Genomic DNA, 52,029 nt, shown 5'->3' with positions numbered 1-52,029 from the left:
GGTCCGACAACCGCTCACCCGCAGGCGACTTGACCTGCCCCACCCTCGCCACACCACACCCAACGAGCCAAAGCCATCAAAGTCACTGGCATTGGGCCTAACCCTCCACCGACGGCGCCGGCCAGCTGTATCCGGTCCCTGCTCCCGGCCCCCTTCCGGAACGGGGCCCACATCCTGCCGCCTGGCCGACTTCCTGCGCCGTTACTCAGGTTGATCCTTGACCAACGGGGTGGGGGCGTGCTCACCGGGGCGCTGATCGCTGTGGTCCGGTTCGGTCGCGTTCGATCAGCGTGGCGGGGACCTTGACGGTCCTGCCCACGTCGCAGGGGGTGGCCTTCGTCCGGTTCGGGATGCCGGGTGGCCGGCCGGGGCCGGGCGTGCTGGGTTTGGGCGCACGGGCCGGACTGGGCAGGTGGGGGTCGGATGTTCCGGAACCCCCGGCGGACGCGGGTCGGCGTCAGCGCGACGCCGGGGCGGCTGGTCTTCTCCCAAGGGCGGCGCTGGTCGGCGGCGAGTGGGGCGGCGAGGCGGAGCTGGGTGTGGGCGATGATCACGAGGTGTGCTCCGGGTCGAATCTGCGCAGGTAGCTCGACCAGATGAAGTCGATGTCATCGGCGGTGGCGCCCGTCTTGGAGGACCGCAGCCAGACCGGTGGCGCGTCGCGGTCGCCGGGCAAGTGGTCGACCTTCAGCCGGATCAGGGTGCCCTCGACCAGCGGGAGTTCGCCGTCGTCGCCGATCCAGGCGGAGCGGTGGGTGAGGTAGGGGTGGACCGGTCCCACGCCGTCGTCTCGGCCTTGCCGTAGCGCGGGGTGTCGTTCCTGGTGGTCAGCGTGGGTTCGGGCCAGGCGGCGGGGTCGGCGAGTGGGTAGCGGGGCCCGCGCTTCGGGGGTCCCGCCCTTCGGGTCGTAGACGTAGGCGGGCTTCGCCAGTCGCAGGACGCGGTCCGAGCGCAGGCGGCCGACGACCTCGACGGGCAGGTCCCGCAGCACGTACGCGAGGCGCATCGGGTCGTAGCCCGCGTCCATCACGATCATGATGTCCGGGTCGCCGTCGCGCCACTGACCCGCGGCGACCAGGCGCCGGACCACCTGCCGCAGCTGGGCGGCGGTCACCAGCGCAGCATCGTCGGTCGGGCCGAGGCGGACCACGTCCAGGACCTGCGTCCACGAGGTCCGGTCCGGGGTGAGCGCGGTGACGAACGAGTAGGGCCAGCCCGGCACCACGTGGTTGGACGCCTGGCCAGCGCGGCCGTGGACCAGGCAGAACAGCCGCTCGAGCGAGCAGGCGGCGGCGGAGCACAGCCACGGCGAGACGTCCACGGTGAGCACGATCCGGCCCGCGAAGCGGGGCAGTGGCAGCTCGGCCAGCAGGTCCCGCAGCAGCTCGGTGTCCAGACGGCCGCGGTCGAGCGCGCCGTACAGGGAGCCGTAGCCGCGGCGGTGCTCGGCGGTCAGTGACAGCTCCACCGGCGTACGGGTGGGCGCATCCGAGCACAGCAGCGCGTCGGTCGGCTCAAAGAACGCGTCCGCCCGCGCGGACAGGCTGGCGTAGTAGTCCTCCCGGAAGAGTGACAGTTCCACGAACATGTCTCGCCGGGTGGCAAGTCGGAGCACACTCATCGGCACGGCCCCGTCGTCGATTCCTCGATCTCCTCGCAGAGTCAGGATCACGACCGGGCCGTCCCCATGTCCGCCGATCACCCGAACGAGTGAGCCATCGACGAGCGCAATCAGGGCCCGATGCCAAGGAACAAGCTAAGTCAAACCGGGGAGGCCGGCTTGTCGGCGCTCGGACCTAGTATGCGGAGCATGACGCGATATATCGACGAGGATCTGCACAGTGCGGAGTTCCGCGAGTGCGATCTGACCGGGGCGCGCCTGATCGGCGTCGTCATGCAGGATGCCGTGATCGACGGGCACGTCACCAACCTCGTAGTGAACGGTGTCGAGGTCACCGAGTACGTCGAGGCAGAGCTCGACCGGCGTCATCCGGTGCGGGTGCTGATCCGCTCCGAGGACCCTGACGATCTGCGCGAGGCATCGCGTCAGCTCCATGCCGTCTGGGCCGCCACGATCGAGCGAATCCGCCGTACGCCCGGCATCGAGCGCCGCAGCGTGAACGACGAGTGGTCGGCGGTGCAGACGATGCGCCACCTGGTCTTCGTCCACGACTCGTGGTTCCGCCGCTGCTGCCTGGGCTCGACGGAGCTGTTCACGCCGATGGGCATTGGGCCGACCGTCGAGCCCTACCGTGGAGCGCACGGGCTTGACCTCTCGCTCGATCCGGCCCTCGACGAGATCGTGAGTGTGCGTGACGCGCAGGCCGCCGAGCTTGAGGCCTGGCTCGATGAGGTCACCGCCGTGCAGCTCGCAGCGCGAGCGCCGGTGCCCGACGACGATGTCTGGCCGCCGTACGCCCGGGGCCGCTTGGTGCGGCAGTGCCTCGGCACGGTGCTCAAGGAGACCTTCGAGCACCACACCTTCTGCGTTCGCGACCTCGACCTGATCGAGGCACAGGACGCCGAGTAGGACCGACTACAGACAACGTGCACCCAAGCCGACCCGCCCGGGCCCAGGCCGGCCGGCGTCCCGAACCGGACCAAGCCCCCCGCTGCGACGTGGGCAAGACCGTCAAACGCCCCGCCCCGCTAGCGAAACCGAGCCGCACCATAAGGAACAAGCTCAGGTTGAACCCGCCTCGCCGCAGAGGCTGAGAGCCGTCGATCCGCGGGTACGCCCTCGTCGTGCGATACGTGCGCGGCGTCGGTCCACCATCCAGGAGTAAGAACTCCTAACGAAATGGTCTTCGATGGTCGGTTCCAGTCGCTGGGGTGCCATCGGGCAGCATGGGGCGATGAACTCGGATGAGCCGGTGCCTCTGGAGTTGAAGGTCCTCGATACGACCTCGCTGGTCAGGCTGGAGGAGCGGGCATGCGAGCTCGGCCTCAACCAGCGGCTGAACCCGGCATGGGTGCAGGCGAATGCGGCGCCCGATGGAACCCAGGCTCAGGAAGGCCTCGTGGATGTCATCGCGGATCTCCCAGCGGATGCGCAGGTGTCGGAACCAGTGCAGGTGGGCGAAGGCGCGTTCCACGACCCAGCGTTGAGTGCCGAGTCCGGAGCCGTGCTCGGTGCCTCGGCGGGTGATGAGCGGCTTCACGCCGAGGTTCCAGGCCAGGCGGCGGTACTTGTCGTGGTCGTAGCCGCGGTCGCCGAGCACGGCGTCGGGCCGGCGCCGGAGCCGGCCGCGCTTGCCGCGAACGGACGGCAGTGCCTGAAGCAGTGGAATGAGCCGGGTGACGTCATTGCGGTTCCCGCCGGTCAGGGGGCGGCGAGCGGGATACCGTTGGCGTCGGTGATCAGGTGGTGCTTACCGCCCGGCCGCAGTCGCTCGCTTCCCGGGCTGAGTGAGTGGCAATTTGCTTAAGTGGAGCGGGAGATGGAGCGATGTCCGCTCCCGTCGACGGGTCTCGATCGTCACCCTGATCTGCTGCAAACCCGGCGAACAGTCCCGGTGGGACGACGGCCGGGGCAAGCGCAAGGCCTGCAAGAGCTCCGCCCGGACTGATCGCCTCCCTGTCCCGACCGGCCGCCTGTGAAGCGCCTGCTGCCCTGGCGAGCGAGTGCGCGAGGGCTTGTCGCGAAAGTGGATCTCGGCGGTGAAACGATCACGCTCCGTGGGACATGGCAATCTGACGAATAGTCAGTTGACCTGGTTTGAACAGTTGTTGCCGCAGGGCATCAAGCCGAGCCGACCGCAGGCGTGGACACGGCGGCAACTGATAGGCGGCATGCGGTGGCGGATCCGGGCCGCGCCTCCTGGTGCGAGTGAGTGGGGGGACGTGAGAAGTCGGATGGGCCGACTTCTCATGCTGCGGGGGTACGTGGTCAGGGGTGGTGGGTGGGGGTGAGGAAGGTGGTGAGGCGGGGGTTGAGGTCGTGGGGGGCGGCCATGGGGAGGGTGTGGTGGGAGGTGGCCGGGATGATGGCGACTTCGGCTTGGGGGAGGGCGTGGCGGGCGGTTCGGGCGACGGCGTGGGGGTCGTGGGTGCGGCCGTGGGCGGCGAGGAGGGTGAGGACGGGGGCGGTGAGGGTGCGGAGGCGTTCGGGGGTGGGGCGGGGGCCGGTGACGACGGGGGAGGCGGGGAAGTCGGCATAGCCGAGGGCGTAGAGCTCGCGCCAGGCGGGGTCGGGGCGGGGGGTGGTGCCGGTTTCCCAGTCGAGGTAGGCGCGGGCGCGGGCCGGGGTGCGGTGGGGGAGGAAGAGGGGGAGGGCGCGCAGCAGGTAGCCGGGGCGGAAGCCGGCGAAGCACTGGGTGGGGTCGAGCAGGGCGAGCCGGCCGACCCGGGTGGGGGCGTGCAGGGCGTACTCCAGGGCGATCCAGCCGCCGTACGAGTGGCCGCAGAGGTCGGCCTGTTGGACGCCGAGTCCGTCGAGGACGGCGTCCAGCCAGCCGAGCAGGCCGGGGACGCCGTCGAGGGCGGCGCCGTCGTGGACGCTGCGGCCCGGGTCGCCGATGAGGTCGACGGCGAGGACGCGGAGTCCTGCTTCGGCCAGGGCGCCGGCGTTGGCGAACCACAGGGTGGAGGTGGCGCCGCCGCCGTGGAGCAGGACGAGTGGGCGGCCGTCGGCGGGGCCGCAGGCGTTGATCCGGGTGGTGCCGTGGGCGGTGCGGACGGTGAGCGCTTCGACCGGGACGGGCCAGCGGGCGAGCAGGGCGTCGTAGGCGGCGAGGAAGGGGGTGAGGGAGGGGGCGGTGCGGGCGGACATGAGGGCCTCCGCGGGTGTGGTGTGATGGCGGCCGAGTCGGCTGGACCACTCGCCGAGCAAGTGTCGCGGTGAACGAGTGTCACGCTGAACACGTATCGTGCTGAACAAGTATCTCGCTGAGCGAGAGAATAGTCGCACATGCCCTCCCCGAGGAAGGACGACAGGGTGTCCGAGGTTGCCGACCCGATGCGGCTGGTGCACCTGCTGCGTGGCCTGACGGTCGAACTCGACCTGTTCGGCGCCGAGTTCGCGGCCCGCAACGGTCTGCATCCGACCGATCTGCGGGCGCTGATCCACCTGCTGGACGCGGCCAGGGTCGGGGAGGTGGTCACCCCGGGCCGGCTCGGCGAGGCGCTGGGGCTGAACTCGGCGGGCACCACCGGCCTGGTGGACCGGCTGGAGCGGCTCGGGCTGATCCGGCGCGAGCGGGACCCGCGGGACCGGCGCCGGGTGCGGCTGCTGGTGGAGGAGCGGGCGATGGAGCTGGGGGAGGGCTTCTTCGGCGGGCTGATCGGCGATCTGGTCGCGGCGATGCGGCAGTTCGAGCCGGGGGAGCTGGACACGGCCCGGCGCTTCCTGACGGCGATGACCGGGGTGGTGGCGGCCGCCCGGGAGAACTGAGTGTCCAGGGAGGGCCGGGGCTACGCGGGGCCGAGGGTCCAGCTGATCACCGACAGCGTCGCCATCGACACCAGCGTCGACCAGAGCACCGCGTCCCGCGCGAGGGCGATGCCCTGCCGGTACTCGCGGGCGTAGGTGTACACGTTCTGTGCGGTGGGCAGCGCGGAGAACAGCACCACGGTGAGCAGTTGGTGCGCGGGCAGGTGGAGCAGCGGGCCGGCCACGGCGAGGGCCACCAGCGGCTGGACCAGGGTCTTGAGCGCGACGGTCAGCCCGACCTCGGTGCGGCGCGGACGGCCCTCCGCCGGCGGGCGGTTGTGCAGCGATATGCCGAGGGTGATCAGCGCGGTCGGGACGCCGGCGCCGCCGAGCAGTTCGCAGGAACGGTTCAGCTCGGCGGGCAGGTGCAGTCCGGTCGCCGAGGCGAGGGCGCCCAGGGCGGTGGCCAGCAGGATCGGGTTGCGGACGGGCAGGGTGAGCAGCGCCCGCCGCCCGGCCGCGCCGCCGTCCAGGACGGCCAGGACGGCGGGGGTGACCACCAGGATCTGGAACAGCACCACGGGCGCCACGAAGGAGGCGTCGCCGAGGACCTGCATGGTCACGGGGATGCCGAGGTTGGCCGAGTTGACGTAGCCGGAGGCCATCGCGCCGACGGCCAGTTCGCCGGGTTTGCGGTGGAACAGCAGCCGCCCGACGAGCAGCCCGAGGCCGATCGTGACCACCGTGCCCGCCGTGAAGGCGAGCATCGAGGCGTTGGCGAAGCGGTCCAGCGGGGTGCGGGCGATCATCAGGAACAGCGCGGCCGGCATCGCCACGTGGAAGACGAACCGGTTGAGCACCGTCTCGGCCTGCGGCCCGAGCAGCCCGGTGCGGCCGACGACGTAGCCGACGCCGGTGAGCGCCCAGATCGGCGCGAAGGCGGACAGCAGGGGGTGCAGGGCTGGCATGGTTCCTCGGATCGCTCGGGCGGATCTGCCGGTGCGACGGGGGTCTCCCGTCGGGGGCGCCGACTCCCGAGCGCGGTGACCCCCCGAAGCCCATGAACCCCCGGGGCAGTAAACCAGTGGCCGTCGGCGAGGTGATCAACGGGCCTGTCGCGGGCACGCCAGCCGGGTCGGGCCGTCGGCGGGATCGGCGGGCCAGGCACGAGGTCGACCGCCAAGGAACGCGGCCGACCGCCAGGAACGAGGCCGACCGCCAGGAACGCGGTCGACCGCCCGGAGCGACGCCGACCGCCCGGGCCTACGATGAGCCGATGGAGGACCAGTACCTGAGCCTGTCCGAGGTGGAGGCGATCGCGCGCCGGGCCCACCGGGGGCAGGTGGACAAGAACGGCCACCCGTACGGCGAGCACATCGCGGCGGTCGCCCACGGGACGGCGGCGCGCGGCGGCAGCGCGGCGCAGGTCGCGGCGGGCTGGCTGCACGACACCGTCGAGGACGACCGGCTGAGCCGGGAGTGGCTGGCCGGGGCCGCGCTGCCGGAGGAGACCAAGGCGATCGTGGACGCGCTCACCCGGCGCCGGGACGAGCCGGTCGAGGAGTACACGGCTCGCATCCTGGCCACGCCGGGCGCGCTGCTGGTCAAGCGCGCGGACCTGGCGCACAACTCCGATCCGGCCCGCCTCGCCGTGCTGGACCCGGCGACCGCCGAGCGGCTGGCCGCCAAGTACGCGCGGATGCGCGAGCTGCTCGGACTCACCGGCGAGCTGTAGTCCCCGAGCCGGGGCCCAAGGAGCCGGGGCCCGAGGAGCCGGAGCCTGAGCACCTGCGGAGCCCGCCGCCCACGGGCGCCGGGGAACCACAAGAGGGCCCGGACCACGCGGATCGCGCGGGTCCGGGCCCTCTCGGGCACCCCGGTGGTCCCTGTCCGACCCCCGGGGTGAGGGGGAGTGGTCAGGTGACGGTCGGAGGCTGGTGGGCCGATGGGGTCGGCTTAGTACCAGTGGTTGGCCTGCCAGAAGTTCCAGGCGGCGTTCGGGCTGCCGTAGCGGGTGTTCATGTAGTCCAGCGCCCACTTGATCTGGGTGGCCGGGTTGGTCTTCCAGTCCGAGCCCGCCGAGGCCATCTTGGAGCCCGGCAGCGCCTGGGCCAGGCCGTACGCGCCGGAGCTCGCGTTGGTCGCGGACACGTTCCAGCTCGACTCGTGGGCGATGATCTGGCTGAAGGACGCCAGCTGGTTGGCCGGGACGATCTGGGCGGCGATGGCCTGCGGGGAGGCGGTGGCGGCGTTCGCGGTGGCGGGCAGGACACCCGCGCCCAGGGCGGTCAGACCGGCGGCGCCGGCGAGGATCGCGGCGGAGGTGCGCATACGGAGCTTGAAAGCGGGCATAAAGAGCAGGACCTCAATCGGGTTGGGCCGGGTCACTCCCCGCCGCGGACCTCGGCCGGACAGGGGCCGTAACGGTCGCGGGGTCGTGACCCGGCAGCAAGCCGTTCACCGGCGGGACAGGTGCCGGTGCGGCTGACGACTGAGCCATTGTTGGCAGACGGCATCGGCCCCCGCCAAGACCCCCTCGGTACGACCCACGGTCGTACGGAAGGGGCCGCCGTGGATTCGAAGGGGCGGTCGCGCGGAGCGTGCGGAGCGGGGGTGAGCTGCGCGAACGCGGGGGGTGCCGGGGCGGCGCGGGCGTTCCGGGGGTGTCTACTACCGCCCGTCGTGGGTGTTGATCACGTGTGAGCGCACTCACCGTGCGGGGCTCGGCGGGCGTCACTCGCCGGCCCGGTCGAAGCACGGTGGGTACAGACGATCAACCCCGCGCTGAGACCGGCGCCACACCTGAGCGGCGGGAGCGGCGCGACACCCGAGCGGCGGGACCGGCGCCACACCCGAGCGGCGGGATCGGCGCGACACCGCCGCGCCGAGCGGCAGGAGGTGGGAGGCGGGTCCTAACGGAGGTCGCCCAGCCGTCGGTGCCGGACGGCCCGGGCCGCGAGCCGGTCCGCTTCGGTGGCCGCCGACAGGGCGCCGAGCGCCGCGCCGACCGCCTGCCCGAGCCGGGCGCAGAAGGCCGTCGGCTCCTCGGCGGCGTCCGGTAGCTCCGGGACCACCTCGTCGACCAGCCCGACCTCGGCCAGCCGGTGCGCCCCGATCCCCTGGGCGCGGGCCAGCTCGGCGGCGTGCGCGCCGTCCCGGTGGACGATCGCCGAGGCGCCCTCCGGCGGCAGCGGTGCCAGCCAGGCGTGCTCGGCGGCGATCACCTGGTCCGCCGGGAGCAGCGCGAGCGCCCCGCCGCCCGAGCCCTGGCCGAGCAGCACGGCCAGGACGGGGGTGCGCAGCGCGAGCAGGGTGGTCAGGCAGTGGGCGATCTCCACCGCGATGCCGTCCAGCTCGGCCTGGGCGGACAGCTCGGCGCCGGCCGTGTCCACCACGGTGACGAGCGGCAGTCCGAGCTGCTCGGCCAGGCGCGCGGTGCGCCGTACGGCCCGCAGGTCGGCGGCGGTGAAGGGGCGTTCGTGCTCGGGGGTCTGCCGCTGCTGGCCGACGACCAGGACGGGCCGGCCGCCGAGCAGGGCCAGCGCCCGGACCAGTGCGCCGCCGCGCCCGCCGGGGGCGTCCAGCAGCACCAGCTCCTCGGCGGTGTGCCGCAGCAGCTCGCGGGTGCCCGGGCGGTCGGGGCGCCGGGTGCGGAGGACGGAGTCCCAGGCGTCGGGGTGCCCATGAGTGCGGACGGGCGCGGGGGTCGGAGAGGCGGTGGGGTCTGTAGGAGGGGACGGCGGTGCGGCGGCGAGGACGGCGAGGGTGCGGCGGAGCAGCTCGCGCAGCTCCTGCGGCGGTACGACGGCGTCCACCAGTCCCTGGCCGGCGAGGGTCTCGGCCCGCTGGACGTCCGGCGGCAGTTCCACGCCGCGCAGCTCCTCGTACACGCGTGGGCCGAGGAAGCCGAGCCGGGCGCCGGGCTCGGCGAGGACCAGCTGTCCGAGCGTGCCCCAGGAGGCGAAGACCCCGCCCATGGTGGGGTTGCGCAGGTAGGTGAGGTAGGGGAGGCCGGCGGCGCGGTGCGCCTGGACGGCGGCGGTGATCCGCAGCATGCAGAGGAAGGCCGCCGACCCCTCCTGCATCCGCGTCCCGCCGGAGACGGGCAGGGCGAGCAGCGGCAGCCGCTCGGCGGTGGCGCGTTCGACGGCGCGGGTGATCCGCTCGGCGGTGGCGACGCCGATCGAGCCGCCGAGGAAGCCGAACTCGGAGGCGATGAGGGCGACCGGCCGGCCGTCGATCGAGCCGACGCCGGTGAGGACGGCCTCGTCCAGGCCGGTGCGCTCGCGGGCGCGGTCGAGGGAGGCGCGGTAGCCGGGGTCGGGCCGGTCGACGGCCGGTGGCTCGTCCCAGCCGCGGAAGCCGCCCGGATCCACCAGCAGGCCGATCAGCTGGTGGGCCGTCAGTGCCGTGCCCGAGCCCGTACCCATGCCCACCCCGTCAGAGTCGTTCCGGCGATCGTTCCGGTGATTGCTCCGGCGATCGTTCCGGCGGTCGTCCCGGCCCCGCCGTGATCCGTCCGGCTAGGCGGCACTCTATGCGGCACGGTCCGGTCGGGACAGCTCCGACATGAGTTCGATGGCGGTCGACCCTTGCGCTGGACGGGCGGTTCGTGGGCGTTTCGCGGACGGCTCCGGGAGAGGGGCGCGGGGCTCGGCGTACGGCTCAAGTCCTCGTAGGTAAAGGGTAGTTACTCGCTGGTTAATAGTTTTTCTGAGGGCTTCCGGAGCTGACGGTGTCTCGTCAGACTGGTGGACATGACTCGCACTCTACGCGCGTGGAAGACCCGCGCCGCCGCCGTCACCGCCGTCGCCCTGATGACCCTCGCCCCGGTCGCCGTCGCCACCGAGGCGCACGCCGACGTGAGCGGCTCGGTCTGCCTCTCCGCCCTCTCGTCGCAGGCCACCGACACCCTCAACCTGATCGCCTCCGGCGGACCGTTCCCCTACTCCCAGGACGGGGTGGTCTTCCAGAACCGGGAGGGCGTCCTGCCCAGCGAGTCCTACGGCTACTACCACGAGTACACCGTCATCACCCCGGGCTCCCCGACCCGCGGCGCCCGCCGGATCGTGACCGGGCAGGCCAGCCAGGAGGACTACTACACCGGCGACCACTACGCCACGTTCTCGCTGATCGACCAGACCTGCTGACCGTCCGCTGATCACCCCGGGGCCGTCCCCGGACGCTCCGACACGACGGTGGCCTCGGCTGGCTTCCCCGCCGAGGTCACCGCCGTGCGGCCGTAACCGTAGCCGTAGTAGCTACGGCCGCCCCCGGGCTCAGAGCTCGGACGGCCCCCAGGCGCCCACCGCCAGCTCGTCCCCCACCCGCAGCGTGCCGGGCCGCAGCACCGCGAACTTGCTGCCGAACGCCACCCCGCCCGCCGCCGCCCGGCGGTACCGGGCCAGCGTGCGCAGCGGCTCCGGGCCCGCCTTGGTGCCGTGGGACTGGTCCACCATCGTCACCGCGCAGCGGATCGCGAGCTTGGCGTAGCCCAGTTCGGCCCCGCCCACCTCGATCCGGCGGGCCAGGTCCTCGGTGTGCGGTTCGGACCAGCCGTCCACCACCACGTTCGGGCGGAACCGGTCCATCGGCAGTGGCGGAGTGCCGGAGAGCTCGTTGAAGTACTCCAGCGAGGAGCGCGACACCAGGTGCACGGCGCAGCTGTCCGCGTAGCCCGAGGTGCCCGGGACCAGCCCGTCGGTCACCCGGTCGTGCTCCGGCGGCACCCGGACCAGTCGGCTGCGCGCGCCCAGCACCCCGGAGAGCCAGTCGGCGGCCTCCTCGCCCTGGTCGATGCCGAAGAACGGCGCACCGAACAGCCGCACCTCGCGGCGCGGGCCCCCGGTGTCCACCGGAACCGACACCGGCTCCGTCCCCGGGGCGGCCAGGGTCAGCGAACGGCCGTCCTCCGCCACCGTCGGGCGGACGGTGGCCAGCACCGGGTCCCGGCGCTGGGAGCGGAACACGCTCTCCTCGTCCACCACCATGAACGCCCGGTCGTGGGCCAGCCCGGCCCGGGTGAGCTCCGCCTGCGCGGCCGCCACCCCCGCGCAGCCCTTCACCGGGTAGTACCGCAGTTCCGTCACCGTGGCCATCGTCCTGCTCCCCCTTCGCGCCGGCGTGCCGTGCTACGCCCGCGTACCGTCCATCTCGCGAACCCCACAGGGTAGTTGAGCGGGTCGACGGGGGTGGAGGCGGGACGGGGTGGATCCGCCCGCCGCTTGCTAGGGTCGGGGGCATGGCACCACCGAGCAGCGCGAACCCCCCGGGGCGGCTCCGGCGTGACGCGCAGCGCAACCGCGACCTCCTGCTCGCCGCCGCCCGCGACATGTTCTCCCGGCACGGCCTGGACGTGCCGCTGGACCAGATCGCCAAGGAGGCGGGCGTCGGCAACGCCACCCTCTACCGGCACTTCCCGACCCGCGAGGCACTGATCGGCGAGGTGTTCGCGGACGCCGGGGGCGGCCTGGCCGCCGCGGGCGAGGAGGCGCTCGCCGACGCGGACGCCTGGACCGGCCTCGAACGGTACTTCGGGCGGATCTTCGAACTGGTCGCCGCCGACCGGGGCATCAACGACCTGGTCACCCAGGCCATCCCGACCATCCCCGGGATGATCGAGATCAGCCGCGGGCACGCCACCACCGTCGGCGCCCTGATCGCCCGCGCCCAGGAGCAGGGCACCATGCGCCGCGACGTCGTCACCATGGACCTGCTCTTCCTGCTCGGCCCGCTCTGCCGCGCCCTGCCTGCCGCCACCGAGCTGCGCCCCGACCTCTGGCGCCGCTACCTTGCCCTGCTGCTCGACGGCTTCCGCGCCCAGGCCACCCACCCGCTGCCGGTCCCGCCGATCGGGGAGGAACACCTGGACCGGATGTTCGCGGACCTCTGGGAGGCGGAGCAGCCGGAGCTCTCCTGAGCCCGAGCCCTCCTGAGCCCGAGCCCGCCGCGAGCCCGAGCCCGCCGCAAGCCCGAGCCTGCTTCCGCCCGTGCCGCATCAGGGACGCGTACGGAAGGACGGGCTCCGCGTCAGGGCCGCGTCAACGGCCCGTGGCCGTACTGGCGCGGGCCGCTTTGCTGGGGTGGAATCGGCGCGGTCCGGTCCGGCCCGGTGCGAGGGCACCCGGGCGCGCGGGCGGACGGAGAGGCAGGGCGGGCCATGACGGACAGTGGTGCGGACGGGGGCCGGATCGTGGTCGGCATCAGTGGCTCGTTGGGCAGCCTCGCCGCACTGCACCGCGCGGTGGCCGAGGCCCGTCGCTCGGACGTCGAGGTGCTCGCGGTGCTCTGCTGGACCCCGCCCGGCGACGAACTCGGCTACCGCCGCACCCCGTGCCCGCCGGTGATCGAGGCCGGCCGCGACGCCGCCGTGGCCCGGCTGCGGCAGGCCCTCGACGAGGCCTTCGCCGGACGCCACGCAGGTGTCCGGCTGCGCTGCCAGGCCGTCCGCGGCGACACCGGCCACACGCTGGTGCGGTGCGCGGACCGGCCCGGTGACCTGCTCGTCCTCGGCGCCGGACGGGAGCGCGGCCGCCTCGCCCGACTGGTGCGCCCCTCGGTCACCGCCTACTGCGTCCGGCACGCCGCCTGCCCGGTCCTGGCCGTCCCGCGTCCGCCGCTGCAGCGCGAGCTGGAGGCCCTGGAGCGCGGTGGCGGGCTGCGGGAGCCGGCGGCGGGGAACTGAGGTCAGGCCGGCCTGACCTCAGGCCGACCCGGCCGCCTCGGCGAGGACGGCGGCGGTCCGCCGGCCGGCGGCCAGGGTGTCGGCGTCGGTGGCCGGGAGGCAGCGGCCGGCCTCGGGGTGGTAGGCGGTCATCACCACGCCGGCGTGGTCGGTGGGCAGTTCGAGGGTCCGTACCGCCGAGCGCTGCTTTGTCAGAGCAGCGCTCAACCGCCGGGTGTGCTCGATGTCCACGATCCCGTCCGCCGTGCCGTGGACCAGCCAGAGCGGGACGGGGGACGGGCCGGCGGCCAGGTGGTCGAGCGGGGCCTCGCCGGTGGTGACGGCCGTGGTCGAGTAGTGCGAGGCGATGCCGACGGCGGCGACGGGCCGTAGCTCGGCGGGGGTGTCCGGGTGGGTGGCCACGGCTATCGCCTCGCGGCCGCCCATCGACCAGCCGGCCAGCACGAAGCGGGCCGGGTCCCCGCCGTGCTCGGCGGCGATCCGGCGGGCCTGGGCCAGCGAGGTGAGCAGTTCGGCGCCGCCGCGGTCCGGCTGCTCGGAGCTCCAGTCCGGGACGAGCACCAGCAGCCCCAGCCCGGCGGCCTCCCGGGCCAGCGGCCGCAGCACGTCGCGCTCGTTCGGGCCGTTGCCGTGCCAGAGCAGGACGACGGGAGCCGGTCCGGCGGTGCCGGCGGCCGGGAGGTGGACGTCCATCAGCCGCCCTTCCGCGTACGGAGCGGCAGTCGGGGCGGCAGGCGGACCGGCCTCGGGTCGAGCGCTCGTCATGCGGGGTTCCCCTCCGGTTCGGTGGATGATCACGGAGCTGGTACTGTACTTCTCGTCGCGAGGGAGGGATTCCTCGTCAGGCGTCAGTGGTGCTACCAGAGCACGTCCTACTTTCAGTAGGAAGAGTCCGTGCGACCCGGGCCTGGCGCTCCAGAGTCGGACAGGGTCCGGTGCCGTTCGTTCGGCGCCGGGCCCTGTCCGCGTTTCCGGGAACAGGGTGACCGCCGGACGACCGTTCAGGACGGGGCGTTCTCGGGACGGGGCGTTCTCAGGACGGCTGGCGGTCGGAGCCCAGCTCGCGGGAGATCCGCAGGCCGACCTGGGCGACCACCGGGCCGAGGGCGCGGACCCGGGCGGCGGTCATCCGTGAGGTGAGGCCGGAGACGGACAGGGCGGCGGTCACCTCGCCGGTGTGGTCGAAGATCGGGGCGGCGACGCAGCGGACCTCGGGCTCGTTCTCGCGGTCGTCGATCGAGTAACCGCGGGCGCGGATGCGGGCGAGGTCGGCGCGGAGCCGGGGCTCGTCGGCGATGGTCCAGGCGGTCACCGGGCGCAGTCCGGCCGCGACCACCTCGGCGACGGCCTCCTCGGGCAGCCAGGCGAGGATCGCCTTTCCGGTGGCGGTGCAGTAGGCGGGGGCCCGGCTGCCGACCCGGGAGGCCATCCGGACGTTGGTCTCGTCCTCGACCTTGTCCAGGTAGACGATCCCGGGGGCCTGCCAGACGGTCAGGTGGACGGTCTCGCCCGCTTCGCGCTGGAGCCGGCGCAGGTGTTCGGCGGCGACGCTGCGCAGGTCGAGGGTGGTCAGGTAGGCCTGGCCGAGCCGCAGGGAGCCGTGGCCGAGCCGGAACCAGCCGGTCTCGCGGTCCCGGTCGAGGAGGTGCTCGTCCAGCAGGGGGCCGGCCAGTCGCAGCACGGTGCTCTTGTTCAGGCCGAGCCCGTCGGCGAGCTGGGCGAGCGGCACGCCGCGCCCGTCGCCGTGGTCGCGGACGTAGCCGAGGACGGCGAGCGCGCGGCGCAGCGAGGAGGACTGGTTGCGTTCGGTCGCGGGTTTCTTGGGCGCCGTCTCCGTCATGGGTCCGTTCCCTGTGTCGTTCTGCCGGTGTTCCCCCGCAGGTCGGCGGCGGTTGTCAGAACGTACCCGGTCGTGACGGGATCGCCTCATCTTCGATACAACGTTGTGCAGTGCAAAACTTTCCCCAACTCCCTCTTGTTGGCGCCGATCGCCCCCGCCTAACGTCCCTGCCATCGAGCAGGCGACGTCGCCCCACCCGAGCGCTGCGCCCTGCCGTACCCCCACCACTTCACCCACCATCGGCCCCGGTCAGGGCCTGCTTCGACGTGCCCGTCCCCGCGGCGGACGTCTCGGCGGCAGCTGTCGGGAGGGGAGGTCTCCACCATGCGACTCATCGGACGGACCGCCGCAGCCGTCGTGCTCGCCGCCGGCTGCCTGGCCGCCACCGCCTGTGCCCCCGGCACCGCCTCGCCGGCGAGCGACAAGGCCGCCGACGACCGGACCGGCACGCTGCAGGTCTGGCTGTACAACGAGGCGGGCAACGCGGCCAAGGAGGCCGTGATCGCCAAGGCCGTGACCGACTTCCAGGCCTCCCACCAGGGCGTCACCGTCAACGTCAGCTACATCGACACCGACGCCTCGGCCCGCGCGGCCAAGATGAAGGGCGCGTTCAACGACCCGAACAGCGCCCCCGACCTGGTCGAGTTCGGCAACACCGACCTGCCCGGCTACGTCGCCGCCGGCGGCCTCGCCGACATCACCACCGAGCTGGACAAGTGGCAGGACAAGGGCGACCTCGACCCGGCGATCGCCAAGACCGCCGTGGTGGACGGCAAGACCTACGGCCTGCCCTGGTGGGTCGGCGTGCGCGCGCTGTACTACCGCACCGACCTGTTCACCGAGGCCGGCCTCACCCCGCCGACCTCGTACGCCGAACTGGTCGCCGCCAACCAGAAGATCCACGCCGCCCACCCGGACACCTTCGGCATCGCCGTCGGCGGCAAGTACACCTTCGCCGCGCTGCCCTTCGTCTGGGACGCGGGCGGCGACATCGCCACCAAGGACGGCGCCGCGTTCAAGGCGGCGATCAACTCGCCCGCCTCGCAGGCCGGGATCAAGCGCTACACCGACCTCTTCGGCGCCGACGGCTGCCCCGCGCAGCAGTGCGCGGACCTGACCGGCGGCAAGACCGTCGACCTGTTCGCGGCCGGCAAGTCGGCGATGGCGGTGCTGCTCAACTCCAACCGCGGCAAGGTGGACGCGGGCGCGGTCAAGGGCAAGTACGGCGTGGTCCCGCTGCCCGGCGAGAAGCCCGGCTCGATCGCCCCGGCCTTCGCCGGCGGCAACAACCTGGGCGTGATGAAGGCGGCCAAGCACCGCACGCTGGCCGTCGAGTTCGCCGAACTGCTGGCGAGCCCCGCGTACCAGGAGCAGATGTACGACGCGATGGGCAACCTGCCGACGCTCAAGTCCGTCAGCGGCAAGGTCGCGGCGAAGGACGCGTTCCTGAAGCCCTTCACCGACACCATCGCGGCCGGCACCAGGTTCGTCCCGCTCGACCAGGCGTGGGCGCAGATCGACGCCCAGGCGGTGATCCCGACGATGCTCCAGCAGGTCGTCACCGGCAAGGCGGACGTGGCCAAGGCCTCGGGCGACGCGGCCGCGCAGGTCTCCTCGGCCTTCGCCGCGCACTGACGGCCGACCGCCGGCGGCGGGGGCGCGCCACGACCGCCGCCGCCGGCATGTGAGTCACCGCCACCGTCACCGCCGCCGGCGGCGAGTCACCGGCGCCGCTGCCGGTACCGAGTCACCGCCGCCGGTACCGAGCCACCGGCGCCGCACCGCCGGCCCCCGGCCGCGTACGGACGGCCCCCCTCCCGGTTCGTCTCAGAGAGCAGGTCCCGCACGTGTCCGTATCCACCTCGACCGCCCCGGCGCCGCCTTCCCCGCAGAGGCGCCGTGGGGGAAGGGCGCCGGCCGCACCCCCGGGCGGCCGGCGCCGGCGGCCCCCGCTGCTGCTGCTCCTGCCGGCCGCGGTCATCCTGATCCCGCTGGTCGCCTACCCGATCTACCAGCTCGGCCTGCTGTCCGTACTGGACTTCGGGCAGGCCCAGGCCTCGGGCGGCGCCCCGACCTCCTTCGTCGGCTTCGGCAACTACTCGAAGATCCTCGAGGACGAGCAGTTCTGGACGGTGCTGTTCCAGACCATCGGCTTCGCGGCGTTCTGCGTGGTCGCCACCCTGGCCGTCGGCGCCACCCTCGCGGTGCTGCTCACCAAGGTCGGCCGGTGGCCCCGGCTGGTGCTGACCACCGCGGCGATGGCCGCCTGGGCGGCGCCGGCGATGACCGGTTCGACGGTGTGGAGCTTCCTGTTCGACACCAACCTCGGCCTGGTCAACCACACCCTGGAGGGGCTCGGACTCTCCGGCTTCCACGAGTTCAACTGGTTCTACGACAAGTGGACGGCGTTCCTGATCGTCGGCGCCGTGGTGGTGTGGCACTCCTACCCGTTCGTGATGGTCACCCTCTACGCGGGCATCCGGGCCATCCCGGAGGAGATCATGGAGGCGGCCGCCCTGGACGGCGCCAACACCTGGACCACCTTCCGCCGGATCACCGCACCGATGCTGCGCCCGATCCTGACCATCGTGGTGATCCAGTCGGTGATCTGGGACTTCAAGGTCTTCACCCAGATCTATGTGATGACCGAGGGCGGCGGCATCGCCGGCCAGAACCTCGTGCTCAACGTGTACGCGTACCAGAAGGCGTTCGCCTCCTCGCAGTACGGGCTGGGCGCGGCGATCGGCGTGATCATGCTGCTGATCCTGGTGATCCCGACGGTCCTGTACATCCGCACCCTGCGACGGACGGGGAACGAACTGTGAGCCCGGCGAACTCCCCGGCGAACTCTCCGGCCGTGAAGCCGGCCCGGAACACCGGCGGCCCCCAGGACGCGAGCCGCCCCCGGAACACCCGGGGTCGGAACACCCGCGGCCGGTGGCGGCTGGCCGCCAACAGCGGCGCGATCGTGCTGGCCGTGGTCACCGCCTTCCCGATCTTCTGGATGGTGCTCTCGGCCTTCAAGCCCAAGGGCGAGATCCAGTCGCTCGACCCCAGGCCGTGGACCGCCCACCCCACGCTGGAGAGCTTCCGTCAGGTGCTCAGCGTGGACGGCTTCGCCCGCTACTTCGGGAACAGCCTGGTGGTCGCGCTGTCGGTGGTGGTGCTGTCGGCGATCGTGGTCTTCCTGGCGGCGGTGGCCGTGACCAGGTTCCGGTTCAAGTTCCGCACCACCATCATGGTGATGTTCCTGATCGCCCAGATGATCCCGGTCGAGGCGCTGACCATCCCGCTGTTCTTCATGTTCCGCGACGCCGGACGGTTCGCCCCGGGCATCGGGCTGAACACCCTGGCCTCGCTGGTCCTGGTGCAGCTGGCGTTCTCGCTGCCGTTCGGGATCTGGATGATGCGCGGCTTCGTCGCGGCCGTCCCGGTCTCGATCGAGGAGGCGGCGCAGATCGACGGGGCCGGCCGGACCCGCATCCTGTGGCGGATCCTGCTGCCGCTGGTGGCGCCGGGCCTCGCCGCGACCAGCGTGTTCTCCTTCATCGCGGCGTGGAACGACTTCGTCTTCGCCAAGACCTTCATCATCAGCGCCACCCAGAACCAGACGCTGCCCTCGGCGCTGCTGGTCTTCTTCAAGCCGGACGAGAACGACTGGGGCGGCATCATGGCGGCGTCCACGCTGATGACCGTGCCGGTGCTGATCTTCTTCATCGCGGTGCAGCGCAAGCTGGTCTCCGGGCTGGCCGGTGCGGTGAAGGACTGATCGCCCGCGAGTGCGGAGCGGCCGGGAGTCCCGTCGTCGTGCGGGACTCCCTGTCGTACGTGAGGGTGGGCGCTCCGGGCGTGGGCGCCGACACCGGTTCAGGAGACGAAGCCGACGATGTCGGTGCCCTTCCGGCTCCGTGCGATCCGCAGCCAGCCGACGACCTCCGCGACGGCCTCGGCCACCTCGCGCTCCGGCACCGGGGCGCGGCCCTCGCGCCCGGCCCGGTCGAACCGGTCCAGCGCCTGCCCGCAGTCCCCGGCCGACCAGGTGCCGCAGGACGGCACCGCGCAGAAGGGGAGTCCGGCAGGAAGGCCGCCGCCGTACTGGAAGTCCGCGACCGAGACGGCGGTGATCCCGTACGCCTTCAGACCGTCGTCGACCACCTCCAGCCAGTTGCCCCGGAACGGGCCGAAGGAGTCGACCTCCAGGGGTTGCCCGACCAGCCAGCACAGCCGCCGGTACGCGTAGCCGTACTGGAAGGCGTGGTCCTCGTTCCCGGAGAAGGGCCCGCCGTGCACCACGGCGCGCAGCGCCTCCAGGGCGGTCGGGGCGCCCTGCGCGATCTCGTCGGCGAAGTGCTCGTCGGACCTGTCCAGGGACGGGCCGAAGTACGCGAGGGCCTCGTCGACCGCTCCGTCGTCGCCGCTGCCGACGCGGGCACGGAGCTCCGCGGGGTCGACCAGGTACGCGCGCAGGAAGGAACTCATATCAGCACGGTAGCGGGCGCAACGGACAGCCGGGTCGGCGGGTCCGGTCGCCCTCGGGCGGTGGGCTCGCACTGAATCTTCTTGCCGTACAGGCAAGTTGACGGGACGGCAGCGGCCTCGCCGGCTCCCCGGGTGAGGGGCGGGAGCGTCGGCGGCCCGGGCTCAGGCCGCGGCTGCGGAGTCGCGGGCGGGGACGGCGACCAGCACGAACTCCGCGCCGGCGTCGTCCCGGACCAGCGCGGTGCGGCCGAACGGCCCCGGCGCCGGACCGGTGACGACGGTGCCGCCGAGGGCGCGCAGCCGGTCGGCCGCGCGGTCGGTGTCCTCGGTCGCGAAGTGGACCAGCCAGCGTGCGCCTCCCTCCGAACCGGCGCCCGGGCCGGAGGGGCTGGAGGGGTCGGAGGGGCCGATGCTGCACGCGGGCCGACCGGCCACCCGGGCGAGGGTGTGGCCCGCCCGCGGCCGGTCGTAGCTGTAGCCGACGACCCGGCGGTAGAAGGCCCGCGCGGCGTCGGGGTCGGGGGAGAGGTGCTCGTTCCAGGCGAACGCGCCGGGCTCGTCGACCAGGCCGGCGCCGTCGATGGTGCCGGCCCGCCACAGCCCGAAGCGGGCACCGAGCGGGTCGACGGCGAGCGCGGCGCGGCCCTGCTCGGGCACCTCGTACGGTTCGCGGGCGAGGCGGCCGCCGGCGGCCCGGACGGCGGCGGCGGTGCGCAGCGGGTCGGGGCAGGCGAGGAAGGTGGTCCAGGCGGGCGGGTCGGTCGGCCGGGCCCGTTCGACGGCCGCGACCTGGGCGCCGTACCGGGTGGCCACCGCCTCGGCGGGGCCGGTCGGGACGAACTCCCAGTCGAACAGCGCGCCGTAGAAGGCCTGTGCCTGTGCGGTGTCCGGCGTGGTGAGCACGACCCAGCACGGGATCCCGGCGCGGTAGTTGCCCGGCTTCGGCATGCGGTCCTCCTGGCGGGCCCGGTGTCCGGCGCCCGGCATCCGGCGCCCGGAGCAACGGCCCCACCCGCCAGCCTCCGCGCCCGGCGAACGGGTGGCAAGCGGGCGTCCCCGACGACGATGCCTAGGACACCCCGTGCGGCCGGAACTGGACGCTGATCCGCGGGCCCACCGGGCGGGCCGTCTTGGGGATCGCGTGCTCCCAGGTGCGCTGGCAGGAGCCGCCCATCACCACCAGGTCCCCGTGGCCGAGCGGGTGGCGCACGACGGTCGTGCCGCCGGACCGGGGCCGCAGCGCCAGGGTGCGCGGCTCGCCGACGGAGAGGATCGCCACCATGGTGTCCTCGCGGGCGCCGCGCCCGATCCGGTCGCCGTGCCAGGCCACGCTGTCCCGGCCGTCCCGGTAGTAGCAGAGTCCGAGGGTGCGGAACGGCTCGCCCAGCTCCCGGGCGTAGTGGTCGCTCAGGGCGGCCCGGGCCAGGCCGAGCACCGGGTGCGGCGGTTCGGCGTGCGCCGGGTAGGAGGCCAGCAGGCGCGGGACGTCGACCGTCCGCTCGTACATCTCGCGGCGTTCGGCGCGCCAGGGCACGGTGGCGGCCAGCTGTTCGAACAGCTCGTCGGCCCCGTGCAGCCAGCCCGGGAGCAGGTCGAGCCAGGCGCCGTCGCCGAGCGGCTGCCGTCGCAGGCCGTCGAGCGGGCCGAGGCGGACGCCGCCGCGGTCGGTGTCGTCGAACAGCGAGGGCTGGAGGTGGACGGTGCCGTGCATGGGGTCAGCGTACGCCCTTGTTCGAACAGGTGCTCGAATATTGCGCCCAGGGCATGGGTATGCCGAGCGATGCACGGTGATATTCAGTTAATGCCTTCGATTTGCAGGCCAAATCGGGAGTGTGGCAACATAATCGCAGACATTGAAGAGTTTTGACATCGGAAAGTGAAGGATCATGTCGGACGGCGCCCGCGTCATCGTCGGAGTCAGCGGTTCCCTGCACAGCCTGACCGCCCTGCACCGGGCGGCCGAGGAGGCCCGGGTCCGGCAGGCGGTGCTGGTGCCGGTGCTGGCCTGGACGCCGGTCGGCGGCGAGCGCAACTACCGGGCCCGGCCGTGCCCGCCGCTGCTGCGCGCCTGGCAGGAGCTCGCCGAGGCGCGGATGACGAGCGCGCTGGAGCAGGCCTTCGGCGGTCTGCCGATCGGCGTGCCGGTGCGGCCGCTGGTCGTGCGCGGCGATGCCGCCACGGTGCTGACCGGGCTCGCCGACCGTCCGGGCGACCTGCTGGTGGTCAGCACCGGCGAGCAGGGCGGCCTGCGGGTCAGGCTGCGCGGGCTGACGCGCCGCTCGGTCACCCGGCAGTGCCTGGCCCGGGCCCGCTGCGGGGTGCTCGCCGTTCCGCCGTCCACGCTGCACGAGGACCTGCGCGCGCTGCACCGCGGCATCGACCTGCGGGAGCTCGCGGCGGCCTGACGGTCCGTCAACTTCGGTGCGTGGTGCGGCCGTCGACCACCGTACGGGTGGGGCGGAGGTCGCGCAGCGCGTCCACCGGGCAGTCCAGCGGATCGACCGGCCACACCGTGAGGTCGGCGAACGCCCCCGGCCGCAGGCTGCCGCGCACCGCGCTCTCGCCGGTCAGCCGGGCCGCGTTCACGGTGTGCAGGGCGACCGCCTCGGCCCGGCCGATCGCGTGCTGCGGGCCGACCACCCCGGCCGTGGTGCCCCGGGTGGTCATGCCCCAGACCGACACCATCGCGCCGTACGGGCCGACCGGGAAGTCCGAGCCCCCGGTGATCAGCGCGCCCTCGTCCAGCCACTCGCGCAGCGGGAAGAGCGCGGCGGTGCGCTCCTCGCCCCAGGCCCGCTGCTGGGTGAGCGCGCCGTCGTGCAGCAGCGGGTGCTGGACCGTCACCGGGATGCCGAGGGCGATCGCCCGGGCCCGCTGTCCGGGGCGGGCCAGGCCGCCGTGCTCGACCACCAGGGTGCCGGGCGGCAGGCCGGGGCGGCGCGCGGCCACCTGCTCGAAGACGTCCAGCAGCACCCGCAGCCCGCGGTCGCCCCAGGCGTGCACGCCGACCCGCCAGCCCCGCCCGACCACCCGGTCCACCGCCGCGAGCAGCTCGGCCGGCTCCCAGAGCAGCCGGCCGTGGTAGCACGGCTGCCCCCGGTAGGGCTCCTCCACGGCGCCCGCCTCGAAGCCGCCGTCGATGCCGAACTTGACGCCCCACAGGCTCAGTCGGCCGTCGTCCCGGCCGGCGGAGCGCCAGGCGTCCATCCGCTCCAGCAGCGCGTCCACCTGCTCCGGCGTGCGGGCGGCGAAGCCGGAGACCAGCGCCCGGACCCGGACGGCCAGGGCGCCCCCGGCCCGCGCGGCGTCCAGCACCTCCAGGTCCTCGACCGGGACCAGGCAGTCGCGGACGGTGCCGATGCCGGTGGCGGCGAAGTCGGCGGAGGCGGCGCGCAGGCCCTCGATCCGCTCCGCGAGGGTGGGGCGCGGCAGCACCCGCTCGACCAGCTCGACCGCCCGGTCGACCAGCCGGCCGGTGAGCCGCCCGTGCCCGTCGCGCTCGATCACACCGCCGGGCGGTGCCTCGGTGGCCTCGGTGATCCCGGCCAGCCGCAGCGCGGCCGAGTTGAGCACCATGTTGTACGCGCCGCGGCGCACCAGCACCGGGTGGTCCGCGGTGGCCGCGTCCAACTCCCCGGTGGTGGGCATCCGTTGCTCGGCCAGCAGCACCTCCTGCCAGTTGACCGTGGTCTGGATCCACTCCCCGGCCGGGGTGCGGGCGGCGCGCTCGCGGATCAGGGCGAGGAACCCGGCCAGATCGTGGGCCCGGTGGACGGGCACGCCGTGGACGCTGTGCCCGGCCATGACCAGATGGGTGTGGGTGTCGTCGAAGGCGGGCAGCACCGTCGAGCCCGGGGCGTCCACCACCTCGGTGGCCGGGCCGACCAGGGCGTCCAGGCCGTCGGGCGCGGGGGACAGGGCGGTGATCCGGCCGCCGGTGACGGCGACCGCCCGGCGGGGCGGCTCGCCGGGCACCAGGGTGTGCACGGCGGCGGCCCGGATCAGCAGGTCGGCGGGGACGGGGGCGGGGTCGGTCATTGCGGCTCCTGGATCGCCGGACGCACCGGGGGGCGGGACAGCCCGGTGACCTTCTCGACGTACCGAAGACTGGGCTCGGCGAGCAGCCCGTGCAACTCGGTGAACACCGCGCGGGCCGGCACCGCGTTCCAGTCGGCGGGCAGCAGCTGCGCGGGCAGCCCCGGGTCCAGGTACGGCAGGCGGCGCCACTGGGTGAGCATCGGCACGTAGGCGCGGAACGCCTCGGTCGGGTCGACCGGCGACCGGTCGCGCCGCTCCTCGGCGGTCGGGTGCCAGGCGTCGGCGAAGGCCGCGTACTGCGCCTCGATCGCCGGGAGGTCCCACCAACTCGCCACCGCCGTCCGGAGATCGGCGAAGCCGGCGTACTCGGCGGAGAGGAACAGGTGGACGTAGGCGCTCAGCCCGAGCCGGTCCAGCAGCCGGCGGGCGTCCGGCAGCAGCCGGGCGGGCGCCAGCCAGACCCCGGGGGCGGCGTTGCCGAAGCCGAGCCAGCTCAGCCGGGAGCGCAGCTGGTGGCGGTGGGCGCGGGCGGACTCGGGCACCGAGAAGACCGCCACCACCCAGCCGTCCGCGAGCGCGGCGGGCTCCAGGCTGTGGAAGATCCGCCGGTCGCCCTCCTCGAAGACCGGCTCCACCGCTGGGGCGAGCCGGTAGCCGGTTCCGCCGCGGCGCTCCTGGAGCAGGGTGCCGGCCTTCTTCAGCCGGGACGTCGCCGAGCGGACGGCCGGGCCGTCGACGTCCAGCTCGGCCAGCAGGGCGATCAGGTCGGCGATGGATATCCAGCCGCCGAGGCGGCGGACGAACTCGCCGTAGACGGTGTTGATCAGGGAGCTCGGCCGGGGTGCGTTCTCGGACATGCGCGGGCCCTCCTCCCCGGCGACTGGTGGCGATCATAACGAGGGTGCGGGACATCGGAAGGGTCTTGCCGATCTTTGCCGGATGCGCCGATCCGGCGGGAAGCGCACGGAACACCTGCTACGGGTGACGCCTCCTGCGCGGACCGCTACCGCCCGCTACGCGTAGGCGCCGGAGAGCAGGGTCCCGGCCCCGGGGGCGAAGGCGGGCAGGCCGAGGGCCCGCAGCAGCTGGTGGGTGGTGCAGACGGCGGCCGAGACCACGGGCTTGCCGAGCTGCTGCTCGGCCTCCTCGACGGCGGACAGGGAGGGCAGCTGCACGCAGGCCGAGAGCACCACGGCGTCCGCCCCGGCGTGGGCGAGCCCGCGGGCGATCGCGGGCAGCCGGGCCGGGTCGTGGGCGGCCACGTCGAGGTTGTCGGCGATCTCCAGGGCGGCGTGGTCGAGCACCTCGATGCCCTCCGCGGCGAGGTACTCGACCACCGTCCGGGCCAGCGGCCGCAGGTACGGGGTGACCATCGCGACCTTGGCGGCCCCGAGTTCGTGCAGCCCGGCGACCAGGGCGCCGGCGCTGGTGACCACGGGCGCGGGGGCGCCGTTCTGGATGGTGCGCAGGTGCAGCCGCCGCTCGGCCTCGCGGTGGTAGCCGTGGCCGGTGGCCATCACCGCGACCAGGCAGGCGTAGCCGAGCACGTCCACCCGGGCGTCCGAGAGCTCGGCGGCGCAGCGGTCGGACTCGGCGTCCATGGCGCGCAGTTGCTCGGGGGTGACCCTGGTCATCCGCATCCGGCTGGAGTGGAAGGTGAACCGCTCGGGGGCGACCGCCTCGCGGGCCCGCAGCAGGGCGGGGACCTCGGTCTCCATGGTGACGTTGGAACTCGGGACGATCTGGCCGATCCGGTAGGTGGTCATCGGGCGGACGGTCCTTTCCGGTCGGGGGCTGGTCAGCGGGCGTCGACCACGGGGTTGGCGAGGGTGCCGATCCGCTCGATGGTGGCCTCGACGAGGTCGCCGGGCTGGAGGAACCGCGGGGGCACCATCCCGGCGCCGACGCCCGAGGGGGAGCCGGTGGCGATCACGTCGCCCGGTTCCAGGGTGACGCCGGAGGAGATGTCGGCGATCAGCCGGGCGACGCCGAACAGCATGTGGCGGGTGTTGGAGTCCTGCCGCGGCTCGCCGTTGACCTTCAGCGAGAGGTCGAGCCGCTGCGGGTCGGGGATCTCGTCGGCGGTCACCACGACCGGGCCGAAGGGGGCGTAGCCGTCCTGGCCCTTGGAGAAGAACCACTGGCCGGAGCGGCGCTGGTCGCGGGCGCTGATGTCGTTGACGATGCTGTAGCCGAACACGTGCCGCAGCGCGTCCGCCTCGGCCACCCGGAAGGCGGGCGCGCCGATCACCACGGCGAGTTCGCACTCCCAGTCGAGCTGCTTGGTGAGGTCGGCGTTGTGCGGGATGGGCCCGCCCGGGCCGGTGACGGCGGTCGAGGGCTTGCCGAACAGCACCGGGCGGTCGGGGAGTTCGCGGTCGGTGTCCAGGGTGCGGTGCGACTCGGCCACGTGCTCCACGTAGTTGAGGCCGACGCCGACGATCTTGCCGGGGCGCAGCGGCGCGCACAGCGAGACCTCGGCGAGCGGCCTGGTGGCCGGGGAGCCGGCGAGCAGCTCGCGGACGACGGCCAGGGCCGGTTCCCCGGCGCGGATCAACCCGAGGAGGTCGGGCGGGAGTTGAGTACCGGCGGCGGTGGCCAGGGCGGTCAGGTCGGCGACCCGGTCGCCGTCGAGCCGGGCGCCGAGGTGCGGGGCGGCTGCGGCTTCGGCGGTGGCAGCGGGGTCGGCGATTCGGAAGGTCAACAGGTGCATGGCGGTGGGGCTCCTGGTCAGGCGGTGGTGGTGGGCTGCTGCCCGTCCGGGTGGGCCTCTTCGCGGTGGAGGCCGAGCGCGTGCATCACCGGGAAGTCGTTGAAGGAGAACAGGCAGGCGTCCTCGCCCTGGTCGAGGTTCGCGTGGTCGTGCCAGGCCCAGGACGGGACGACGAAGACGTCCCCCCGCTGCCACTCGAAGCGGTGGCCGGCGATCACCGAGACGCCCCGCCCCTTGGCCGCGGTGTACACCACCGAGCCGGTGTGCCGGTGGGCGCGGGTGGCCTGGCCCGGTCGCAGCAGTTGCAGGTGGGCGGACATGGTCGGCATCACCGGGCCGCCGGTGACGGGGTTGGTGTACTCCATGACCACGCCGTCGAAGGGCGATCCCTCGGTGGCGCGGGCGAGTCGGCAGAGCGCGTGGTAGCTGGGCTCCCAGGGCCAGCCGAACAGCGGCGAGTAGGGGCGGGTCCACTTCTCGACGCCGTACGGCAGCAGGTTGCCGCCGTAGCTGAGCAGCGAGGAGTTGGTGACCGGCCCGGGCCGCTGGTACAGCTCCGGGTGGACCTCGTAGAAGTTGGCGTCGAGGGTGTTGACCAGCGGGATGTCCAGGCCGTCCTGCCAGATCACCGGGGCGTCGTCGGCCTCGTTGCCGTGCTCGTGCCAGGTGCTGTTCGGGGTGATCGCGAAGTCGCGCGGGCCGACCTTGAGCTTCTGCCCGTCCACGACGGTCCAGGCGCCGGTGCCCTCGTGGACGAAGCGCAGCGCGGAGGCCTGGTGGCGGTGCGCGGTCATCGCCTCGCCGGGGCCCATGATCTGCAGCCCGGTGTACAACAGGCCTACGGCGGCGCTCAGTTCGCGGCGGCCGGGGTTCACCAGCATCACCACCCGGCGCCCGGCGTCGTCGGCCTTCACCAGGGGCAGGGCCTTGTGCACCAGTGGGCGGAGGTCGGCGTAGCGCCAGAGCACGGGGACGGACCTCGGCTGCGGGTACCAGGGCTCGATCTCGTTGGCGACCGTCCACAGGGCGCCGGCCTGGTACTTGGCCAACTCCTCGTAGTAGGCGAGCAGTTCCGGGCTGTCGGTGACCCTGGCCCGGCCGATCCGGTCGTCGTCGTGACTGTCGTAACGGTCCTGGTCGTCGTGACCGTCGTGGCCGGGGGTGCGTTCGGGGCTGGTCATGCCTCCTCCTCGGGGAACACCAGCGGCCGCAGCGGGCGGTTGTCCACGTGCAGCCGGAAGACGTCGAAGCGGTTGTAGTGGCCGACGATGTCGTGCATCTGCCGGGGCTGGACGCAGCGGCCGAGGTCGATCTCGGCGTAGACGATGCCCTCCTCGTCCACCAGCGGTTCGGTGACGGCGCGGCCGTCCGGGCCGAAGATCCCGGACAGGGCGCTGTGCGGGCGGGCGAGTTGCTTGCGGAGCCGCGGGTCGTCGCCGGCGATCAGGTCCACGATCTCGGGGGAGACGGTGGAGCAGGAGACGACCGAGAACACCTTGCCCTCGAAGCAGTGCGCGGCGGTGCGCAGGGCGATGGAGTCCGCCATGTCGTAGTCCTCGGGGCCCACCGGCAGCGCGATGTAGCAGGCGGCGTGGACGAGTTCGCCCTGGGCCAGCAGGGTGAAGCGGGCCAGCGGGTTGGTGTTCTCGCCGCAGGCCAGCGCGCCGAGCGGGCCGACGGCGGTGGGGTGCACCGTGAGGGTGCTGCCGTCGCCCTGCCCCCAGGTCAGCTTCTCGGCCCAGGTCGGCACCAGCTTGCGGTGCACGCCGAGCAGTTCGCCGTCCGCGCCGATGATCAGCAGGGTGTTGTACAGCGGTCCGAGGCCGGGCCGGCCGCGTTCGTTGACCCCGATCACCAGCACCACGCCGGCCTGCCGGGCCGCGGCCCGCAGGGTGTCGACGTACGGGCCGGGGACGTCCACGGCGGCCCGGTACAGCCGGTCGTACCAGGGCGAGCCCTGCACCGGGTTCATCGTCCAGTTCCAGTACGGGTAGCCGGGTATGAAGACCTCGGGGAAGACCACCAGTTCGGCGCCGTGCCCGGCCGCCTCGTGGATCAGCGCGACGGCCTTGTCGACGGTGGCGGCCGGGTCCAGGTAGACCGGGGCGGCCTGGACGGCGGCGGCGGTGAAGCGGGGCAGGTCGGGCATGGTTCCTCGTCCCTCCTCGGGGGCTGCGGTGGGGAACGCGACGGCTTCTCGAGGGGCTCGGGGGCCGCTCACGGAAGGTCCGGTGACCAGCGGCGGTGGACGGGCGGGGACGGCTCGCGCAGCAGGTGCAGGCGCGGGGCGACCCGGTCGGCGTTCGGCCCGGGCGGCTTCCGGCTGCCGGCCCGCCAGGGTTCGGGCCAGCGGGCGCCCGGCCCGGTGTGGTCCCGCTCGGCGGCGGCGTGCAGCGTCCAGAGCGGGTCGTACAGGTGGGCGCGGCCGACCGCGACCAGGTCGGCCCGGCCGGCCAGCAGGACGGAGTCCGCGTCGTCGAACCCGGAGATGGCGCCGACCGCGATGGTCGGCAGGCCGGTGGCGGCGCGGACCAGTTCGGCGAAGGGCGTCTGGTAGCCGCGCCCGTACGGCGGCCGCTGGTGCGCCACCACCTCGCCGGTGGAGACGTCCAGCGCGTCCGCCCCGGCCCCGGCGAGCGCGCGGCCGATCGCCACGGCCTCCTCCTCGGTGGTGCCGCCGGGCGCCCAGTCGCTCGCCGAGATCCGCACCAGCAGCGGCCGCCCGGACGGCCAGACGGCGCGCACCGCCGTCAGCACCTCCAGTGGCAGCCGCAGCCGGTGGGCGAGCGGACCGCCGTAGCGGTCGGTGCGGCGGTTGGTGAGCGGGGAGAGGAAGGAGGAGAGCAGGTGGCCGTGGCCGAACTGGAGCTCCAGCACGTCGAAGCCGGCCCGGGCGGCCCGCTCGGCGGCGGCCGCGAAGTCCGCGGTGACGGCGGTCAGTTGGATGTCGTTCGCCTCGTGCGGCACCGGGCTGCCGGTGTCCCAGGGGAGGGCCGAGGGGGCGATCAGCGGCCAGCCCTCGGCGAGCGGGTGCCCGACGCCGTCCGGTCCGGGGCCTGCGCTCGCGCCCCGGCGGCCGGCGTGGGTCAGCTGGATGCCGAGCGGGGTGTCGCTCACCGCCCGTACCGCGTCGACGAGTCGGCGCCAGGCGGCCTCCTGGTGGTCGGCCCACAGGCCCGGGCAGCGGTCGGTGGCCCGGCCCTCGGGGCTGACCGCGGTCATCCCGGCGATCACCAGCCCCGCGCCGCCGAGCGCGTGGCCGGTCAGCTGGGCGCGGTCGAAGCCGCTGGGCAGCGCGTCGGGGGAGGTGAAGGTGGCGAGCGGGGGCACCACGACGCGGTTGCGCAGTTCCAGCGCGCCCAGTTTCAGCGGCCGGAACATCGGCGGCACCCCGGGCGAGCCGCCGAAGGCGGTGTCCACGGCGTCCACGAAGGCGGGGTCGCGGGCCCGCAGGTTGCCGTAGGTGACCCGCCGGCTGCGGGTGAGCAGGTTGAAGGCGAACCGGTCGATCCCCTGCCCGGTGCGCCGCCCGATGGTCTCGAACCATTCCAGGCTGGCCTGCGCGGCGCGCTGGGTGGACTCCACCACCGGGCGCCGCTCGGCCTCGTACCCGGCCAACGCCGCGTCCAGGGTGGGCTGTTCGCTCAGTGCGGCGGCCAGGGCGAGGGCGTCCTCCAGGGCGAGCTTGGTGCCGGAGCCGATCGAGAAGTGCGCGGAGTGCGCGGCGTCGCCGAGCAGGACCACGTTGCGGTGGCGCCAGCTCGCGTTCCGGACCGTGGTGAAGCGGATCCAGCGGGAGGCGTTGGGGATCAGCCGGTGGCCGTCCAGGTGCCCGGCGAGCAGCTCGGCACAGCGCCGCACGCTCGCCAGGTCGCTCTCGCCGCGCGCCGACTCCCGTGCGGCGAAGGCATCGAAGCCAGCGCGGTGCCAGGCGTCCGCGGCCGCCTCGACGATGAAGGTCGAGCGGGTGGCGCTGTACGGGTAGGCGTGCACCTGGAGGACGCCGAAGTCGTACCGCTCGACGATGAAGGTGAAGGCCTCGAAGACCTTGTCGGTGGCGAGCCACATGTAGCGGCAGTGGCGTTCGTCCAGGTCGGGGCGGAAGCTCTCGGGGTGGGCGGCCCGGGTGCCGGAGCGGATTCCGTCGGCGGCCACCACCAGGTCGTACTCGGCGGCCAGTCGGTCGACGGGCGGCGCCGGGGTGCGGTAGCGCACGTCCACCGCCAGCTCGGCGCAGCGCTGTCGGAGGACGGCGCGCAGCCGGTTGCGGTCCAGGGCGGCGAAGCCGTGGCCGCCGCTGGTGCGGACCTCGCCCGCGTAGCGGATGTCGATGTCGCTCCAGCGGGCGAACTCGGCGCTGATCGCGGCGAAGACGAGCGGGTCGGCCCGGGCGATGCCGTCCAGGGTCTCGTCGGAGAAGACCACGCCGAAGCCGAACTCGTCGTCCCGGCCGTCCCGTTCGAAGACGGTGATGTCCCGGTCGGGTGCCAGCTGCTTGGCCAGGGCGGCGAAGTAGAGCCCGCCGGGGCCGGCGCCGATCACCGCGATCCGGCGCACCGCCCGCGGAGCCGCGTCCGGTCGGCCCGCGCGGTCCGGTGCCGTGCTCATGCGAGCACCTCGGGCCGCTGCGGCCCCGCCTCGGCCAGCGTGCGGCGGACCTGCGCGGGCCACGGCTGGGAGCCCCCGTCCTGCGGCGCGGCGTGCACCACCGACATCCGCCCGCTCGCGGCCAGTCCGTGCGGGCCGTGCACCTCGAAGGCGTAGTGCAGGGAGGAGCCGCCGACCCGGATGACCCGCAGTTCGGTGCGGACGAGGTCGCCGAACCAGAGCCGTTCGCGGTAGTCGGCCTCGAAGTGCACCCGGGGTATCCGCCCGAACAGTTCGGCGAGCCCGAGCCGGCGCAGCAGGGCCGCCTCCGCCGCCTCGGCCCAGCGCTGCACGGCGGAGAAGTGGTAGTGCCCGGCGGCGTCGGTGTCGGACCACTCCACCCGGCGCTCGACGGTGACGCTGGCCGGGGTCAGTGCGGCCCGTCGGCGCAGCTCGGCGCGGTGCAGCTTGCCGGTCGCGGTGCGCGGCAGCTCGGGCACGAACTCGACCGCCCGCGGGTACTTGTAGGGCGCGATGGCGCGCTTGACGTGCTCCTGGAGCGCGCGGGCCGTCTCCGGCCCGGCCGGTACGCCCGCGCGCAGCACCACGTACGCCTTGACCACCGCGCCGCGCCGCTCGTCCGGCGCGCCGACCACCGCGCAGTCGGCCACGTCGGGGTGGGCGGCGAGCGCCTGTTCCACCTCGGGCCCGGCGATGTTGTAGCCGGAGGAGACGATCATGTCGTCGTTGCGGGCCCGGAACCAGAAGTAGCCGTCGCGGTCCCGGACGTAGGTGTCGCCGGTGAGGTTCCAGCCGCCGCGGACGTAGTCCAGCTGGCGCTCGTCGTCCAGGTAGCGGCAGCCGGTCGGGCCCTTGACGGCGAGCATCCCGGGCTCGCCGTCCGGCACCGGGCGGCCCTGCCCGTCCAGGACCGCGGCCCGGAAGCCGGGGACGGGCCGGCCGGTGGAGCCGGGGCGGATGTCCCGGCCGGCGGCCGAGACGAACACGTGCAGCAGCTCGGTGGCGCCGATGCCGTCGATCAGCCGCTGTCCGGTGGCCGTGTGGAAGGCCTGCCAGACGGCGGCGGGCAGCGGCTCGCCCGCCGAGACGCAGTGCCGCACCCCGGCCAGCCGGTCGGCCAGCCCGGCGGCCAGGATCGCCCGGTAGGCGGTCGGCGCGGTGAACAGCACGCTCACCCGGTGCCGGCGGACCTGTTCGGCGAGCTGCTCGGGGGTGGCCTGCTCCAGCAGCAGGCCGGCGGCGCCCGCCCGCAGCGGGAAGACCAGCAGGCCGCCGAGGCCGAAGGTGAAGCCGAGCGGCGGGGTGCCGGTGAAGAGGTCCTCGGGGGTGGGGTGGAGCAGGTGGCGGGAGAAGGTGTCGGCGATGGCGAGCACGTCGCGGTGGAAGTGCAGGGTGGCCTTGGGGCGGCCGGTGGTGCCGGAGGTGAAGGCGATCAGCGCGACGTCGTCGGCGGCGGTCGGGACGGCGGGGAAGCCGGCGGGCTTGGCGGCGCAGCGGGCGGTGAGGTCCTCGGGGCCGGGGCCGCCGTAGGGCAGGACCCGCAGCCCCGGGGTCCGGGCCCGGTCCAGCTCGTCCAGGAAGCGGTGGTCGCACAGGGCGAGGGCGGGCCGGGCGATGCCGGTGAGCTCGGTCAGCTCGGCGGCGCGCAGCAGCGGCATGGTGGTGACGGCCACCCCGCCGGCCTTCAGCACGCCGAGCCAACAGGCTGCCAGCCAGGGGGTGTTGGGGCCGCGTAGCAGGACCCGGTTGCCGGGGACGAGGCCGAGGTCCTCGGTCAGCAGGCGGGCGATCCGGTCGGCGTGGCCGCGCAGTTCGCCGTAGGTCCAGCTCCCGGTGGGGGTGAGCAGGCAGCGGCGGTCCGGGCCGAGGCGTTCGATGGTGTCGTCGAGTAGGGCGGCGGCGCAGTTCAGGCGGTCGGGGTAGGCCAACTCCGGGAGTTCGAAGAGGAGTTCGGGCCACTGCTCGAAGGGCGGGAGGTGGTCTCGACAGAACGTGTCCACGTGCGCCGAGGGTGAGAGCTCCATGGGCGGGCACCTCGTTGTGCGAGCGGGGAGTGAGGCCAGTATGGCGCTTCGGTGACGCCAGTCAAGAGAGCGATACACGCATTCGGGCGACGGCCCTGGTGGCGCTCCCCGGCGCCTCCGGTGCTCCCTGGCTCCTGGTCCCCGTTGTCGTCCGGCTCCCCGCCGGGCTCCCCGCTCGGGTCCGCGGTCCGGGACGGCCGGCAGCCGGCGGTCCCGGAGCGCCTCGACGGGACCGGACCGTCAGCTGCTCGCGCCGTCCGCGGCGGCATCGGGCGTGCGGCCCTCCTGCGCCTGCCGGGCACGCTCGGCGACCAGCTCGGCGAGGCCGGTGAACGCGGGCCCGGTGAGCTGGTCGCCCGACCCCTCCTCGCGCACGACGAGCAGCACGCTGCCGACCCTGGCCAGCGCCACCGCCGAGGAGGAGCCCTGGACGCGGACGGCGCTCTGGTCGCCGATCCGTGGGACGGCCGCCGCCGGGTCGGTGCCGGCCGTCCGGTCGAGCGTGTGGTCGAAGGCGCGGGCGGCGGCCTCGGGGGAGGCGAAGGAGGCCACGCCGAACTCCACGGTCTGCGCCGAGGCCGAACCGAAGGTCACGGTGGCGGAGGCGAGTTGAAGGTCGCAGGAGTCCGGGAGCAGGCACGGCAGCCCGCCGCCCCGGGCGGTCCCCGCCGTCGGCTCCCGCCGCACCTGCCAGCCGCCCGGCAGCGCCCGCGCGTCGGGCAGCACCGCCCGGACCAGCGCCGGGTCGTTCAGCGGCGGTGCGGCGTGCGCCAGTCCGGGCCCGCCCGGCTTCAGCAGCGGACGCGAGCCCAGGTGGATGCCGATCGCGACCAGTGCGGCGATCAGCACCAGGGCGAGCGCCACCACGATGCCGGTGCCGCTCCGTCGGGCGGCGAGCGTCCGGGCGCGGGCGGCCCCCGGGTCGAGCCGCAGCTGGACGGTGGCCGGGTTCGTCGGCGGCGGCGTGGACGGTGGTCCGACCCGCAGTTGCACGGTGCCGGGCTCGCTCCGCAACTGGACGGTCGGCGGGTCGGCCGGCTTCCCGAGCCCGGTGGTGGCGAGGTACCGCGCGAACGCCGGGTCCGCGGCCAGCAGGTGGTCGACGGCGGCGGTCAGCAGCGCCCGTGCCCGCGCGTCCCCCGGGCTCGCCTCCGCCGCCGTCAGCGCCCGGGCCCCCTCCGGCACCGTCCGCAACCGCGCCCGGACGACCTCCGCCACCGCCCGGTGCGGCCCGTCGCCCAGCAGCGCCGCCACCGCATCCGGTGCCAAGCCCCGGCCGTCCCCCATGGCAACTCCCCTTGCCGCACGAGTGGTTGCCCCCACGATCCCGGACCGGGGCCCGGTTCGTACCCATGCCGAACCGAACGGAGACGCGACTGAGACGCGATCCGGACGTAGCCGGGCGCGGCCCGTCGGCCGACCCGCGCCGTGGGCGGAGGTGTCAGCGCAGGTCGAAGACCAGGCGGGCGGAGACCTTGCCGCTCAGGACCTCGTCGAAGCAGGCGTTCACGTCCTCCAGCCGGCGGGTCTCGCGGATCACCCGGGTGCGGCCGAGGGCGTGCAGGCGGAAGACCTCGGCGAGGTCCTCGCGGGTGCCGACGATCGAGCCGATCACCTTGGTGCCGTTCAGCACCGTCTCGAAGACCGGGAGTTCGAGCCTGCCCTCGGCCGGGAGGGCGACCAGGACGAGGGTGCCGCCGCGGCGCAGGGCGCCGTAGGCCGCCTGGAAGGAGGCGTTGCTGACGGCGAGGGCGATCGAGGCGTGGGCGCCGCCCAGGGCCTGGACCTCGGCCGCGACGTCCTGGGTGCGGGCGTCCAGGACGTGGTCGGCGCCGAGCTCGCGGGCCAGGGCGAGCTTGTCGTCGGTGACGTCGGCGGCGATGGTCTCGGCGCCGAAGATCCGGGCGTACTGGAGGGCCAGGTGGCCGAGCCCGCCGATGCCGGAGACCAGCACCCGGGTGCCGGGCCGGGCGTCAGAGACCTTGAGCGCCTTGTAGGTGGTGACGCCCGCGCAGGACAGCGGGGCGGCGTCCAGCGGGTCGATGCCGTCCGGGACGGGGACGACGTAGTCGCCGTGCGCGAGCGCGTACTCGGCGTAGGCGCCGTCCACCGAGTAGCCGCTGTTGTGCTGCTGGAGGCAGAGCGTCTCCCAGCCGGAGACGCAGTGGTCGCAGCGCCCGCAGGCGTCCGCGAGCCAGGGGATGGCGACCCGTTCGCCCACCCGGACGTGCCGGACCTGGTCGCCGGCCGCCTCGACGATGCCGACGCCCTCGTGCCCGGGGACGAACGGCGGGCTGGGCTTGACCGGCCAGTCGCCGTGGGCGGCGTGGATGTCGGTGTGGCAGAGGCCGGAGGCCTCGATCCGGACCCGGACCTGGTGCGCGGCGGGCTTCGGTAGGGGGCGGTCCTCGACGGCCAGCGGTGCGGTGAAGTCGTGGACGACGGCGGCCTTCATGCGCTTCTCCCTCGGGCGTACGGACGGGTGCTGCCGGCGGCCGCGCGCGCGGGCGCAGCCGCCACCAGCTTCACCCGATGGGGTGATCTTCGCCGTCCGGACTAGGCCAAAAGAGTGGGCATGGGGCCAGGTATCCCCGCAGGTCAGCGCACCGGCATCGACATGTAGACGGCGCGTCGCCCGTAGGACGCGGGGACCGCCACCTCCCGGTGCGCGCGGTAGCCGAGCAGCCGCAGCAGGATGTCCGCCCCGCGCACCGCGACCATCGAGATCCGCTCGAAGCCGAGCTCCTCCGCCCGCTCCCGGAAGTGCCGGATGAACCCCAGCGCGACCTCCCGGCCGCGCAGGTCCTCGGCGATCACCAGGTCGTGCACGTGCAGGTTGCCCGACTCGTGCACCGCGTCCTCCGCCCGGGCGAGGTCCGGGCAGCGCAGCGGCGGGTACGGCAGGCTCAGCAGGTAGCCGCGGACCGTGCCGCCCTGCTCCAGCACGAAGCAGGTCTCCGGCGAGCCGAGGGCGCGGGACTGCAGCGCCTCCCGGCCCTCCGACAGGCCGTCGGCCGCGTAGGCGTCGTACTCCAGCGCGACCACGGCGTCCCAGTCGCCGTCGGCCAGGAGCCGGATCCGGAGGTCCTCGCCCACTAGGCCGGAACCTCCGAGGCGCCGAGCCCCTCCGCGCGGGAGGCGGCCACCAGTGCCGCCCAGGCCTCCACCAGCACCGCCCAGCGCTCGGCGTCCGCCCGCGCCTCGTCCAGCAGCTGCTGCCGCCGCTCGGCCACCACGTCCGCGAGCTCGGCGTACTTGCCGCCCAGCTTGCGGTAGGAGCGGTCCAGGACGTCCAGGCAGTGCTCGTTCCCGGCCCGGTCCCAGTCGACGCTGCCGCGCACCAGGTCGAGGAGCGGCTCGACCTTCAGCCCGTGCCGCTCGTCCAGCAGCCCGCGGCCGAGGTCGATCATGCCGCCGTAGACCGGGTACAGGTACAGCATCGAGAGCAGGAACTTGACGAACCGCAGCTGGTAGTTGACGAAGCCGGAGCCGGTGCGGCGCTCGGGCGTGTAGTAGTTGACGATGTGGCGGTTGTGGACGACGCCGGGCAGCCGGGAGTGGACCATGGCGTGCAGCAGGGCGTAGTCGCTGCCGATCGTCTCGATCGAGGGCAGCAGCGGCAGCACCTCGTAGGCCCGGTGGTCCAGGGCGATGTTGCACATGTAGACGTCCCAGATGTCGGGCACGCCGAGGACGGACTCGTCGGTGGTGAACGGCTCGGAGCCGGCGCCCTTGAAGGAGACGTCCACCATCGCGTCCTGCTCCTCCTGCGACCACACCGGCGGGGTCCACAGGCGCACCACCTCGCGGTAGACGGCCGGGTCCAGCTCGTGGATCTCGCTGATGTCCACGTTGAGTTCGCCGATGAAGGAGCCGCTGACCAGCATCACCGGCTTGTCCGCGTCGGCCGGGTCGAGCTCGGAGCGGGACACGACGGCCGCCGCCTCGCCGGCCGGCCGGCCGATCGAGAGCAGCTCGTGGTGGATCGGGAAGACCTTCCGGCCGTCGACGACCTGGAAGTCGGCGTCGTCGTTGCGCAGGTGCGCCGAGGTGCAGCCCAGGGCGGCCGCGCCGAGGAAGAGCCGGTTGACGCAGGAGCCGTACGCGACGGCCGGCGGCAGCATCATGTCGAGCAGCAGTTCGGGGTCGGCGGCGCCGGAGCGCTCGGCCACCCGGCGCAGGAACTCCCGCTGCCGCGCCTCGCCGAGGTGGTGGACGACCACGCCGGGGGTGGGCTCCAGCGCGGCCACGGCGCCCGCGTTCTCCGCGAAGGCGACGGCGTCGGTGGTGTCGAGGACGAGCAGGTGCACCTCGACCCCGAAGGTCGCGACGGCGTAGGCCGCCTCCTCGGCGAGTTCCGCGATGGTGTCGGGGCAGGACCGCATGGTGGGCAGGGCGAGGCAGACTCTTTGCATGGTGCGGGTTTCTCCATCGGATCGTCAGATTCGGTGCAGTGATTGCCAGTTGAGCGCACCAGGGGGACCCCGGACGGCGGCTCGGGCCGGTCTGCCGGACCACCGTGGACTAGACCACTTGTGAAGTCAACGATTGACAGCGGCGCCCCGACGGGGTGGAATGCGCCCCCTTCCGTACGACCGGCCGTCCCCGCACGGGCGCCCGAATCGCACGCGAGGACGAAGAGCCCTCGCTGAGTCGAACGGCCGGACGGGTACGGGGGGTTCATTGCCGGGGTTTTGCGCCGTCGGGGTCAATCCGTGAGCCCTGCCTGCCGATACCGGAGGTGATGCCCTCACGCCGTTCGGAGGAGCCCACGATGCCCGAACTGTGGCTGCCCGGTGCCGAGATCCACGACCTCGGCGACCACGCGCCGACCGATCAGCAGTACCCGCCGAAGGCCATCGCCCACATCACCTGGGACCGCAACGCGACCGCCGCCGCGCCGCAGGACTGGTGCTCCTACGAGGACCTGGTCGGCTACTTCACCGGCAGCGGCGCCGGCGACGCGCCGCACCTGGTCTGGGACCCGTTCAGCGGCCGCACGGCGCAGCTGTTCCCGGCCGACTCCCGCTCGAAGAGCCTGCTCAGCCCCAGCCAGAGCCCCACCCGCACCAACCGGGCCGGGCGGGTGGTGATCCAGATCGAGGCGGTGTTCTTCCCCTACTGCCGCTACCAGGGCGCCGTCTACCCGCGCCTGGTCGACACCCCGTGCGCGGGCTGGGACCGGATCCACGCCTGGATCTCCTCCTGGGGCGTGCCCGACATCTGGCCGATGGGCCGGCCGACCGACTTCTCCGGCCACCGCGACGAGCGGACCTGGGAGGCCCTCGGCGGCTGGTACGCGCACGCCCACGTGCCGTACAACGACCACACCGACCCCGGCTCCTGGCCCGACCTCACGGCCGGGCCCGGCTCCCCGGGCATCCCGCCCCAGCAGCAGCCGGTGCCCCCGGTCACGACCGCCCGCTACCAGGTCAGCATCAACGGCCTGCCGTACGGCTACGGCGCCCAGGGCTACCAGGTGACGGTGGTCGGGCGGGCGCTGGTCGCGCACGGCTTCGGCGACCACTACCGCTCCGGCCCCGGCCCGAACTGGACGGACGCGGACACCGAGAACTACGCGGACTACCAGGGGAGTCTGGGCTACGCCGGGCAGGCGGCGGACGGCGTCCCGGGGGAGAGCTCGCTGCGCCGGCTGCTCGGCTACCTGCCCGGGCAGCGGACGGTCTCGGTGTCCCATGTGGTCGCGGCCGCCGGGACCGACCCGGGGGCCGCGCAGGGGCACCTGACGTACGGGTCCGAGGTGGCCATCGTGGAGCAGGCGCTCGCCGACGAGGGGCTGCTCGACCAGCGGTGGGTGGACGGCTCGTTCGGCACCCGGACGGTCTCCGCGTACGCGGCCTGGCAGCGGCGCTGCGGGTACCAGGCGGGGGCGGCGGACGGGATCCCCGGCCAGGCCTCGCTGCAGCAGCTGGGCGCGGCGCAGGGGTTCGCGGTGACCGACTGAGGCCGGCTCCGGGGACACCGCGGTCGGGGCTGTTTCCCGCTGTCTCCGGCTGCTCCCCGCTGTTCCGTGCTGCTCCTCGGGGAGGAGCGCTCCGGCTGTCGCCCGGGGCGCGTACTCGCCGGGGAGTAGGCGAGGTTACTTCCACCGTCAGATGCCCGATGAGGATCTGACGGGAGAGCCTGGGGCCGTCCTCGTGGCCCCGACTCGAAGGAGGTACCCCGTGCGCTCGCCCACCGGCGCCGTCACGGCGTCCGAACCGGCGTCCGGTGTCAGGCGGCGGTCCGCGGGCCGTCGCCTGACACCGGCGGCGCGCAAACGCCTGGTCGTCCTGCACATCACCGCCTCGGTGAGCTGGCTGGCGCTGATGCTCTGCCTGCTCACCCTGGCGGTGACGGCGCTGACGGCCGTGGGCGCCGGCGACGCCGACCGGCTGCGCACCGCCTACCGGGCGATGGGCCTGCTCGGCGACGTGCTGATCCTGCCGCTGAGCCTGCTCACCTTCCTGAGCGGGGTGGCGCTCGGGCTCGGCACCTCCTGGGGGCTGTTCCGGTACTACTGGGTGAGTACCAAGTTCTGGCTGACGCTGGGGGCGATGGCGGCCTCCGTTTTCGCACTCAGCGACCGGCTGCACGACGCGGTGCGGGTGGTGGACGCGCACCCGACCGGCCCGATCACGGCGGCGGACCTCGGCTTCGTCCGGTACAACACGGTGATCGTCCCGGCGGTGGCGCTGTCGCTCTACCTGTTCACCGTGGTCCTGTCGGTGTACAAGCCCTGGGGCCGCCGGAAGACCAAGGCCGGTGCCGCGGACGCGGACGCCCGCCGGGGCCGAATACCAGGGGCGGGCGCCTGACCGGTCGGCCGTCGGCCTCCGGCCCCGGCTCGGGGCCGCCCGGGGAATGCCCGCGCGGAAGGAGGGCGTTGTCCACCGACGTGACCAGCGCCGCGTCCACGACTAGGATCTCCGTGCTCGACCGCTCCCGGACCAGACAGGGTGAGGAGCCGGCCCGGGCACTGCGGGACACGGTGGCCTTCGCCCGCGAGGCGGAGCGGCTCGGCTACCACCGGTTCTGGGTCTCCGAGCACCACGGCGTGCCGGGGGTGGCCGGGTCGGCGCCCACCGTGCTCGCCGCGGCGGTGGCGGCGGCCACTTCCCGGATCCGGGTCGGCACCGGCGGGGTGATGCTGCCCAACCATCAGCCGCTGGTGGTGGCCGAGCAGTTCGGGGTGCTGGCCGCGCTGTTCCCGGGGCGGATCGACATGGGGCTCGGGCGCTCGGTGGGCTTCACCGACGGCGTCCGGCGGGCGCTCGGGCGCGAGAAGGGCGCAGCGGACGAGTTCGGTGCCCAGCTGGCCGAACTGCTCGGCTACTTCGACGGCTCGCAGCAGGCGCACCGCGGGGTCCACGCCTGGCCGGCCGAGGGCCTGCACGTCCCGCCCTTCGTTCTGGCCACCGGTGCGGGCGCCGACCTGGCCGCCGACGCCGGGCTGCCGCTGGTGATCGCCGCCCCGCACGGGGAGGACCGGATGCTCGCGGCGATCGACCGCTACCGCGACCGGTTCCGCCCCTCGGCGCACGCCGCCGAGCCGTACGTGGTGGTCTCGGGCACGGTGGCGGTCGCCGAGACGGCCGAGCGGGCGCGTGAGCTGCTCGTCCCGGAGGCCTGGTCCGGCGCGTACTCCCGTACCCACGGCGAGTTCCCGCCCCTGGCCCCGGCGGCGGAGATCCTCGCCCGGGAGATGACCGTCCGGGAGCGGGCCGCGTACGAGCAGTCGCTCAAGGGGCACATCGCGGGCACCCCGGAGCAGGCCGCCGCCGAGCTGGTGGCGCTGGTGGAGCGCAGCGGGGCGGACGAGTTCCTGGTCACCACCAGTACCTACGACCGCGCCGCGCTGCTGGACTCCTACCGGCTCCTCGCCGAGGCCGTCGGCCGGGCCTGAGCGGGCCGGGCCCGAGTGGGCCCGGAGGACGCGGAGCCGTCACCGGTCCGGGCCGGGCCTCGCTGGCTGCCCGGCGCTCGCTGCTCCCCTCCCGCTGCCCGGCGCTACCGCTCAGCCCCCGTCGACCTCGGTCGTCCCGAGCCGCGCGTACACCTCCGGCCGTCGGGCCCGCAGCCGCAGGGCGATCCCGACGCCGGTCAGGAACACCACCGGCACGATCGCGACCAGCGGCCAGTTGACCTCCGGGCCGGCGCCGGTGAACAGGTCGAGCCGCCACACCACCAGCGCGGTGGCCCCGCACAGCAGCACGGTGGCGGCCAGCGGCGCCACGACCGTACGGAACGCCCCGGCGCTCGCGGCGGCCGCCCGGTTGCGGCGGAAGAAGGCGAACACGGCCAGACCGGCCAGCGCCTGGAGCACCAGGATCCCGACCACCCCGGGGGAGTTCGCCCAGAGGAAGAACTGGTTGTACGGGTCCGCCCCGATCAGCGCGGCCACCCCGACGGCCACCGCCGCCACCACCGACTGCACGATGCCGCCGATCCACGGTGAACCGTGGCGCGGGTGGACCCGGCCCAGCACGGCCGGGGCTGCCCGCTCGGTGGCCAGCGCGTAGCCGTACCGGGTGATGGTGTTGTGGAAGGCGAGCAGCGCCGCGAGCAGGCTGGTGACGATCAGCACCCGCTGCACGTCCGTCGCCCAGCCGCCGACGTAGTCGGTCATCGCGGTGAAGAACATCCCGGCCGGGTCGGCGGTGGCGGTCGCGACGGCCCCGGTGTCGCCGAAGGCCTGCACGATCATCCAGGTGACGAAGGTGTAGAAGAGGCCGAGGAAGACGATCGCGGCGTAGGTCGCGCGCGGCACGGTCCGCTGCGGCTGCCGGGCCTCCTCACGGTAGATCGCGGTCGCCTCGAAGCCGATGAAGGCGGCGAAGGAGAGGCCGAGCACCCCGCCCATCCCGCCGGAGAACACGTGCTCCGGGGCGAACGAGGACAGGCTCAGCCCGTGCGCCCCGCCCTTGACCAGCACCGCCACCGCGAGCACCAGCAGGATGCCGGTCTCGGCGATCAGCAGCGCCCCGAGCACCTTGGCCCCGAGGTCTATCGAGCGGAAGCCGAGGAACCAGACCACCGCGACCCCGAGCAGCGCCCAGACCGGCCAGGGCAGGTCCAGCCCGAGCAGGTCCTCGGCCGTGGTGTGGGCGAAGAACCCGAAGGCGCCGAACATGCCGATCTGGATCGCGTTGTACGAGAGCACCGCGAGCAGTGCCGCGCCCAGCCCGGCCGCCCGGCCGAGGCCGCGGGTGACGTAGGCGTAGAAGGCGCCGGCGTTGCGGATGTGCGCGGTCATGGTGGTGAAGCCGACCGCGAAGAGCGCCAGCACCACGCCGGTGGCCAGGTAGGCGACCGGCGCGCCGATGCCGCCGAAGGAGATGGCGAACGGCGCCACGCCGGCCATCACGGTCAGCGGCGCGGCGGCGGCCACGACGAAGAAGACGATGTCGCCGGTGCCGAGCACCCCGCGCTCCAGCCCGCCGGGGGTGCCGGGGGTGCCGGCGGAGGTGGGGGTGGAAGGGGCGCCGGGGTCGGGGGGACGGAGTGCGGCGGGGGAGGCCGCGTCGGAGGGCAGGGTCATGGGGGAGCTCTCCTGGGGTCGTGGGTACGAGGGTAGGGCGGTCGGCGGCGCGGACGCGTCGGCCGCCGACCGGGGAACGAGGCACGGACGCCGTGGGGGACGGCCGGAACCGGTCGGGACATCCGTCCGGGCGGGGCGGCCGGTCGGCCAGGACGTCTCAGCGCGTCGAGCCACAGCCGGACCAGCCGAACAAGCCGCAGCCGGACCAGCGGGACAAGCCGGACAGCCGGCCGGCCGGGGCGCGCCTCAGCGCGTCGAGCGGTCGCCGCCGGGCGGCCCACCGTGGGTGCGCCGTCCGCCGAGCCAGGTGCCGGCCACCTCGATCGAGGCCAGCTCACCGGCCGGCACCGCGTACGGATCGGTGGCCAGGTGCACCAGGTCGGCCCGCAGGCCCGGCCGCAGCACGCCCCACTCGGCCTCCTCGAAGGCCTGGTGCGCCACGCCCGCCGAGTACGCCGCCAGCGCCTCGGTGAGCCCGATCCGCTCCTCGGGCAGCCAGCCGCCGTCCGGCAGCCCGTCCGGCGTCTGCCGGGTGACGGCGGTGGCCAGCCCGGCGAGCGGCTCGTAGCGGGTGACCGGCCAGTCGCTGCCGAAGGAGACCCGGGCGCCGCCGCGCAGCAGGGCGGCGATCTGGTACTGCCGGGAGCCGCGGTCCGGGCCGAGCCGGGGCAGGGTGAGCTCGGTCATCAGCGGGTCGGTCTGCGCCCACAGCGGTTCGAAGTTGGCGATCACCCCGAGTTCGGCGAACCGCGGCAGGTCGTCCGGGTGGACCAGCTGGACGTGCGCGATCACCGGCCGGCGGGCGCGCTGCCCGTTGCGGCGGGTGGCGGCCTCGACGGCGTCCAGCGCGATCCGTACCCCGTGGTCGCCGATCGCGTGGATGTGCGGCTGGAAGCCCAGCGCGTCCACGGCGGTGACGGCCTCCGCCAGCTCGGCGCCGGTCCAGTTGGCGACGCCGTGGGAGTGCGGGCAGTCGCTGTACGGCTCCAGCAGCGCGGCCGTCCCGGACTCGATGACGCCGTCGGCGAAGAACTTGACCGCCCGCGCGCTGAGCCGCCCGCGCCCGGCGGCTTCGACCCGGTCGCGGTCGGCGGCCAGGCGGGGGAGCCGCTCGCGCCAGCCGTCCGGTTCGAGCAGCAGGGCGAGTCCGGCCCGGACCGGCAGGTCCTCCTCGGCGACGGCCGCCAGCCAGGTGTCCACCTGCGCGGGTTCGACCCAGGCGTCCTGGAGCCAGGTGAGTCCGGCGGCGGCGAGCGCGGCGGTGGTCTCCCGCAGCGCGGCGACCTGTTCGGCCAGTGGCCGCGGCGGGACGAGCGCGAGGACGGGGTTGAGCGCGCCGAACTCGCGCAGGGTGCCGAGCGGGCTGCCGTCCGGTCGTCGGACGATCTCGCCACCGACCGGCTGGGGCGTGTCCGGCCCGTACCCGGCCCGGCGCAGCGCCTCGCTGTTGGCCCAGCCGGTGTGGTGGTCCATGGTGCGCAGCAGGACCGGCCGGTCGGGTACGGCGGCGTCGAGCAGCCGGGCGTCGAACAGCCCGCCCTCGGCCAGTGACGGATCCACGGCGTCGCCGGTGATCCACTCGGCCTCGGGGTGGCGCCGCGCCCAGTCGCGGACGGCCGCCACGACCTGCTCCACGCTGGTGCAGTCGCGGACGGGCACGCCGCGCAGGCCGATGGCGCCGAGCAGCGGGTGGACGTGGCCGTCGCCGAAGGAGGGCAGCAGGGCGCCGCCGTCGAGGTCGACGGTCTCGGTGCCTTCGTCGCGCAGGGCGAGGGCGGCGTCGCCGAGGGCGGCGATCCGCCCCGCGCTGACGGCGAGGGCGTGGGTGCGGGGGAGGGCGGGGTCTCCGGTGTGGATCCGGCCGCCGGTGAAGATCGTTTCGGCACGCATACGGGGGTGTGCGTCCTCTCCGGGGCAGGGCGGGCCGACGGGTGCGCGGCCTGCCTAACCGAATGGGGTTCGGTTACCGTAGGCGCGGCACCGGCGGGTGCGGAAGGGTTTTACTGAAAGCCGTTCAATAACGCTTGGATAACGACGATCTTGGTCTGTCGGGGGCCGACGGGCCGCCCGGCGACCCCGAAGGTGAGGAACCGGGCATGCCCAGGCCGCGCACACCCCTGCTGGACCGGCAGCGCATCGTGGACACCGCGCTCCGGCTGGTCGACGAGGCGGGGGACCTCACCATCCCCGCGCTGGCCGGTGCGCTCAAGGTCAGCCCCTCCGCGCTCTACCACCATGTGGCCGGCCGGGCCGAGATCGTCGCCCTGATGCGCGCCGAGCTGGTGCGCACGATCGGCGAGCAGTCGATGTGGGACCAGCCCTGGGACGCCGCGCTGCGCACCTGGGCGCACGCCTACCGGGACGCCTTCGCCGAACACCCCGGCATCGTCCGGCTGCTCGCCACCGCGCCGCTTGCCGAATCGTTCATGCACGAGCTGTACGAGCGGGCCGTCGCCACCCTGGAGGACGCGGGCTTCGCCGCGCAGGACGTGATGGGCCTGATCACCGCCCTGGAGAGCTTCATCCTGGGCTCGGCGCTGGACCTCGTCGCCCCGGACGTCATGGTCGACGCCGTCGACCGCGCCGCCACCCCGAGGCTGGCCGACGCCCTGGACGCCGTCCCCGTCGGGCGCGAGCGCGCGGACCGGGCCTTCGAGCTCGGGCTCACCGCCCTGATCGGGGGCTACCGGGCGCTGCTGGGCTGACCGGCACGGGCCGGCCCGGAAGTGCCCGGCGGCCCCCCGGTCGCGATTTCTGACCAGGCGTGATGGCCTGCTAGTGTTCTTCCCGTCGAGAGGAAGTGACCTTCCGGGAAACGAATCTCGAACAGGCGTCAGCGGTGCTACCAGAGCACGCCCTACTTTCAGTAGGGAGAGTCCGTGCGATCCGGGCCTGGCGCTCCCATCGAAGGGGCTCGTTCCGTCCAACGGAACGAGCCCCTTCGGCGTGTTCGCGCCCCATGGGCTCGTCCTCTTATCGCACTTTCGATGACGAAACCCTCCGGCACGGCCCGGTATCGGCCAAGGTCCCGTGCCAGGCGGCCGGTGAACGGCGCTCCAACCGCCCTGGCCCACCAGTGGCGTCACTTCCCCTCCCGGCCTGATGCATCGTCAATTCTTGGCCGGAACTGGCCGTTGCCGGTGTGAATATGCCATCGGAATGTTCGTCCGATGGAATCCGGCAGTAGCCTTCCGTGTCGAACTAGCCACTGCTGGTGGTGAACCGGTCGGCGCCGCGCTGCGTCCGGCCGCCCAGACCCCGCGAAGGAGCCGGTGTGCCCGGTATCGACGAATGCCTCTCCGGAGCGATGGCGATCCCCGGGGCCCGCGCCGCGAGCCTGGTCGACTGGAGCAGCGGGCTCGCCCTCGGCAGCCTCGGGGACAGCCCGACCGGAGAGCACGAAACCTCCGCCGCCGAGGCAACCGACCTGGTGCGGGCGGCCGTTGAGAGCCAGACCTTCACCGTGACGGAGGACCGGCGGGCCCCGCTGGAGGACATCATCGTCACCGCCGGCCGCAGCTACCACCTGATCCGCTTCATCGACACCGTCTTCGACAACAGGCTCGTGCTGCACCTCTGGCTGGACCGCGCGGAGGGCAACCTCGCCGCCGCCCGCTTCCGCCTCCAGGCGCTCACCGACGAACTGGTGCTGGGGTGAGCGCGTGACCGCCGCGACCGACACCGCGCCGCCGCCCTGGGCGGGGGCCGCCACCCCGAGGACCCCGGGCGAGGCGCTCGCCCTGCTCGCCGACCGTCGCGCCACCGGCGCCCTGCACGGACCGCTCGGCAGCCTCCACCTGGTCGACGGGCGGGTGGCCGCCGCCCAGTCCTCCCGGGCCCCCGGCCTGGCCGACCTGCTCATCGGCTGCGGCCGGATCACCCCCGGGGACTGGGCGGAGCTGCTCCGGATCCACGGACCTCGGTCGAGGGTCGGTGAGGCGCTCGTCGAACGGCGGCTGCTCACCCGGGGAGAGCTCGAACTCGGCCACCTGGGAACGCTGTTCGACGCCTCGTTCTTCGTCCTCGCCGACCCGGGCGGCGGAGTCTGGCGGTTCGAGGCCGAGGCTCGGCACTGGCTCGGACCGGTCGCGGACGTCGACCCGGCCCGGATCCGTCGCGAGGTCGCACGCCGTCGGCAACTGCTCGACGGGATCTGGCCGTGGGGGCAGCTCGACACCGCGCCCGTCCGCCCGGTCGAGCACGTCCGCCGAGCCTCCCACCGCCCGTCCGGCCGCCGGCGCCGCGAGCTGCTGGACCACGCCGACGGCCGCAGGACCCCGGCCGACCTGGCCCGGCTGCTAGGCCGCTCCGGTTTCGGCGTGACGGCCGACGTCCGACGGCTCGCCGCCGCCGGGCTACTGGACGCGCCGTTGCCAGCCGACGTACCGCGCCCGCCCGACGTGCCGACGGCGGCCCAGGTGCCCGAGGTGTCGCCAACGGCCGTACCGGCACCCGAAGTTCCCCCACCGGTCACGAGCGGACCGGCCGGAGGGCTGCACCGCAGGATCCCCGGCGCCAGCCTCCGGGGTGCCGGACTCCCCGGAGCCCCGGTCACGGCCGACCCCGCCGCAGCCCGTACCGGCACCCCCGCCGGCGGCACCCCCGCCGGGACCGACACCGGGACCGACGCCGGGACCGACGCCCCCACGCGATCAGAACGCCCGCCCACCACGGCAGCGGCCCACCCGCTGACCGTCCCCGACCCGGACATCGCGCTGCTGACCCGGGTCCGAGACCTTCTGGAGGCCCGACTTTGACCCATTCCCCGCCCGCGACCCCGTCGTTCCGGCCATGAGGCGGGCACTCAAGCAGCGTGTCGGAAGGAGACAACTGATCGCCTTGGAGACCGAGTTGCTCGCCGAACTGCGCGCCGTCAAACACCGCGTCCCGCACCTCGCGGGTGGTCTGGTCGCCAGCGTGGACGGCCTGTTGATCGCGCACGACACCCACGGCACCGAGCCCTCGGGTCTGGCCGCGATGACGGCGGCCTCGCTCTCGCTGGCCCAGCGGCTCGCCGACACCACCGGCCAGGGCGAGTTCCGCGAGTCGCTGGTGCGCGGCGAGAACGGCTACGTCGCCACCTACGCGGCCGGCGGCAGCTGCGTGCTGACGCTGCTGGCGCACCCCGACGTCAACGTCGGCCGGCTGCACCTGGAGGCCCGCCGCAGCGCGCAGCGCATCGCGGAGCTGCTCAACGACGCGCTCGTGCCCAAGGATCCGCGCGACGCGGGCTGACCGCGCCACCAGACCACCGCACCGCCTGAAACCGCACCGCCCGAAACCGCACCACCCGCCACCGAACCACCCACCAAAGAACGGGAGTTACCCAGATGACCGACGCAGCCGGCGCGCTCAAGCAGGCCATGACCAGCATCGAGGGCGCCATCGGCGCGGCCCTGGTGGACTACAACAGCGGCATGGCGCTGGCCACCCTCGACGGCCCCGGCGGCCTGGACCTCAACGTCGCCGCCGCCGGCAACACCGACGTGGTCCGCGCCAAGATGCGCACCATGGACATGCTCGGCCTCCAGGACGGGATCGAGGACATCCTGATCACCCTGACCAGCCAGTACCACCTGATCCGCCCGCTCACCGGCCGTACCGGCAAGGGCCTGTTCCTCTACCTCGCGCTGGACAAGGCGCGCGCCAACCTCGCGATGGCCCGCCACCAGCTGGGCCGGATCGAGGCCGAGCTGGAGGTCTGACGCGGCGCCCCGAAGCGCCGCGCCGGCCCACCGCGCCCGACGTGCGAGGAAGCGGACGAGGCCCCGGCGGCGGCTCACGCCCCGCCGGGCTCCGTCCACCCGGCCTCACCCCTGCGGCAGGTCCGGCCCGACGCTCCGCCCACGCACCAGCTCGACCGGTCCGCCCGACCGTTCCCGGGCGGCCAGCGCGGCGGCCGTACGGTCCCAGGACGGGCCGGTCAGCAGCGTCCGCGCCTCGGCCGGGTCGCAGAGCCGCCACTCGACCAGTTCGTCCTCCGGCAGCACGAGGGAGTCGAGCATCCGCTCCGTCACCGTGCCCCCGTCGAACACGTACACCAGGACGGCGGTGTCCCGGCCGGTCGCCGGGTCCGCCTCCGGGTCGGCCGCCGCACCCGGCTGCCAGTCCAGCGCCAGCAGTGGCCCCGGTTCCACGTCCCAGCCGAGCTCCTCGCGGATTTCCCGCCGGGCCGCCGCCCGAGGCATCTCCCGGTCCGCCTCGACCCCGCCGCCCGGCAGCGTCCAGTGCGGCACCTGCCCGAGCGGCCCGTCCCACGGCCGCAGCCGCACCAGCAGCACCCGGCCGGCGGCGTCGGTGAACAGTGCCCGCGCCTTGGTCCGGATGCGCGGCCGGGTGGCGTAGTAGGTCGCCCGGTCCATCGGCGGCTGCGAGGGTTCCGGCGGCTCCTCGGCGGACGGCGTCAGCCCCGGTGCGGCGGCCAGTCCGGCGTACTCGGGCACCGGCCCGTCGGCGGGCAACCGCGCGAGCGTGTGGCCGACCGGCCGGCTGTCCTCCAGCTCCAGTGGCCCGGTGTCGCCCGGTGCCCGCAGACAGGCCGTCACCCGGCGGGACAGCCGCGGCGGCAGGGCGTGTCCGGCCTGCTCCGCCGTCAGCCAGGTCCAGCCGCCGACCTCCGCCGTGTCCGGCCGGAACGCCGCCACCTGCTCCGCCGTCAGCGGCTCGGCCCAGTAGAGGTACACGACGATCGGCCGGTCGCCCTCGCGCAGCAGCGCCCAGTCCACGCCGGCCAGCGGCCCCAGCCGGGGCGTGAACCCCAGCTCCTCCCGGATCTCCCGCAGGGCGGTCTCCCTCGGCGACCGGTCCGTCGGCTCCCACCCGCCGCCCGGGATCGCCACCGGGTGCTTCCGGTCGTACGGCAGCCGCACCACCAGCAGCCGCCCCGCCCCGTCGGAGAACAGCACCCCCGCCGCCGCCATGACGTCCCGGCCCACCGCGCCCGAGCTCTCCACCCCGACTCCCTCCGTCACGCTCTCCCCGGACACGACAACCCGGGCCACCCCGATGGTTCCCGCCGAACGGCCCCGCCGATCCCGGCCGTGACCGGCACCGTCCCCGGTCGCGGGGGAGCGAAGGTGTCAGCGGTGGCCCAGGACGTTGACCACACGGCCGTTGGGGTCGCGGACGAAGAACCGCCGTACGCCCCACTCCTCGTCCTGCAAGGGGTGGACGATCTCCGCACCGCCGGCCAGCACGGCCGCGTAGGCCGCGTCCACGTCGTCGACCTCGACGCTCAGGTCGGGGGTGACCGGCGCGGTCCTGTCGCCGGTCATGAAGCTGACCTGCGCCGCCGGACTGGACGGGGAGGCGAGCGTCATGATCCAGCCGTGGTTCATGACCTCCTCGAAGCCCAGCAGGCCGTAGAACTCCCGGCTCTCCTGCGCGGCCTCCGACCGGATGTTGGGCACGACACGGCGAACGGACATCGACGACTCCAGACAAGAACGGGAATGCCTCCGGGACCCTCCACAAGTACTACGCCACTCCCGCCGCCGCGCGCACTTCCGCAACAGTCCCCGGTTCCACCGCCTTCGCCGTCCCCGCCACCCCGGCGCGCTCCTCACCCCAGCGAGGCGAGGGCCTGCGCCGCGGCCCGGGCCATCTGCTCGTCGTGCCGCCGGCTCCCGCCGCGCAGGCGGGCGACGCCCTCCGCGGCGGCCAGTGCGAGCAGGCCCGGCAGGAGGTCGGTGCTGCGGGCGGCGAGCCAGCGGGTGCCCCGGGTGGCCATCCACCAGAGGTCGGCGGCCAGGCCCGGAGGCGGTTCGGCGGGAGCGGCGGTCGGGGGCGGGCCGAGGGGGTGGCCGGCCTCGGTGAGCAGGTCGTGGAAGCGCCGGGCGATCAGGTGGTGGCCCTCGGCGCTGGGGTGCAGGCGGTCGACGCTCAGCAGCCGGCGCTCCGTGAGCCACGGCAGCTCGGCGATGTGCAGGTGCACCGCCCGGTGGCGTTCGGTGAGGGCGTGCACCACGGTGTTGACCGCCCGCATCCGGCGCGCCAGGGGACGGGCGAGCGGCGCCGGGAGCCGGAGCAGGCTGCCCGGGTCGGGCAGGCAGGCGGTCAGCAGTCTGGCGCCGTGGCCGGACAGTTCCCCCATCGTGGCGTCCAGTTCCAGGGTGGTGCGCCGGATGTCGAAGCCCGAGCGCAGGGTGTCGTTGCCGCCGACCACCACCGCCGCGAGCTGCGGCCGTAGAGCCAGCGCGCCCGGTAACTGACGTGTCGTCAATTCCGTGGTGAGCGCCCCGCTGTACGCCAGGTTGGTGAACTCGACGTCCCGACCCTCGGGCGGCAGCGCGTGGGCGAGGACGGCGGCCCAGCCACGCCAGCCCTCGCCGACCTGGTCCCCGACCCCCTCCGTGAGCGAGTCCCCGAGGGCGACGAAGCGCAGCAGCTCGCCGGCCGTGGGGCGTTCTTCCGCGGCCCGGCCACGCCCGGCCTCCAGCATGCTCATCCTGACCTCCGACCTCCGTCCACCGCCTCGTCGTCGCGTACACCGTGCGCCGCAAGGAACGCCGCCACCGCCGCCGGCCAGCCGTACCGCTCGGCCTGAGCCCGGGCGGAGGCCCGTCGCAGCTCCTCCGGCCGACCCAGCAACTGCCGTACGGCGGAGGCGAATCCGTCGCCGGTGTCGACGGCCGCCACCCCGGCGAGCCCGACCAGGCCGGGCAGCGCGGAGGAGCGGCTGACCACCACCGGGGTCCCGCAGGCCAGTGACTCCATCGCGGCCAGCCCGAAGGTCTCCACCGGGCCGGGCGCGAGCACCACGTCCGCACAGCCCAGCAGTCGGGCCAGCTCCGCCCGCCCGCCCAGGTGCCCGAGGAAGCGCACCGGCAGCCGCAGCCGCGCGGCCCGCGCCGCCAGCCGGTCCCGCAGCGGCCCGGTGCCGGCCACCACCAGCACCGCGGGCCGCCGCCGGGCCCGCAGGGCGGCCAGCGCCTCGATCGCCCGCTCGGGCCGCTTCTCCGCCGAGAGCCGGGAGCAGAGCACCAGCAGCGTCTCGTCCGGAGCGGCGTACCGGGCCCGCTCGGCCGCTCGTGCGGTCGGCGGCAGCGGGCGCATCGCGTCGAGGTCCACCCCCAGCGGGGCCCGGACCAGGTTCGGGGTGCCGATCCGCCGGAACTCCGCCGCCGCCCAGTCGGTGGTGCAGAGCACCGAGTCGTAGGCGCGGGCGGTGGCCGCGTTTAACCGGTCGGCCGTCGCGCCCGCCAGCGGACCGGGCAGGCCCCAGGTGCGCAGCAGGCCGGCGGCGCTCTCGTGCGAGACCATCACCGAGCGCACGCCGTGCCGCCGCGCCCAGGCGCCGGTCCAGCGCAGCGTGGTGCGGTCGGACACCTCCAGCCGGTCGGGGGAGAACCTGGTCAGCTCGGCGGCGACTGCCCGCCGGTCGGTGAGCAGCCGGTAGCCGCCGCTGGCCGGCAGCACCGGGCCGGGCAGGGTGACCACCACGCCCTGCTCGGTCTCCTCCTCGGAGCGCCGCTCCCCGGGGACGATCAGCACCGGACGGTGCCCGGCCGCCCGGTACCCGGCACCGAGGTGGCGCAGTGCGGTGCGCAGGCCGCCGGAGACCGGGGTGACGAAGTTGGCGAGCCGGACGATCGTCAGCGCCTCGCCGGTCGCCGAGACCCTGCCGGCCATCGGAGCCTCACCGGCGATCGGCGAGGCGCCGGCCGTAGGCGCCCCGCCGTCGGGAACGGAGCTCATGCCGGCAGCTCCTCCGACAGGGCGGGCGCCACCGG

47 protein-coding genes and 3 pseudogenes (1 of these 50 running past the window's edge) are annotated in these 52,029 nt (G+C 74.2%); 18 read left to right on the top strand and 32 right to left on the bottom strand.

Annotated elements, in window-relative coordinates; all coding sequences use genetic code 11:
- Positions 1-550: 550 nt before the first annotated feature.
- On the bottom strand, positions 551-1,582 hold the full coding sequence (locus ACFY4B_RS37985; protein ID WP_387975743.1) for a transposase: 1,032 nt from the start codon (positions 1,580-1,582) through the stop codon (positions 551-553).
- Between the two features lie 228 nt (positions 1,583-1,810).
- Here ACFY4B_RS37985 and ACFY4B_RS37980 point away from each other — a divergent pair, with 228 nt between their 5' ends.
- A complete protein-coding gene (locus ACFY4B_RS37980; RefSeq protein WP_387975740.1) occupies positions 1,811-2,530 on the top strand; it encodes a DinB family protein in 720 nt (239 codons plus the stop codon).
- Positions 2,531-3,002: 472 nt separating this feature from the next.
- Here the strand turns inward: ACFY4B_RS37980 and ACFY4B_RS37975 are convergent.
- Both ACFY4B_RS37975 and ACFY4B_RS37970 read right to left on the bottom strand, forming a co-directional pair.
- Positions 3,003-3,394, bottom strand: a pseudogene (locus tag ACFY4B_RS37975) (transposase); the annotation flags it as partial.
- Positions 3,395-3,889: 495 nt separating this feature from the next.
- Entirely contained in the window at positions 3,890-4,771 is an 882-nt protein-coding gene (locus tag ACFY4B_RS37970) for an alpha/beta fold hydrolase (protein WP_387975737.1), read from the bottom strand.
- Between the two features lie 186 nt (positions 4,772-4,957).
- Here ACFY4B_RS37970 and ACFY4B_RS37965 point away from each other — a divergent pair, with 186 nt between their 5' ends.
- Positions 4,958-5,392: a MarR family transcriptional regulator gene (locus tag ACFY4B_RS37965; protein WP_387975759.1), complete on the top strand. Its 435-nt coding sequence runs from the start codon at positions 4,958-4,960 to the stop codon at positions 5,390-5,392.
- Between the two features lie 20 nt (positions 5,393-5,412).
- On the opposite strand, the gene ACFY4B_RS37960 is transcribed toward ACFY4B_RS37965, so the two are convergent.
- Positions 5,413-6,339, bottom strand: a complete 927-nt coding sequence (locus ACFY4B_RS37960; protein WP_387975734.1) for an AEC family transporter — start codon at positions 6,337-6,339, stop codon at positions 5,413-5,415.
- A 308-nt stretch (positions 6,340-6,647) separates the two neighbouring features.
- On the opposite strand from ACFY4B_RS37960, the gene ACFY4B_RS37955 reads away from it, so the two are divergent.
- Positions 6,648-7,106, top strand: a complete 459-nt coding sequence (locus ACFY4B_RS37955) for an HD domain-containing protein (RefSeq protein WP_049659345.1) — start codon at positions 6,648-6,650, stop codon at positions 7,104-7,106.
- A gap of 221 nt (positions 7,107-7,327) precedes the next feature.
- Here ACFY4B_RS37955 and ACFY4B_RS37950 read toward each other — a convergent pair whose 3' ends face one another.
- Together ACFY4B_RS37950 and ACFY4B_RS37945 are read right to left on the bottom strand one after the other, a co-directional pair.
- Positions 7,328-7,702, bottom strand: a complete 375-nt coding sequence (locus tag ACFY4B_RS37950; protein WP_241853055.1) for a transglycosylase SLT domain-containing protein — start codon at positions 7,700-7,702, stop codon at positions 7,328-7,330.
- 581 nt (positions 7,703-8,283) lie between these two features.
- Positions 8,284-9,801, bottom strand: a complete 1,518-nt coding sequence (locus ACFY4B_RS37945; RefSeq protein ID WP_387975757.1) for a carboxyl transferase domain-containing protein — start codon at positions 9,799-9,801, stop codon at positions 8,284-8,286.
- A 387-nt stretch (positions 9,802-10,188) separates the two neighbouring features.
- Between ACFY4B_RS37945 and ACFY4B_RS37940 the strand changes: the two genes are divergently transcribed.
- Positions 10,189-10,521, top strand: a complete 333-nt coding sequence (locus ACFY4B_RS37940; RefSeq protein WP_387975754.1) for a ribonuclease — start codon at positions 10,189-10,191, stop codon at positions 10,519-10,521.
- Positions 10,522-10,650: 129 nt separating this feature from the next.
- On the opposite strand, the gene ACFY4B_RS37935 is transcribed toward ACFY4B_RS37940, so the two are convergent.
- Positions 10,651-11,469, bottom strand: coding sequence for an MOSC domain-containing protein (locus tag ACFY4B_RS37935; protein WP_387975732.1), 819 nt, complete (start codon positions 11,467-11,469; stop codon positions 10,651-10,653).
- A 143-nt stretch (positions 11,470-11,612) separates the two neighbouring features.
- Between ACFY4B_RS37935 and ACFY4B_RS37930 the strand changes: the two genes are divergently transcribed.
- Positions 11,613-12,290 carry a TetR/AcrR family transcriptional regulator gene (locus tag ACFY4B_RS37930; RefSeq protein ID WP_380741577.1) on the top strand — a complete coding sequence of 226 codons (678 nt, stop codon included), beginning with the start codon at positions 11,613-11,615 and terminating at the stop codon, positions 12,288-12,290.
- A gap of 240 nt (positions 12,291-12,530) precedes the next feature.
- A complete protein-coding gene (locus ACFY4B_RS37925) occupies positions 12,531-13,055 on the top strand; it encodes a universal stress protein (RefSeq protein ID WP_387975729.1) in 525 nt (174 codons plus the stop codon).
- An 18-nt stretch (positions 13,056-13,073) separates the two neighbouring features.
- Here the strand turns inward: ACFY4B_RS37925 and ACFY4B_RS37920 are convergent, their stop codons facing one another.
- Both ACFY4B_RS37920 and ACFY4B_RS37915 read right to left on the bottom strand, forming a co-directional pair.
- Positions 13,074-13,820 (bottom strand): alpha/beta hydrolase family protein, encoded by a 747-nt coding sequence (locus ACFY4B_RS37920; protein WP_387975726.1) that lies wholly within the window; start codon positions 13,818-13,820, stop codon positions 13,074-13,076.
- 268 nt (positions 13,821-14,088) lie between these two features.
- On the bottom strand, positions 14,089-14,895 hold the full coding sequence (locus tag ACFY4B_RS37915; RefSeq protein ID WP_049650658.1) for an IclR family transcriptional regulator: 807 nt from the start codon (positions 14,893-14,895) through the stop codon (positions 14,089-14,091).
- 324 nt (positions 14,896-15,219) lie between these two features.
- Here ACFY4B_RS37915 and ACFY4B_RS37910 point away from each other — a divergent pair, with 324 nt between their 5' ends.
- The 3 genes from ACFY4B_RS37910 (at position 15,220) to ACFY4B_RS37900 (ending at position 18,664) form a co-directional block, all read left to right on the top strand.
- Positions 15,220-16,530, top strand: coding sequence for an extracellular solute-binding protein (locus tag ACFY4B_RS37910; protein WP_387975723.1), 1,311 nt, complete (start codon positions 15,220-15,222; stop codon positions 16,528-16,530).
- A gap of 212 nt (positions 16,531-16,742) precedes the next feature.
- The gene (locus tag ACFY4B_RS37905) at positions 16,743-17,720 is read left to right on the top strand and encodes a carbohydrate ABC transporter permease (RefSeq protein WP_049650656.1); all 978 of its coding nucleotides are present in this window, start codon (positions 16,743-16,745) and stop codon (positions 17,718-17,720) included.
- A gap of 32 nt (positions 17,721-17,752) precedes the next feature.
- A complete protein-coding gene (locus ACFY4B_RS37900; protein ID WP_387975720.1) occupies positions 17,753-18,664 on the top strand; it encodes a carbohydrate ABC transporter permease in 912 nt (303 codons plus the stop codon).
- 98 nt (positions 18,665-18,762) lie between these two features.
- Here ACFY4B_RS37900 and ACFY4B_RS37895 read toward each other — a convergent pair whose 3' ends face one another.
- The 3 genes from ACFY4B_RS37895 to ACFY4B_RS37885 all read right to left on the bottom strand — a co-directional run bounded on the left by ACFY4B_RS37895 (position 18,763) and on the right by ACFY4B_RS37885 (position 21,085).
- Positions 18,763-19,374: a hypothetical protein gene (locus ACFY4B_RS37895; protein WP_074004503.1), complete on the bottom strand. Its 612-nt coding sequence runs from the start codon at positions 19,372-19,374 to the stop codon at positions 18,763-18,765.
- Between the two features lie 162 nt (positions 19,375-19,536).
- Positions 19,537-20,322 carry a VOC family protein gene (locus ACFY4B_RS37890; RefSeq protein ID WP_387975718.1) on the bottom strand — a complete coding sequence of 262 codons (786 nt, stop codon included), beginning with the start codon at positions 20,320-20,322 and terminating at the stop codon, positions 19,537-19,539.
- 121 nt (positions 20,323-20,443) lie between these two features.
- Entirely contained in the window at positions 20,444-21,085 is a 642-nt protein-coding gene (locus ACFY4B_RS37885; RefSeq protein WP_049650653.1) for an alpha-ketoglutarate-dependent dioxygenase AlkB, read from the bottom strand.
- Between the two features lie 175 nt (positions 21,086-21,260).
- Here ACFY4B_RS37885 and ACFY4B_RS37880 point away from each other — a divergent pair, with 175 nt between their 5' ends.
- Positions 21,261-21,779: a universal stress protein gene (locus ACFY4B_RS37880; RefSeq protein ID WP_117492329.1), complete on the top strand. Its 519-nt coding sequence runs from the start codon at positions 21,261-21,263 to the stop codon at positions 21,777-21,779.
- 7 nt (positions 21,780-21,786) lie between these two features.
- Here ACFY4B_RS37880 and ACFY4B_RS37875 read toward each other — a convergent pair whose 3' ends face one another.
- From ACFY4B_RS37875 to ACFY4B_RS37815, 13 genes and pseudogenes are all read right to left on the bottom strand, one after another.
- Positions 21,787-23,412, bottom strand: a complete 1,626-nt coding sequence (locus ACFY4B_RS37875) for an amidohydrolase (RefSeq protein WP_387975715.1) — start codon at positions 23,410-23,412, stop codon at positions 21,787-21,789.
- Positions 23,409-24,269 carry a PaaX family transcriptional regulator C-terminal domain-containing protein gene (locus ACFY4B_RS37870; RefSeq protein WP_387975712.1) on the bottom strand — a complete coding sequence of 287 codons (861 nt, stop codon included), beginning with the start codon at positions 24,267-24,269 and terminating at the stop codon, positions 23,409-23,411. Before ACFY4B_RS37870 ends, ACFY4B_RS37875 begins: the two co-directional genes overlap by 4 nt.
- 156 nt (positions 24,270-24,425) lie before the next feature.
- Positions 24,426-25,178, bottom strand: a complete 753-nt coding sequence (locus ACFY4B_RS37865; protein ID WP_049650649.1) for an Asp/Glu racemase — start codon at positions 25,176-25,178, stop codon at positions 24,426-24,428.
- A 32-nt stretch (positions 25,179-25,210) separates the two neighbouring features.
- The gene (locus ACFY4B_RS37860; protein WP_387975709.1) at positions 25,211-26,125 is read right to left on the bottom strand and encodes a fumarylacetoacetate hydrolase family protein; all 915 of its coding nucleotides are present in this window, start codon (positions 26,123-26,125) and stop codon (positions 25,211-25,213) included.
- Positions 26,126-26,142: 17 nt separating this feature from the next.
- On the bottom strand, positions 26,143-27,306 hold the full coding sequence (locus ACFY4B_RS37855; protein ID WP_387975707.1) for a cupin domain-containing protein: 1,164 nt from the start codon (positions 27,304-27,306) through the stop codon (positions 26,143-26,145).
- Entirely contained in the window at positions 27,303-28,274 is a 972-nt protein-coding gene (locus tag ACFY4B_RS37850; RefSeq protein ID WP_387975704.1) for a carbon-nitrogen hydrolase family protein, read from the bottom strand. The genes ACFY4B_RS37855 and ACFY4B_RS37850 overlap by 4 nt, the downstream gene beginning before the upstream one ends.
- Positions 28,275-28,342: 68 nt before the next feature.
- Complete coding sequence (locus tag ACFY4B_RS37845) at positions 28,343-30,733, bottom strand: FAD-dependent monooxygenase (protein ID WP_387975702.1); 2,391 nt, start codon at positions 30,731-30,733, stop codon at positions 28,343-28,345.
- Positions 30,730-31,074 (bottom strand): annotated as a pseudogene (locus ACFY4B_RS37840) (acyl-CoA thioesterase); the annotation flags it as partial. The pseudogene ACFY4B_RS37840 and the gene ACFY4B_RS37845, both read right to left, overlap by 4 nt.
- 75 nt (positions 31,075-31,149) lie before the next feature.
- Positions 31,150-32,757 (bottom strand): annotated as a pseudogene (locus ACFY4B_RS37835) (AMP-binding protein); the annotation flags it as partial.
- Between the two features lie 240 nt (positions 32,758-32,997).
- Positions 32,998-34,026 carry a hypothetical protein gene (locus ACFY4B_RS37830; RefSeq protein ID WP_387975699.1) on the bottom strand — a complete coding sequence of 343 codons (1,029 nt, stop codon included), beginning with the start codon at positions 34,024-34,026 and terminating at the stop codon, positions 32,998-33,000.
- A 172-nt stretch (positions 34,027-34,198) separates the two neighbouring features.
- The gene (gene adhP / locus ACFY4B_RS37825; RefSeq protein ID WP_387975696.1) at positions 34,199-35,212 is read right to left on the bottom strand and encodes an alcohol dehydrogenase AdhP; all 1,014 of its coding nucleotides are present in this window, start codon (positions 35,210-35,212) and stop codon (positions 34,199-34,201) included.
- 143 nt (positions 35,213-35,355) lie between these two features.
- Positions 35,356-35,853 (bottom strand): GNAT family N-acetyltransferase, encoded by a 498-nt coding sequence (locus ACFY4B_RS37820; RefSeq protein WP_049652045.1) that lies wholly within the window; start codon positions 35,851-35,853, stop codon positions 35,356-35,358.
- Entirely contained in the window at positions 35,853-37,172 is a 1,320-nt protein-coding gene (locus ACFY4B_RS37815; RefSeq protein WP_387975693.1) for a DUF6271 family protein, read from the bottom strand. Before ACFY4B_RS37815 ends, ACFY4B_RS37820 begins: the two co-directional genes overlap by 1 nt.
- 359 nt (positions 37,173-37,531) lie before the next feature.
- On the opposite strand from ACFY4B_RS37815, the gene ACFY4B_RS37810 reads away from it, so the two are divergent.
- From ACFY4B_RS37810 to ACFY4B_RS37800, 3 genes are all read left to right on the top strand, one after another.
- The gene (locus tag ACFY4B_RS37810) at positions 37,532-38,722 is read left to right on the top strand and encodes a peptidoglycan-binding protein (RefSeq protein ID WP_049652047.1); all 1,191 of its coding nucleotides are present in this window, start codon (positions 37,532-37,534) and stop codon (positions 38,720-38,722) included.
- A 220-nt stretch (positions 38,723-38,942) separates the two neighbouring features.
- Positions 38,943-39,575, top strand: a complete 633-nt coding sequence (locus ACFY4B_RS37805) for a DUF2269 domain-containing protein (protein WP_198959442.1) — start codon at positions 38,943-38,945, stop codon at positions 39,573-39,575.
- An 80-nt stretch (positions 39,576-39,655) separates the two neighbouring features.
- Positions 39,656-40,663, top strand: coding sequence for an MsnO8 family LLM class oxidoreductase (locus tag ACFY4B_RS37800; protein WP_387975751.1), 1,008 nt, complete (start codon positions 39,656-39,658; stop codon positions 40,661-40,663).
- 111 nt (positions 40,664-40,774) lie between these two features.
- Here the strand turns inward: ACFY4B_RS37800 and ACFY4B_RS37795 are convergent, their stop codons facing one another.
- Both ACFY4B_RS37795 and ACFY4B_RS37790 read right to left on the bottom strand, forming a co-directional pair.
- The gene (locus ACFY4B_RS37795) at positions 40,775-42,298 is read right to left on the bottom strand and encodes an APC family permease (RefSeq protein WP_387975689.1); all 1,524 of its coding nucleotides are present in this window, start codon (positions 42,296-42,298) and stop codon (positions 40,775-40,777) included.
- Positions 42,299-42,544: 246 nt separating this feature from the next.
- On the bottom strand, positions 42,545-44,188 hold the full coding sequence (locus tag ACFY4B_RS37790) for an amidohydrolase (protein ID WP_387975686.1): 1,644 nt from the start codon (positions 44,186-44,188) through the stop codon (positions 42,545-42,547).
- Between the two features lie 206 nt (positions 44,189-44,394).
- Here ACFY4B_RS37790 and ACFY4B_RS37785 point away from each other — a divergent pair, with 206 nt between their 5' ends.
- The 5 genes from ACFY4B_RS37785 to ACFY4B_RS37765 all read left to right on the top strand — a co-directional run bounded on the left by ACFY4B_RS37785 (position 44,395) and on the right by ACFY4B_RS37765 (position 48,003).
- Positions 44,395-45,003, top strand: coding sequence for a TetR/AcrR family transcriptional regulator C-terminal domain-containing protein (locus ACFY4B_RS37785; protein ID WP_049652049.1), 609 nt, complete (start codon positions 44,395-44,397; stop codon positions 45,001-45,003).
- A gap of 569 nt (positions 45,004-45,572) precedes the next feature.
- Entirely contained in the window at positions 45,573-45,956 is a 384-nt protein-coding gene (locus ACFY4B_RS37780; RefSeq protein WP_074004516.1) for a hypothetical protein, read from the top strand.
- A gap of 4 nt (positions 45,957-45,960) precedes the next feature.
- Complete coding sequence (locus ACFY4B_RS37775; RefSeq protein WP_387975682.1) at positions 45,961-47,055, top strand: hypothetical protein; 1,095 nt, start codon at positions 45,961-45,963, stop codon at positions 47,053-47,055.
- Positions 47,056-47,137: 82 nt separating this feature from the next.
- Positions 47,138-47,533, top strand: coding sequence for a roadblock/LC7 domain-containing protein (locus tag ACFY4B_RS37770; RefSeq protein ID WP_310593218.1), 396 nt, complete (start codon positions 47,138-47,140; stop codon positions 47,531-47,533).
- Positions 47,534-47,628: 95 nt separating this feature from the next.
- The gene (locus ACFY4B_RS37765) at positions 47,629-48,003 is read left to right on the top strand and encodes a hypothetical protein (protein ID WP_049652052.1); all 375 of its coding nucleotides are present in this window, start codon (positions 47,629-47,631) and stop codon (positions 48,001-48,003) included.
- Positions 48,004-48,108: 105 nt separating this feature from the next.
- Here ACFY4B_RS37765 and ACFY4B_RS37760 read toward each other — a convergent pair whose 3' ends face one another.
- The 5 genes from ACFY4B_RS37760 to ACFY4B_RS37740 form a co-directional block, all read right to left on the bottom strand.
- Complete coding sequence (locus tag ACFY4B_RS37760; RefSeq protein WP_387975679.1) at positions 48,109-49,269, bottom strand: NUDIX domain-containing protein; 1,161 nt, start codon at positions 49,267-49,269, stop codon at positions 48,109-48,111.
- 108 nt (positions 49,270-49,377) lie between these two features.
- Positions 49,378-49,725 carry a VOC family protein gene (locus tag ACFY4B_RS37755; RefSeq protein WP_049652054.1) on the bottom strand — a complete coding sequence of 116 codons (348 nt, stop codon included), beginning with the start codon at positions 49,723-49,725 and terminating at the stop codon, positions 49,378-49,380.
- A gap of 134 nt (positions 49,726-49,859) precedes the next feature.
- A complete protein-coding gene (locus ACFY4B_RS37750; RefSeq protein WP_387975748.1) occupies positions 49,860-50,738 on the bottom strand; it encodes an SGNH/GDSL hydrolase family protein in 879 nt (292 codons plus the stop codon).
- Positions 50,739-50,740: 2 nt separating this feature from the next.
- Positions 50,741-51,928: a glycosyltransferase gene (locus tag ACFY4B_RS37745; protein WP_387975745.1), complete on the bottom strand. Its 1,188-nt coding sequence runs from the start codon at positions 51,926-51,928 to the stop codon at positions 50,741-50,743.
- A gap of 62 nt (positions 51,929-51,990) precedes the next feature.
- Positions 51,991-52,029: the 3' portion of a glycosyltransferase family 4 protein gene (locus ACFY4B_RS37740; protein ID WP_387975677.1), read on the bottom strand. It continues 1,179 nt past the right edge of the window; only the last 39 of its 1,218 coding nucleotides appear in the window; the start codon falls outside the window, past its right edge; the stop codon is at positions 51,991-51,993.

This window comes from Kitasatospora sp. NPDC001261 (genome assembly GCF_042896795.1).
Taxonomy (GTDB): domain Bacteria; phylum Actinomycetota; class Actinomycetes; order Streptomycetales; family Streptomycetaceae; genus Kitasatospora.
Note: the sequence above shows the minus strand (reverse complement) of the source record. Positions and strands in the feature narration are given on the sequence as shown.

What these genes read in the sequence shown, in the direction of transcription:
- ACFY4B_RS37980 (WP_387975740.1), top strand. Translation starts at nt 1,811, where the DNA reads ATGACGCGATATATCGACGAGGATCTGCACAGTGCGGAGTTCCGCGAG.
- ACFY4B_RS37970 (WP_387975737.1), bottom strand. Translation starts at nt 4,771, where the DNA reads ATGTCCGCCCGCACCGCCCCCTCCCTCACCCCCTTCCTCGCCGCCTAC.
- ACFY4B_RS37965 (WP_387975759.1), top strand. Translation starts at nt 4,958, where the DNA reads ATGCGGCTGGTGCACCTGCTGCGTGGCCTGACGGTCGAACTCGACCTG.
- ACFY4B_RS37960 (WP_387975734.1), bottom strand. Translation starts at nt 6,339, where the DNA reads ATGCCAGCCCTGCACCCCCTGCTGTCCGCCTTCGCGCCGATCTGGGCG.
- ACFY4B_RS37955 (WP_049659345.1), top strand. Translation starts at nt 6,648, where the DNA reads ATGGAGGACCAGTACCTGAGCCTGTCCGAGGTGGAGGCGATCGCGCGC.
- ACFY4B_RS37950 (WP_241853055.1), bottom strand. Translation starts at nt 7,702, where the DNA reads ATGCGCACCTCCGCCGCGATCCTCGCCGGCGCCGCCGGTCTGACCGCC.
- ACFY4B_RS37945 (WP_387975757.1), bottom strand. Translation starts at nt 9,801, where the DNA reads ATGGGTACGGGCTCGGGCACGGCACTGACGGCCCACCAGCTGATCGGC.
- ACFY4B_RS37940 (WP_387975754.1), top strand. Translation starts at nt 10,189, where the DNA reads ATGACCCTCGCCCCGGTCGCCGTCGCCACCGAGGCGCACGCCGACGTG.
- ACFY4B_RS37935 (WP_387975732.1), bottom strand. Translation starts at nt 11,469, where the DNA reads ATGGCCACGGTGACGGAACTGCGGTACTACCCGGTGAAGGGCTGCGCG.
- ACFY4B_RS37930 (WP_380741577.1), top strand. Translation starts at nt 11,613, where the DNA reads ATGGCACCACCGAGCAGCGCGAACCCCCCGGGGCGGCTCCGGCGTGAC.
- ACFY4B_RS37925 (WP_387975729.1), top strand. Translation starts at nt 12,531, where the DNA reads ATGACGGACAGTGGTGCGGACGGGGGCCGGATCGTGGTCGGCATCAGT.
- ACFY4B_RS37920 (WP_387975726.1), bottom strand. Translation starts at nt 13,820, where the DNA reads ATGACGAGCGCTCGACCCGAGGCCGGTCCGCCTGCCGCCCCGACTGCC.
- ACFY4B_RS37915 (WP_049650658.1), bottom strand. Translation starts at nt 14,895, where the DNA reads ATGACGGAGACGGCGCCCAAGAAACCCGCGACCGAACGCAACCAGTCC.
- ACFY4B_RS37910 (WP_387975723.1), top strand. Translation starts at nt 15,220, where the DNA reads ATGCGACTCATCGGACGGACCGCCGCAGCCGTCGTGCTCGCCGCCGGC.
- ACFY4B_RS37895 (WP_074004503.1), bottom strand. Translation starts at nt 19,374, where the DNA reads ATGAGTTCCTTCCTGCGCGCGTACCTGGTCGACCCCGCGGAGCTCCGT.
- ACFY4B_RS37890 (WP_387975718.1), bottom strand. Translation starts at nt 20,322, where the DNA reads ATGCCGAAGCCGGGCAACTACCGCGCCGGGATCCCGTGCTGGGTCGTG.
- ACFY4B_RS37885 (WP_049650653.1), bottom strand. Translation starts at nt 21,085, where the DNA reads ATGCACGGCACCGTCCACCTCCAGCCCTCGCTGTTCGACGACACCGAC.
- ACFY4B_RS37880 (WP_117492329.1), top strand. Translation starts at nt 21,261, where the DNA reads ATGTCGGACGGCGCCCGCGTCATCGTCGGAGTCAGCGGTTCCCTGCAC.
- ACFY4B_RS37875 (WP_387975715.1), bottom strand. Translation starts at nt 23,412, where the DNA reads ATGACCGACCCCGCCCCCGTCCCCGCCGACCTGCTGATCCGGGCCGCC.
- ACFY4B_RS37870 (WP_387975712.1), bottom strand. Translation starts at nt 24,269, where the DNA reads ATGTCCGAGAACGCACCCCGGCCGAGCTCCCTGATCAACACCGTCTAC.
- ACFY4B_RS37865 (WP_049650649.1), bottom strand. Translation starts at nt 25,178, where the DNA reads ATGACCACCTACCGGATCGGCCAGATCGTCCCGAGTTCCAACGTCACC.
- ACFY4B_RS37860 (WP_387975709.1), bottom strand. Translation starts at nt 26,125, where the DNA reads ATGCACCTGTTGACCTTCCGAATCGCCGACCCCGCTGCCACCGCCGAA.
- ACFY4B_RS37855 (WP_387975707.1), bottom strand. Translation starts at nt 27,306, where the DNA reads ATGACCAGCCCCGAACGCACCCCCGGCCACGACGGTCACGACGACCAG.
- ACFY4B_RS37850 (WP_387975704.1), bottom strand. Translation starts at nt 28,274, where the DNA reads ATGCCCGACCTGCCCCGCTTCACCGCCGCCGCCGTCCAGGCCGCCCCG.
- ACFY4B_RS37845 (WP_387975702.1), bottom strand. Translation starts at nt 30,733, where the DNA reads ATGAGCACGGCACCGGACCGCGCGGGCCGACCGGACGCGGCTCCGCGG.
- adhP (WP_387975696.1), bottom strand. Translation starts at nt 35,212, where the DNA reads ATGAAGGCCGCCGTCGTCCACGACTTCACCGCACCGCTGGCCGTCGAG.
- ACFY4B_RS37815 (WP_387975693.1), bottom strand. Translation starts at nt 37,172, where the DNA reads ATGCAAAGAGTCTGCCTCGCCCTGCCCACCATGCGGTCCTGCCCCGAC.
- ACFY4B_RS37810 (WP_049652047.1), top strand. Translation starts at nt 37,532, where the DNA reads ATGCCCGAACTGTGGCTGCCCGGTGCCGAGATCCACGACCTCGGCGAC.
- ACFY4B_RS37795 (WP_387975689.1), bottom strand. Translation starts at nt 42,298, where the DNA reads ATGACCCTGCCCTCCGACGCGGCCTCCCCCGCCGCACTCCGTCCCCCC.
- ACFY4B_RS37790 (WP_387975686.1), bottom strand. Translation starts at nt 44,188, where the DNA reads ATGCGTGCCGAAACGATCTTCACCGGCGGCCGGATCCACACCGGAGAC.
- ACFY4B_RS37785 (WP_049652049.1), top strand. Translation starts at nt 44,395, where the DNA reads ATGCCCAGGCCGCGCACACCCCTGCTGGACCGGCAGCGCATCGTGGAC.
- ACFY4B_RS37765 (WP_049652052.1), top strand. Translation starts at nt 47,629, where the DNA reads ATGACCGACGCAGCCGGCGCGCTCAAGCAGGCCATGACCAGCATCGAG.
- ACFY4B_RS37755 (WP_049652054.1), bottom strand. Translation starts at nt 49,725, where the DNA reads ATGTCCGTTCGCCGTGTCGTGCCCAACATCCGGTCGGAGGCCGCGCAG.
- ACFY4B_RS37750 (WP_387975748.1), bottom strand. Translation starts at nt 50,738, where the DNA reads ATGCTGGAGGCCGGGCGTGGCCGGGCCGCGGAAGAACGCCCCACGGCC.
- ACFY4B_RS37745 (WP_387975745.1), bottom strand. Translation starts at nt 51,928, where the DNA reads ATGGCCGGCAGGGTCTCGGCGACCGGCGAGGCGCTGACGATCGTCCGG.